Annotated in this window: 48 protein-coding genes, 2 pseudogenes and 2 riboswitches (2 of these 52 only partly in view); of the genes and pseudogenes, 24 read left to right on the forward strand and 26 right to left on the reverse strand. The window is 71.4% G+C overall.

Going from position 1 to position 57549, the window contains the following annotated elements; translation table 11 throughout:
- The 4 genes from ctaD to BLT23_RS00295 all read right to left on the reverse strand — a co-directional run.
- Positions 1–542, reverse strand: the 5' end (the start) of a protein-coding gene (gene ctaD, locus BLT23_RS00280) for an aa3-type cytochrome oxidase subunit I (RefSeq protein ID WP_090044341.1). It extends 1213 nt beyond the left edge of the window; only the first 542 of its 1755 coding nucleotides appear in the window; its start codon is at positions 540–542; its stop codon lies beyond the left edge, outside the window.
- A gap of 38 nt (positions 543–580) precedes the next feature.
- Positions 581–1906, reverse strand: coding sequence for an esterase/lipase family protein (locus BLT23_RS00285; RefSeq protein ID WP_090044343.1), 1326 nt, complete (start codon positions 1904–1906; stop codon positions 581–583).
- On the reverse strand, positions 1906–5802 hold the full coding sequence (locus BLT23_RS00290) for an AAA family ATPase (RefSeq protein ID WP_090044345.1): 3897 nt from the start codon (positions 5800–5802) through the stop codon (positions 1906–1908). Before BLT23_RS00290 ends, BLT23_RS00285 begins: the two co-directional genes overlap by 1 nt.
- A 94-nt stretch (positions 5803–5896) precedes the next feature.
- Entirely contained in the window at positions 5897–10159 is a 4263-nt protein-coding gene (locus BLT23_RS00295) for a glycoside hydrolase family 2 TIM barrel-domain containing protein (protein WP_090044346.1), read from the reverse strand.
- A gap of 134 nt (positions 10160–10293) precedes the next feature.
- Between BLT23_RS00295 and mshC the strand changes: the two genes are divergently transcribed.
- The gene (gene mshC / locus BLT23_RS00300) at positions 10294–11532 is read left to right on the forward strand and encodes a cysteine--1-D-myo-inosityl 2-amino-2-deoxy-alpha-D-glucopyranoside ligase (protein WP_090044347.1); all 1239 of its coding nucleotides are present in this window, start codon (positions 10294–10296) and stop codon (positions 11530–11532) included.
- 31 nt (positions 11533–11563) lie between these two features.
- On the opposite strand, the gene BLT23_RS00305 is transcribed toward mshC, so the two are convergent.
- The 3 genes from BLT23_RS00305 to BLT23_RS00310 form a co-directional block, all read right to left on the reverse strand.
- On the reverse strand, positions 11564–13138 hold the full coding sequence (locus tag BLT23_RS00305; protein WP_090044348.1) for a helix-turn-helix domain-containing protein: 1575 nt from the start codon (positions 13136–13138) through the stop codon (positions 11564–11566).
- 6 nt (positions 13139–13144) lie between these two features.
- On the reverse strand, positions 13145–13360 hold the full coding sequence (locus BLT23_RS39795) for a hypothetical protein (RefSeq protein ID WP_143035768.1): 216 nt from the start codon (positions 13358–13360) through the stop codon (positions 13145–13147).
- Positions 13361–14198: 838 nt separating this feature from the next.
- Positions 14199–15998 (reverse strand): S8 family peptidase, encoded by a 1800-nt coding sequence (locus tag BLT23_RS00310; RefSeq protein WP_090044350.1) that lies wholly within the window; start codon positions 15996–15998, stop codon positions 14199–14201.
- A 410-nt stretch (positions 15999–16408) separates the two neighbouring features.
- Between BLT23_RS00310 and BLT23_RS00315 the strand changes: the two genes are divergently transcribed.
- Positions 16409–17509: a S1 family peptidase gene (locus BLT23_RS00315; RefSeq protein WP_090044351.1), complete on the forward strand. Its 1101-nt coding sequence runs from the start codon at positions 16409–16411 to the stop codon at positions 17507–17509.
- A gap of 42 nt (positions 17510–17551) precedes the next feature.
- On the opposite strand, the gene BLT23_RS00320 is transcribed toward BLT23_RS00315, so the two are convergent.
- The 5 genes from BLT23_RS00320 to BLT23_RS00340 all read right to left on the reverse strand — a co-directional run bounded on the left by BLT23_RS00320 (position 17552) and on the right by BLT23_RS00340 (position 22569).
- Positions 17552–18178, reverse strand: a complete 627-nt coding sequence (locus tag BLT23_RS00320; protein WP_245743377.1) for an adenosylcobinamide amidohydrolase — start codon at positions 18176–18178, stop codon at positions 17552–17554.
- A complete protein-coding gene (locus BLT23_RS00325; RefSeq protein ID WP_090044353.1) occupies positions 18156–19622 on the reverse strand; it encodes an ABC transporter ATP-binding protein in 1467 nt (488 codons plus the stop codon). The genes BLT23_RS00320 and BLT23_RS00325 overlap by 23 nt, the downstream gene beginning before the upstream one ends.
- A complete protein-coding gene (locus BLT23_RS00330) occupies positions 19622–20644 on the reverse strand; it encodes a FecCD family ABC transporter permease (protein ID WP_090044354.1) in 1023 nt (340 codons plus the stop codon). The genes BLT23_RS00325 and BLT23_RS00330 overlap by 1 nt, the downstream gene beginning before the upstream one ends.
- Positions 20641–21801 (reverse strand): ABC transporter substrate-binding protein, encoded by a 1161-nt coding sequence (locus BLT23_RS00335; RefSeq protein WP_090044356.1) that lies wholly within the window; start codon positions 21799–21801, stop codon positions 20641–20643. The genes BLT23_RS00330 and BLT23_RS00335 overlap by 4 nt, the downstream gene beginning before the upstream one ends.
- A 35-nt stretch (positions 21802–21836) precedes the next feature.
- A riboswitch (cobalamin riboswitch) is annotated at positions 21837–22020 on the reverse strand.
- Between the two features lie 51 nt (positions 22021–22071).
- Entirely contained in the window at positions 22072–22569 is a 498-nt protein-coding gene (locus BLT23_RS00340; RefSeq protein ID WP_245743379.1) for a GbsR/MarR family transcriptional regulator, read from the reverse strand.
- 81 nt (positions 22570–22650) lie between these two features.
- Here BLT23_RS00340 and BLT23_RS00345 point away from each other — a divergent pair, with 81 nt between their 5' ends.
- Positions 22651–23538, forward strand: coding sequence for an ABC transporter ATP-binding protein (locus tag BLT23_RS00345; RefSeq protein WP_090044357.1), 888 nt, complete (start codon positions 22651–22653; stop codon positions 23536–23538).
- Positions 23535–25112, forward strand: a complete 1578-nt coding sequence (locus BLT23_RS00350; RefSeq protein ID WP_090044359.1) for an ABC transporter permease — start codon at positions 23535–23537, stop codon at positions 25110–25112. Before BLT23_RS00345 ends, BLT23_RS00350 begins: the two co-directional genes overlap by 4 nt.
- Here the strand turns inward: BLT23_RS00350 and BLT23_RS00355 are convergent.
- Positions 25042–26202, reverse strand: a complete 1161-nt coding sequence (locus BLT23_RS00355; RefSeq protein ID WP_245743381.1) for an MFS transporter — start codon at positions 26200–26202, stop codon at positions 25042–25044. The two genes, BLT23_RS00350 and BLT23_RS00355, sit on opposite strands and share 71 nt — an antisense overlap.
- A 60-nt stretch (positions 26203–26262) precedes the next feature.
- Complete coding sequence (locus BLT23_RS00360; RefSeq protein WP_176946525.1) at positions 26263–27165, reverse strand: PAC2 family protein; 903 nt, start codon at positions 27163–27165, stop codon at positions 26263–26265.
- A 447-nt stretch (positions 27166–27612) separates the two neighbouring features.
- On the opposite strand from BLT23_RS00360, the pseudogene BLT23_RS00365 reads away from it, so the two are divergent.
- Both BLT23_RS00365 and BLT23_RS00370 read left to right on the forward strand, forming a co-directional pair.
- Positions 27613–28246: pseudogene (locus tag BLT23_RS00365) on the forward strand (vitamin B12 dependent-methionine synthase activation domain-containing protein); the annotation flags it as partial.
- A complete protein-coding gene (locus BLT23_RS00370) occupies positions 28239–28895 on the forward strand; it encodes an HAD family hydrolase (RefSeq protein WP_090044364.1) in 657 nt (218 codons plus the stop codon). The pseudogene BLT23_RS00365 and the gene BLT23_RS00370, both read left to right, overlap by 8 nt.
- Here the strand turns inward: BLT23_RS00370 and BLT23_RS00375 are convergent.
- From BLT23_RS00375 to BLT23_RS00385, 3 genes are all read right to left on the reverse strand, one after another.
- Positions 28892–29635 (reverse strand): CbtA family protein, encoded by a 744-nt coding sequence (locus tag BLT23_RS00375; RefSeq protein ID WP_090044365.1) that lies wholly within the window; start codon positions 29633–29635, stop codon positions 28892–28894. The genes BLT23_RS00370 and BLT23_RS00375 overlap by 4 nt on opposite strands.
- A gap of 21 nt (positions 29636–29656) precedes the next feature.
- Complete coding sequence (locus BLT23_RS00380) at positions 29657–29845, reverse strand: CbtB domain-containing protein (RefSeq protein ID WP_090045619.1); 189 nt, start codon at positions 29843–29845, stop codon at positions 29657–29659.
- A gap of 33 nt (positions 29846–29878) precedes the next feature.
- Positions 29879–30053: riboswitch (cobalamin riboswitch) on the reverse strand.
- Between the two features lie 48 nt (positions 30054–30101).
- Positions 30102–30752 carry a (2Fe-2S)-binding protein gene (locus BLT23_RS00385; protein ID WP_090044367.1) on the reverse strand — a complete coding sequence of 217 codons (651 nt, stop codon included), beginning with the start codon at positions 30750–30752 and terminating at the stop codon, positions 30102–30104.
- 118 nt (positions 30753–30870) lie between these two features.
- Here BLT23_RS00385 and BLT23_RS00390 point away from each other — a divergent pair, with 118 nt between their 5' ends.
- From BLT23_RS00390 to BLT23_RS00400, 3 genes are read left to right on the forward strand one after another with little or no spacing between them, the layout of a single operon-like run.
- Entirely contained in the window at positions 30871–31134 is a 264-nt protein-coding gene (locus tag BLT23_RS00390; RefSeq protein WP_089955376.1) for a phosphoribosyl-ATP diphosphatase, read from the forward strand.
- Positions 31135–31148: 14 nt separating this feature from the next.
- Entirely contained in the window at positions 31149–32009 is an 861-nt protein-coding gene (hisG, locus tag BLT23_RS00395; protein WP_090044368.1) for an ATP phosphoribosyltransferase, read from the forward strand.
- Positions 32006–32332, forward strand: coding sequence for an antibiotic biosynthesis monooxygenase family protein (locus BLT23_RS00400; RefSeq protein ID WP_090044370.1), 327 nt, complete (start codon positions 32006–32008; stop codon positions 32330–32332). The genes hisG and BLT23_RS00400 overlap by 4 nt, the downstream gene beginning before the upstream one ends.
- On the opposite strand, the gene BLT23_RS00405 is transcribed toward BLT23_RS00400, so the two are convergent.
- Genes BLT23_RS00405 through BLT23_RS00415 form a run of 3 tightly spaced genes read right to left on the reverse strand, consistent with a single transcriptional unit; the run spans position 32293 to position 34554 of the window.
- Positions 32293–32901 (reverse strand): phosphoribosyltransferase, encoded by a 609-nt coding sequence (locus tag BLT23_RS00405; RefSeq protein WP_090044372.1) that lies wholly within the window; start codon positions 32899–32901, stop codon positions 32293–32295. The two genes, BLT23_RS00400 and BLT23_RS00405, sit on opposite strands and share 40 nt — an antisense overlap.
- A gap of 46 nt (positions 32902–32947) precedes the next feature.
- Positions 32948–33709 (reverse strand): thioesterase family protein, encoded by a 762-nt coding sequence (locus BLT23_RS00410; protein WP_090044374.1) that lies wholly within the window; start codon positions 33707–33709, stop codon positions 32948–32950.
- Positions 33709–34554: a RecB family exonuclease gene (locus BLT23_RS00415; protein WP_090044375.1), complete on the reverse strand. Its 846-nt coding sequence runs from the start codon at positions 34552–34554 to the stop codon at positions 33709–33711. The genes BLT23_RS00410 and BLT23_RS00415 overlap by 1 nt, the downstream gene beginning before the upstream one ends.
- Positions 34555–34670: 116 nt before the next feature.
- Here BLT23_RS00415 and BLT23_RS00420 point away from each other — a divergent pair, with 116 nt between their 5' ends.
- Positions 34671–35789 (forward strand): site-2 protease family protein, encoded by a 1119-nt coding sequence (locus BLT23_RS00420; protein ID WP_090044377.1) that lies wholly within the window; start codon positions 34671–34673, stop codon positions 35787–35789.
- 15 nt (positions 35790–35804) lie between these two features.
- On the forward strand, positions 35805–36629 hold the full coding sequence (locus BLT23_RS00425; RefSeq protein ID WP_218133622.1) for a tRNA (adenine-N1)-methyltransferase: 825 nt from the start codon (positions 35805–35807) through the stop codon (positions 36627–36629).
- 36 nt (positions 36630–36665) lie between these two features.
- On the opposite strand, the gene BLT23_RS00430 is transcribed toward BLT23_RS00425, so the two are convergent.
- Positions 36666–37151 carry an Rv0361 family membrane protein gene (locus BLT23_RS00430; RefSeq protein ID WP_090044380.1) on the reverse strand — a complete coding sequence of 162 codons (486 nt, stop codon included), beginning with the start codon at positions 37149–37151 and terminating at the stop codon, positions 36666–36668.
- Positions 37152–37239: 88 nt separating this feature from the next.
- Complete coding sequence (locus BLT23_RS00435; protein WP_090044381.1) at positions 37240–38085, reverse strand: Rv0361 family membrane protein; 846 nt, start codon at positions 38083–38085, stop codon at positions 37240–37242.
- 713 nt (positions 38086–38798) lie between these two features.
- On the opposite strand from BLT23_RS00435, the gene arc reads away from it, so the two are divergent.
- Entirely contained in the window at positions 38799–40595 is a 1797-nt protein-coding gene (gene arc / locus BLT23_RS00440; RefSeq protein WP_090044383.1) for a proteasome ATPase, read from the forward strand.
- 392 nt (positions 40596–40987) lie between these two features.
- Here the strand turns inward: arc and BLT23_RS00445 are convergent, their stop codons facing one another.
- Both BLT23_RS00445 and BLT23_RS00450 read right to left on the reverse strand, forming a co-directional pair.
- A complete protein-coding gene (locus BLT23_RS00445) occupies positions 40988–41614 on the reverse strand; it encodes a response regulator (protein ID WP_090044384.1) in 627 nt (208 codons plus the stop codon).
- A complete protein-coding gene (locus BLT23_RS00450; protein WP_218133587.1) occupies positions 41611–42702 on the reverse strand; it encodes a sensor histidine kinase in 1092 nt (363 codons plus the stop codon). The genes BLT23_RS00445 and BLT23_RS00450 overlap by 4 nt, the downstream gene beginning before the upstream one ends.
- Before the next feature lie 110 nt (positions 42703–42812).
- On the opposite strand from BLT23_RS00450, the pseudogene BLT23_RS00455 reads away from it, so the two are divergent.
- The 9 genes and pseudogenes from BLT23_RS00455 to BLT23_RS00495 form a co-directional block, all read left to right on the forward strand.
- Positions 42813–43463 (forward strand): annotated as a pseudogene (locus BLT23_RS00455) (ABC transporter ATP-binding protein); the annotation flags it as partial.
- Positions 43464–43510: 47 nt separating this feature from the next.
- Positions 43511–44266, forward strand: coding sequence for a hypothetical protein (locus BLT23_RS00460; protein WP_090044388.1), 756 nt, complete (start codon positions 43511–43513; stop codon positions 44264–44266).
- 108 nt (positions 44267–44374) lie between these two features.
- Entirely contained in the window at positions 44375–45430 is a 1056-nt protein-coding gene (locus tag BLT23_RS00465; protein WP_090044389.1) for a glycoside hydrolase family 5 protein, read from the forward strand.
- Between the two features lie 72 nt (positions 45431–45502).
- Positions 45503–46381, forward strand: a complete 879-nt coding sequence (locus BLT23_RS00470; protein WP_090044391.1) for an aldo/keto reductase — start codon at positions 45503–45505, stop codon at positions 46379–46381.
- A 428-nt stretch (positions 46382–46809) separates the two neighbouring features.
- Positions 46810–47823, forward strand: a complete 1014-nt coding sequence (locus tag BLT23_RS00475) for an aminotransferase class I/II-fold pyridoxal phosphate-dependent enzyme (protein ID WP_281248808.1) — start codon at positions 46810–46812, stop codon at positions 47821–47823.
- A complete protein-coding gene (locus tag BLT23_RS00480) occupies positions 47820–48818 on the forward strand; it encodes a polyprenyl synthetase family protein (RefSeq protein WP_090044394.1) in 999 nt (332 codons plus the stop codon). Before BLT23_RS00475 ends, BLT23_RS00480 begins: the two co-directional genes overlap by 4 nt.
- Positions 48808–49800 (forward strand): UbiA family prenyltransferase, encoded by a 993-nt coding sequence (locus BLT23_RS00485; RefSeq protein WP_245743385.1) that lies wholly within the window; start codon positions 48808–48810, stop codon positions 49798–49800. The genes BLT23_RS00480 and BLT23_RS00485 overlap by 11 nt, the downstream gene beginning before the upstream one ends.
- Complete coding sequence (locus BLT23_RS00490; RefSeq protein ID WP_090044396.1) at positions 49797–51464, forward strand: prenyltransferase/squalene oxidase repeat-containing protein; 1668 nt, start codon at positions 49797–49799, stop codon at positions 51462–51464. The genes BLT23_RS00485 and BLT23_RS00490 overlap by 4 nt, the downstream gene beginning before the upstream one ends.
- The gene (locus BLT23_RS00495) at positions 51461–52699 is read left to right on the forward strand and encodes an FAD-dependent oxidoreductase (protein WP_090044398.1); all 1239 of its coding nucleotides are present in this window, start codon (positions 51461–51463) and stop codon (positions 52697–52699) included. Before BLT23_RS00490 ends, BLT23_RS00495 begins: the two co-directional genes overlap by 4 nt.
- Positions 52700–52746: 47 nt before the next feature.
- Here the strand turns inward: BLT23_RS00495 and BLT23_RS00500 are convergent, their stop codons facing one another.
- Complete coding sequence (locus tag BLT23_RS00500; protein ID WP_090044399.1) at positions 52747–53739, reverse strand: methyltransferase; 993 nt, start codon at positions 53737–53739, stop codon at positions 52747–52749.
- A gap of 143 nt (positions 53740–53882) precedes the next feature.
- On the opposite strand from BLT23_RS00500, the gene BLT23_RS00505 reads away from it, so the two are divergent.
- Both BLT23_RS00505 and BLT23_RS00510 read left to right on the forward strand, forming a co-directional pair.
- On the forward strand, positions 53883–54713 hold the full coding sequence (locus tag BLT23_RS00505) for a TauD/TfdA dioxygenase family protein (RefSeq protein ID WP_090044401.1): 831 nt from the start codon (positions 53883–53885) through the stop codon (positions 54711–54713).
- Between the two features lie 5 nt (positions 54714–54718).
- Positions 54719–55912, forward strand: coding sequence for a cytochrome P450 family protein (locus BLT23_RS00510; RefSeq protein ID WP_245743387.1), 1194 nt, complete (start codon positions 54719–54721; stop codon positions 55910–55912).
- 48 nt (positions 55913–55960) lie between these two features.
- Here BLT23_RS00510 and BLT23_RS00515 read toward each other — a convergent pair whose 3' ends face one another.
- Positions 55961–56464, reverse strand: coding sequence for an NUDIX hydrolase (locus tag BLT23_RS00515; protein ID WP_090044403.1), 504 nt, complete (start codon positions 56462–56464; stop codon positions 55961–55963).
- A 107-nt stretch (positions 56465–56571) separates the two neighbouring features.
- Here BLT23_RS00515 and BLT23_RS00520 point away from each other — a divergent pair, with 107 nt between their 5' ends.
- A protein-coding gene (locus BLT23_RS00520) for an FtsX-like permease family protein (RefSeq protein ID WP_090044404.1) crosses the window boundary here: on the forward strand, positions 56572–57549 show its 5' portion. Its footprint extends 1419 nt past the window's final position; only the first 978 of its 2397 coding nucleotides appear in the window; it begins with the start codon at positions 56572–56574; its stop codon lies beyond the right edge, outside the window.

Here is a 57549-nt window from a genome sequence, read left to right on the forward strand (position 1 = left end):
AGGATCGTGCCGAGACCGGACACCGCGAGGCCCATGATCCACAGGTCCGCGCCGACGCCCGGCGAGTGCAGGGCCGACGACAGCGGCGTGTAGGCGAACCAGCCGAAGTCCGCCGCGCCGCCGGGCGTCACGAAGCCCGCCGTGGCGACGATGCCACCGAACAGGTACAGCCAGTACGAGAAGGCGTTCAGGCGCGGGAACGCCACGTCGGGTGAGCCGATCTGCAACGGCAGGACGAAGTTCGCGAAGCCGAACAGGATCGGCGTCGCGTACAGCAGCAGCATGATCGTGCCGTGCATGGTGAACAGCTGGTTGTACTGCTCGTTCGACAGGAACTGCAGGCCCGGCCGCGCCAGCTCGGCGCGCATCAGCAGCGCCATCAGGCCGCCGATCATGAAGAACGCGAACGACGTGGTCAGGTACATGACGCCGATCTGCTTGGGATCGGTCGTGCGGAAGAGCGAGAGGAAGTACGAGCCCTTCGGGCGTGTGCGAGCGGCCCCGGCGTGGGGCACCACCGGCGTGGGCTTGATCGTGGTCATCGCGCCTCCTCCGTGCCAGGGGGAAATCGTCCTCCCGGTCAGACCGCGGGGCAATCCATGACGAGCACCGCCGAGGTCACCGGGACGACCGGAGCACCCACCGAGATGCCGCTGACCTGCACGAAGTAGGCACCGGGCGGCACGTCGGCGAATCTCGCCGTCATCTTTTCGGAGATCGCCGGACTCCGCGACTCGACCTGCTTGCCGTTCTCGTCGAGCAGCGCGACCTTGAGCGCACGGGGCGCGGTGTCCCGCAGTTCGACGGTGACCTCCAGCTGCTCGCCGGTCAGCACCAGGTCGGGCACGCTGACCTGCGGTTCGGTCACCGTCACGGCGCGCGGCACGATCGGCTTCGCGGTCAGGAACGACTCCACGGCGTCGAGCACCGCCGCGTTGTCCTGCAGGGACGTGTGCTGCTCGACCACCCGGTGCAGCGTGTTCGACGACAGCGCGAGCCCACGCCGTGCCGCCCCCACCATCGGCACGGTCGCGTCGCCGTACAGCTCCTCACCCTCGTACGTCCGGTAGCAGGTCACCTTACCGTCGGCGATGCTCGCCGTCGTGGCCGTGGGCTGCTTGCCGCCGAGGATCGCGTACGTGCGGTCGGCGAACGAGTCGGTCAACGCGCCGTGGAACGCCATCGCGTCCTCGACCATCTTCGTGTCGAGCTCGGGCAGCGTGACCTCGGTGGTCTTGCGCAGGCCGCTCGGCGACTCGATGCAGGCGTACTCGGGCAGCAGCTGGTGCAGCGACGGCATCGACCTGGCGAACTCCGTGAGATCGACCGCGAGCGGCCCGAGGCCCTTGCGCACGCCGTTGACCAGCTGTTCCAGTGCCGCCGCCGCGCCGCGGAACGGCGTGCCCATCGTGATCAGCTTGTCGGTGCGCTCGGCCAGCCCGCACTGCTCGACGCACCACCGCGCGACGAGCCCGCCCATCGAGTGGCAGACGAAGCTGACCGTGGCGTCCGGGCCGATCCGGTCCAGTGCCTCGTCCACCTTCCTGGCGAGCAGCGCGCCGTTGTAGCGGTTCGACAGCCGCCAGTCGTAGGCGAACAGCAGCAGGTTGCCCTTCTCGACGGTGTGGCCGAGGGTGTTCATCCTGCGGGTCAGGCGGTCGTAGCCCTTCAACGGCGTCCAGATGCCGGGGATGACGTGCAGGTCGGCCATGAGCGCCACGGGCTCGATGCCGTCACCGGGGTGCTCGTCGCCGATGCCCGCCGGGAGCTTCAGCCGGTGCAGGCTGCGGCCGAGCGTCAGCACCGCGCGCACCGCGGCTCTGCCGGACACCTCCCAGACCATGCCGTCCTCGTCACGCAAAGTGCTGCCGAGGATGCCGGGCAGGACAACGACGAGATCGCTCATCAGGACTCCTCGGCGAGCTTGCGGATGACGGTGAGCAGGTGGAGGTTCTCGGGCACGAGGTAGGTCAGCTCGTGGATCCACGCCAGACGCTGGTCGTGCGGTGGCAACGCCAAGTGCGTGTCACCGGCCCGTGCGAGCGCGACCGCCTTGTACAACGCCGCCAGCGCATGCGGCTCCAACGCCGTCACGGCCTGCGTCAGCGCCTGTGGTGAGGCCGAACTCGCCAGGCCGCGCAGGACTTCGGTGACGCGCGCGGGGTCTTCCAGCGCCTCCAGCACGAGGTCGACCACACCGGTGTCCTCGCTCGCGAGCAGCAGCAACGCGTGCACGGGCCGGTTGTCCCGCACGTTCTTGAGGACTTCCTTGTCCAGCAGCTCCTCACGGCGCGTGGCGAGCAGTGTGCGGCGACGTGCGGGCGTGGCGTCGACGAACTCGTCCGCGAGGCTGGCGAGCAGCCACGGCCGGTAGGCGAGCACGACGCCCTGCCTGCGTGCCGTCGTCCGGCGCGACTGCATGACCTGCGCCTCGATCAGGCTCGTGCCGTACAACGCCTCCGTGACCGCGACGTCGGCGTCGGCCGACAACAGCTCGGGGTGGTCGAGCAGGACGGCGCGCTCCTCGGCGTAGGAGCGCGCGAACACCCACGCGCGTGCGGTCCTCAGCAGCGACCGGTCGACCGTCAGCCAGTCCGGCAGCGAGTCCCACGGCCACGGGCCGGAGTCGTAGTGGCGCCGGGCGATGTCGTGGACGTCGTGGATCGTCTGCCGCGACTGGCCGACGTGGGTCAGCGCCTGGCACAGCCACCCGGCGGCAGCCGGGTCGCCCGCTCTGGTGGCGGCAGCGCGCAGCATCAGCAGCGTGGCGAGGTGCGGGCCGGTGAACCGCGCGGTGACCCGGTCCCAGGTCTCGTCCACGATCTCGGGCTGACCGATCGCCGCGCAGAGGGTGTCGAGCGTGAACAACGCGGCGGCGAGCGTCGAGAGCCGGTCGGCGTTCTCCGGCAGCAGGCACACCTCCACGGTGCGCAGGCCGGTCGCGAGCGCCTCGCGCGGCTTGCCGGCGTCCCGCTGGCGGCGCATCAGGTTGTGCAGCGCCTGGGCGTGCACGCGCAGGCCGGCGGCGAGGTCGGCGGCCTGCCGGGCGGTGGCCAGCGCGTCGCCGGTGCGGCCGACCAGGCTGTGGGCGACGCTCAGGCTGAGCGCCGCGTCGGCGAGCTGCGGGCGGAACGCGGCGTGCCGGCCGAGCGCGCCGCTGATCTCGGCGGCCTGCCGCGTGACGCGGTCGGCGTCGGACAGCCTGCCGAGCGCCAGGTGGTCGCGGCTGAGCTCGACCAGGGCCGTGACGAGGTCCGCGAGGTGCACGGGGTTGGTCTGCGCCAAGGCGTAGTACAGCTCCACGGCCTGCTTCGACCGTTGCATGGCTTCGTAACGGCGGCCGGTCTCGCCACAACGGGTGGCAAGACACGTCATCGCGCGTGCGAGGGGTGCGTCGGAGTCCACGACTTTCACGGCGTCACGAGCCGTGGACAGCGATTCGCTCCGACGCCCCAGCATCGCGTAGGTGTCGCTCAGGTCGACCAACGCGCCACTGAGGTGCGCCACGTACGTCGGGTTCTCGCTGCCGTGCGGGGTCGTCTTCGCGATCCGTTGCGCGAGTCGTTTGTGCGTCAGGCTTTCCGCTGTCGTCGGTGTCGACGCGACCAGTTCGCGGTACCGGACCACGGCTTCCTCCGCGGGCGCCACGGCCTGTTGCAGCCGTCCGGCCTCACGGAACCGCGTGCCGAGCTTGTTCAGCACGAAAGCCAGGTCCGCCAGGTACATCCGCAGCTCCGGCACGAGCGTGCGGAAGTGCTCGGCGGCCTCTTCGAGCGGCGCGATGGCCTCGTCGGCGCGCCCCCAGTGCATCAGCTCGTTCGCCGCCGTCGTCGCCGCGAGAGCGATGTCCGGCAGCAAAAGCCGGTACGTCACCGCGAGCGCCCGCAACCCGTCCAACGCCCGCGTGCCCGCGTGGCCGCAGTGCCGCCACGCGTACTTCCACAGGTAGCCGGGCACGTCCGGCGGCACGCCCGCCCGCAACCGCTGCCGGTACAGCTCGATCAGCGCGCACGCCACCTTCTCGGCGCCCGGCGCGAACACCTCGTCGCGGCTCGGTGAGAACGGGGGCCGCAGGTGGTCCGCGAACGTCTGGTGCGTGAGCTTGAAGACCGCCGTGCCCTCCTCGCCGTCCTGGACGATGTGCCTGCCCAGTTCGGTGAGCACGGCCGTGACGTCCTCGCGGCTGAACTTCTCGCCGGACAACGCCTCCGCGACGGCGCGCCACTCCTCCTCGGGGAAACCGGCGCCGTAGCTCCACGTCAGCGCCGTGAGCAACGCACGCGCCGACGGCACCTTCGCCAGCTCACGTTCGAACGCCGCGTCCAGCGACAGCTTGAGGTCGGCTCCGCCGTCCGCCAGCACCTGGTCGGTGATCATCCACGCGGTCAGGAACGGCAGCTTCGCCAGTTCATCCACAGTGGACTGGGGGACTCGGGAGCCCAGCCGTGCCACCACGTACTCGCGGACGTCCGCCTCGTCGTCGGCGTCGTCGAGGTCCAGCACCTCGACCGGCGACAGCTCGGTGAGCAGCGGCGCCCCGCCCGCGACCCGGTGCGCCTGACGGGTCGAGACGACCACGACCGCGTGGTTCGCGAGCTTCGTCAGCAGCGAGGTCGCGATGGAGAACGACTCACCGCGCGCCTCGTCGAGGCCGTCCACGACCAGCACGGGTGGTGCGGTCAGCGCGCTCACCACGCCCACGAGCTCGGCCGCACCGCGCCGAGGTCCCTCCGGCGCGGGCACCAGCCCCGCCGCGACGAGCTGGCGGCTGAGCAGGTCGGCGACCCGGTCGGCGTCCATCGCGCGGGCGTGCACGGCCGCGTCGACCGAGCCGGGGCCGGGATCGGCGTGCCGGAACGACGGCCCGGTGGTCAGCAGCAGGTCCCGTTCCGCCGGGTTGGACAGGCTCACGACCCTGCCGAGCACCGCGGACTTGCCGGTGCCGGGCGACCCGGTCACCACCCGCAGCCCCGGCACACCGGACCGCACCCAGCCCACCACGCGGTCGACCTGGTCGGTGCGGCCGGTGAACCACGACCTGTTGTCCGCCGAGTCACCCCCGCGAGCGGCCAGCAGGAGGTGCTTCACGACCGTGTTCGCGGCGAACATCGGGTTGGGCAGCATCGGCTGCGCCGACCCGTACTGCATGAAGCGCGGCCGTTGGACATCGCTGTCCCACGCGTTCAGCAGCGCCGTGCCCACCGCGCCGCCGTCGACCAACGCCGTGCGGTCGCTCCACCGCCATGCGTCCTCATCGGCTGTGGGGCCGACACGCAGCAGCTTGCGCAGCTTGCCGCCGAACAGCCCGTCGCGGGCCGTCTCGAAGCTCGAACACGACACCAGCACGCCGGTCCAGTGCACCTGGCCCGCCAGCAGCTGCTCCTGGATCGTGGCGACCGTCCCCACGGCCTCGTCGAGCTGCGCGCCGGAGTAGCAGGCGTCGACGACGATGAGCACCTGGTGCGCGCCCGACGCGGCGCACCACAGCGCGAAGTCGGTCAGCGCGATGCCGTCGTGCTCACCGGTGTTGTCCCTGGCCAGCAGCCGGAGGTTCTTCGCGGTCAGGACGGCGTGGCCGCTCCACAGCGCCACCAGCGCGCCGCCCTCCTGCGGCTGCCGGCACAGCTCCCTCATGTGGGTGCGGACCTCGGCCTCGGTCGGGTCGGCGAGGGGCTGCCCGTCGTAGCCCCGCAGCAGGGCGTGCAGCTCCCGCACGTCGCTCACGGCGTGCTGCAACGGCTGCATCAGCTCGTACGAGCCGACGCCGATGCCGACGAACCTGCCCCTGACCCTTTCCCGCATGTGCCACCAACCCCCTGCCTGCACGTCGCAGGGCGTCCGGGGGTGTTACCGCAGGTAACTCACATGGGTGAACCAGACCGCGGAGTCCGCCGGACTACGCGCAGCGGAGCACCGGGTTCGCCCAGTCGGCGTGGTCGTGCGGGTTGCCGTCTCCCGCGTCGGTCACCCGGAACGTCACGACCGTCGCTCCGGACGTGTCGACGGTGATCGGCACGGCCGCGCTCTGCCCTGTCAGCACTGGGCTTTGGTAGACCTGACGGCCGTCGGCGAGCACCTCGAACCGGACGCTGCCCGAACCGTTCGTCTCGTCGTCGACGCCGATCGTGGCGGTCAGCCGGGTGCAGTTCCCGCCCGCGTAGACCTGGAGCTCCGAGTCGGCGTGCACGCCGAGGCCGCGGTCGAACTTCGCGCCGCGGATGCTCATCGGGTTGCCGTCGCCCTTCTGCTCCTCGCCGTTGCTGGTGTCGCGTTCGACCGGGCCCCACCCGTTGCGCTCGCCGAGGAACTCCAGCGAGGACACCGCCGCCTCACCCCGAGGCGCACGCGGGGTCGCGGTGAAGTCCTTCGCGAGGGTCGAGACGCCCTTGCCGGACGTGATCTCGGCGAACACCGCGCGAGTCCCGGTCGTGCCGCCTTCCCGCGCGATCGTCACCTTCGCGGAGCCACCCGAGAGGTCGGCGGTGGAGGGGGACACCGACCAGCCGTCCGGCGCGGTCAGCCGGGCCGTGGTGGCACCGGGGCAGGACCGGGTGACGACGAGCTCGGCCTCGACCTGCTCACCGGGCTCCAGCGCCGTGTCGGCGGCCCTCAGCTCGGCCGCGGGCGCGCAGTCCACGTGGCGGCCCAGCTTGCCCGTCGCGGCCTCCGCGGGCGTCAGCGGACGCAGCAGCACCGAGTAGGCGTACTCGGCACCCGCCTCCACCTGGTACTGCGGCAACGGCTCGTGGAACGTCTCGCTGACGCCCGTCACGCGGTGCGCCGCGTGCAGGGTCGTCCAGCCGTCGTTCTTCTTGAGCGCGAACGGGTACGCGGCCCGGTCGAGGTCGTCGTAACGGGACACGCGCACGTCCAGGTCGCCCGCGACGAGCAGGCCCGCGCGGCCGTCCGACAGCGTCGCCCACCGCGTGTCCGCGTGGTTGCCGAAGTCCTGCGGCTTGTAGTAGTCCTGGAACTGCTCGTCCACAGTGGACTGGTAGACGCCGACCGGATCGCCTGCCTTGCGGTCGTCGTAGTTCTCTCCGGGCCCGCGGCCGTACCAGGTGAACTTCCGGTACGTGTCGGGGACCTTCAGCGTGAAGCCGATGCCGGGCAGATAGCTCAGGTCGCGCATCCGGTCCTTCGCCTCGACCCGGTGCCCCACGTGGATCTCGCCGTCCCCGGTGACCCGGTAGGTGAAGGTCTGGCCGAACGACGCGTCCCGCACGGCCTGGGCGGTCGACCGGGCGGTGATGACCGTGTCGGCGCCCGACTTCGCGACCGTCACGTTCGACGGGGTCGTCTTGAGGCGGTCGAGGCCGTTGCGGTACCAGGAGCTGTCCTCGGCCATGTACTCGTTCGACAGCGGCGCCCGCCACGCGTCCAGCTCGGGACCGGCCTCGAGCAGCTCGGTGCCGCGCACCCGCATCGACGTCAGCGTGCCGGACGACTTGCTGACGACGTACCGGAAGTCCTTGCCGGAGACGACGACCTCGCGGTCGTTCTCGGTGGTGGTCAGCTTGCCGGGGGAGCCGGGCGTGTGCAGGCCGGTGACCTGCGTGCCGCCCAGCGGGAACTGGGCGATGCCGACGACGGCGCCCGTGCGGTCGGTCGCGCGGACGGTCAGCCAGCGCTCGGTCGCCGCACCGAAGCCCGGCAGCGTGATCGTGCCCGGCTGGAGCCTGCCGCGGTGCTGGGCGACCGTGCGGCCGTTGTCCTGCACCTCCCAGCGCAGCTCCAGGTCGTCGGTGCCGGTGAACTGGCGCTCGCTGACGACCGTGAGCTTGTTGTCCTGGAACGAGAAGCGGATGGGGGAGTGGACCGCCATCAGCTCGGTGGTCTCGGGCTGCGGCCTGCGGTCGGCCCAGACGACGCCGTCGACACCGCCGGTGCCCGCGCCGTAGGACTGGTGCCTGCCCTTGTCCTCCAGCTCTTCGAAGTCGAGGGCCAGCACGGCGGTCTTCTTCGGGTCCCGCGCCAGCTCGGCCTCGGTGAGCGCGCGGTGGTAGATCCGGACCTGGTCGACCGCGCCGTTCGCCATCCGCGTGCCGACGTTCTCCTGCATCGTCTCGGGGTTGCGCCCGATGTTGACCGGCCAGTGCGACCAGTCGATCGTGCCGGTGAACTCGGTGGTGGCGGCCTCCTTCCCGTCGATCAGAAGACGGAGCCTCGTGCCGTCGAACGTGCCGGTGACGCGGTGCCAGGTGTCCCGGAAGTCCGCCGGAACCGTCGCGCGGACGGTGCGCCAGGTGCCGCTGTGGATGAAGAACTCCAGCGTGCTGGCGTTGGACATCTTCAGCGCGTACTGGTGGTCGCCCTTGGCGATGATGGTGAAGTCACCGGTCCACGCGCCGGGCCTGACCCACGCGTCGAGCGTGAGGCCGGTGCTCACCTCGTCGAACCTGCGGTCGCGGTAGACCTCCACGAAGTCGTCGAGGCCGCTCAGCCGCAACGCCTTGCCGTGCGGTCCGTCCACCTGGGACGGTTTGCCGGACAGGTACGCGAGGATGCCGTTCGCGTCGTCGGGGGTCGTGTACAGCGGCAGGGCGATGTTCTGCTCGGCCCAGTCCCAGATGAACCCGCCCTGCACCTGCGGGTAGGCCCGCACGACGTCCCAGAACTCCTGGAAGTTGCCGAGGCTGTTGCCCATCGCGTGGGCGTACTCACCCATGATGATCGGCTTGGTGGTGGTTTTCGCCTTGGCTTCGAGGCTCGCGGGGGAGGGGTAGCGCGGCCCGGCCACGTCCGCGAACGGCGCGTCACCGTCCGGCGCGTTCGGCTGGTGGTAGAGCGGGCGGGTGTCGTTCGCCCGCGCGTACTCGGCCATCGTGTGGTGGGCCTTGCCGAGCCCGGCCTCGTTGCCGGTGTCCCACATGACCACGCTCGGGTGGTTCTTGTCGCGCTGCATCATCCCCACGAACCGGTCCTGGAACGCGTCCTGCCACTCCGGGCGCTCGGCCAGGCAGTTGTCCGGGCACGCGTCGTGGTGGTGGGTCTCGACGTCGACCTCGTCGGCGATCATCAGGCCGTTGCGGTCGGCGAGCTCGTAGAAGTACGGGTCGCTCGGGTAGTGCGACGTGCGGACGGCGTTGATGTTGAACCGCTTCATCAGCTCGACGTCTTTTTCCTGCTCGGCGCGGGTGACGTGGCGGCTGCCGCGCACGGACGTCTCGGCCCGGTTCGTGCCGCGGAACACCACGCGCTTGCCGTTGATCTTGAGCTGCCGGTCGGCGATCTCGATCTCGCGGAACCCGACGGGCTGGCGGCCCGTCTGGACCACCCGGCCGTTCTTGAGCAGCTCGATCCGCAGCTCGTAGACGTTCGGGGTCTCGTCGGTCCACTTGAGCGGGTTCGTGACCGTGCCGTCGCGCACCGGCACCTCACGGCCCTTCGGGTCGAAGAGCCTGGTCCGGACGGTGTGGCCGTCCTGAGGCCCGCCGATCTTCACGTCCGCGGTGAGGGTGGCGTCGCGGTACTCGGCGTCCAGGTCGGTCTTGATCGTGACGTCCTGGAGGTACGTCCTCGGCGTCGAGTAGAGCCAGACCTCGCGGAAGATGCCGGAGAACCGCCACTGGTCGAAGTCCTCCAGGTGTGAGGCCGCCGACCAGCGGTGGACCTGCACCCTGAGCGTGTTGCGGCCGGGCTTGAGCCTGCTCGTGACGTCGAACTCGGCCGGCGTGTAGCCGCCCTGGTCGTAGCCGACGTACGCGCCGTTGACCCAGACGAGATAACCGCTGGTCACGCCCTCGAAGCGGAGCAGCGTGCGCTCCCAGCCCGCGGGCACGTCGAACGTCTTCTCGTAGACGCCGGTGGGGTTGACGTCGCGGGGGATCGCCGGAGGGTTGTCCGGGTACATCTCGGTCGGGATGTTGCGGAACATCGGGTGGTCGAGGAAGTCGGTCTGCCACGTGTGGGGGACCCGGACCGTGCGCCACCCGTCCGAGGTGTCGCGGACGTCCTCCGGCTTGTCGAACATCCGGATGCGCCAGTCGCCGTTCAGGCTCAGCCGCCGCTCGGGTTTCAGGTCCGGGTGGGGAGGCTCCTGGTTCTCGCCCGTCATGCGCGGGTTCTCCAGGTACGCCAGCGCGTCCAGCGGCTCGGCGGAGGCGGTCGAGGGGGAGAGTGAGAGCGCTACCACCGTGGCCACGACGACACGAAGCATGCTTTCGGAAGCTAGGGGTGTCCTGACAACGTCGTCAACGGATGTCCGATCTTTCTGTCCTGCCCCGTCTCGCGTGGTCGTCCCAACAGCCGGAAGTGGCACTCCATCCGGCGGCACGCGTTAGTGTCGGAAGCATGCAGACCTGGTCATCGATTCCTGTGCCGCGGGTCCCGGGGGACCCCCGGCCGCTGCGGCTGTTCGACACTGCGACGGGTGAGGTGCGCCCGACGGCCCCAGGAGACACCGCCAGGTTGTACGTCTGCGGCATCACGCCGTACGACGCGACTCACCTCGGCCACGCCGCCACCTACCTGACCTTCGACCTCGTGCACCGCGTGTGGCTCGACAACGGCCACAACGTCCACTACGTCCAGAACGTCACCGACGTGGACGACCCGCTGCTGGAGCGCGCCGAGCGGGACAAGGACGACTGGGTGGTGCTCGCCATGCGCGAGACCGCCCTGTTCCGCGAGGACATGGAGGCCCTGCGGGTCCTGCCGCCCCAGGACTACGTGGGCATCGTCGAGGCCATCCCGGAGATCGTCGAGGTCGTCGCGAAGCTCGTCGCCGACGGCCACGCCTACCGCGTCGACGACGACGAGTACCCGGACGTGTACTTCCACCACAACGCCACGGGCCGGTTCGGCTACGAGTCGAACTACTCCGAGGAGAAGATGCGCGAGCTGTTCGCCGAGCGCGGCGGCGACCCGGACCGCCCCGGCAAGCGCCACCCGCTCGACGCGCTGCTGTGGCGCATGAAGCGCCCCGGCGAGCCCTCCTGGCCCTCCGAGCTGGGCGAAGGCCGTCCCGGCTGGCACATCGAGTGCAGCGCCATCGCCCACAACCGCCTCGGCATGGGCATCGACGTGCAGGGCGGCGGCTCCGACCTGATCTACCCGCACCACGAGTACTCGGCCGCGCACGCCGAGGCCCAGACCGGCGAGCACCCCTTCGCCCGCCACTACGTGCACGCGGGCATGATCGGCCTCGACGGCGAGAAGATGTCGAAGTCGCGCGGCAACCTCGTCTTCGTCTCGAAGCTGCGCGCCGAGAAGGTCGACCCGAACGCCATCCGCCTCGCCCTGCTGGCGGGCCACTACCGCGCCGACCGGCCGTGGACGCAGTCCCTGCTGGACGAGGCGCTGGTCCGGCTCGACCGGTGGCGCCGCGCGGCAGACCTCGACACCGGTCCGTCCGCAGTGGACGCCGTCACACGGCTGCGCGACCACCTCGGCAACGACCTCGACACGCCGCGCGCTCTGGCCGCCATCGACGCGTGGGTGGACGAGGCGCTGACGCACGGCGGGCCGGACCGGCACGGGCCCGCGCAGATCCGCACCGCGGTGGACGCGCTCCTGGGCGTGGACCTCTGAGCAACCGCGTGTGAGGCGCCACGCCGGCGCCTCACACGCCGGGGCGGTGTTCCCAGCGGATGCCGTACCCGTGACCTGCCTGCAGGTCGGAGAACAGGACGTGGACCTCGCCCACGTCGTTCACCTCCACGTGGTCGCGTCCCGTCTCGATCTCGTCGGCGTCCCGGTGGAACACGTGGTCGACCCGCCACACAGCGGCCGGGAAGGTCTTTCCGAACCTCGTCACGAGGCGGAACCGTTCGCACCGCCGCTCCGGCCAGAACACGTACCGGGGACTCATCGGCCGGCCGGGCGGCAGGCTGACCCTGAGCACGAACTCGTGCGACTCGCCGGCCCGCAGCCTCTTCGGGAGTCCGAGGTGCAGCAGGACGCGGCGCGTGGACGGCCATTCCATCGACAGCAGCTGGGCACCGTGCACCACGGACACGTCGAGCTTCGGCGGGGAGTCGTCCTCGTTGCGCGCCAAGGTCAATGACCACGTGATCCGGTCGAGACCGTCGCGGTGCGCCACGATGGTGCGGCTCTCGGTGCACTGAGGTGTCTCGGTGGTGAGGCTGAGAATCGCCTCGAACTCCCGCACGTGCCACGTGTGTTCGCGTGAGACCGGGGCCATGCCGGGTCCCGTCTCGGGCGTAAACGCGGTCTCGACCAGTCTCCTCATGGCCTCGTCGATCCGTCGACGGCAGGTGCCGGGGCTGCGCTCCTGTTCGGACGCCAGCCAGTCGATCCGTTGCTGCAGGAACCGGAACTGCGCGTCCGGGTTGAGCCCGAGCGGTGTCGTGACAGCGAGCCTGAGGTGGTGGGGCAGGTGCCGGGTCGTGGCGTGCACCCAGTCGCCGACCTTCCGCCTGACCGTCTCGGGACCGTCCATCGCCGTGAGGTCGCAGAGCTGGAGCAGCGTGGGGCCGACGTGCCGGTCCACGTGCGGCGCGTGCAGGCCGCGACCGCGGCTCAGGCGCCGAAGCTCGTGGAACAGCGCACCGGGGCCGGTGGTGGCGACCGGGGGCCCGGTCGGCTGCCTGCCGGGCAGCCGGGGAGTCGCCTGCGCCGACCCGGCCGCGCGGTCGAACGCCCTCACCCAAGGTTCACGCATCCCCATGGACACCTGGCAGGCGTTCAGGATCGTGTGCAGGCTGTCCGAGCGCATCGGCCTGGGAACGGTCAGCCAGCGGTGCGCCGAGGTGGGCTTGATCGGGTGACCCGCCGCGCGGGCCGCGTCGCACAACGCCTTCGGAGTGAAGAGCCCTGCCTGGTGCGTCAGCAGGACGAGCTCGCGGTGCAGGTCATCCCACGTCTCCACCAGATCGGGGTGAGGAGAGCGGGTTGACCCCCTGCTGCGTGCCGTCTCCCGTCGCCAGACGTGCTCCGCTTCCACCACGGCGTCGGTGCGGCCGCACTCCCGCACGAACTTCGTGATCAGCTCGAGCGTGGGGATGCTCCGTCCGCTCAGCGCCTCGGACAGGGCGGCCTGGGAGTAACCGGTGCGGGACGCGAGCTGGACCAGGGAGAGCTCGGTGGCGGTCGTGTAGATCCCGCGCAGGTAGGTCGCCACGACCGCGGCGGGGCTGTCGGTGCCGGCGATCGGCTTGAGCCGCTTCTTGCCCATGATCGCTTAACCCATCTCGCCCTTCCGCGGCCGGAGTGCTTCTGGCGGGAGGAGCGTGGTGGCGACCGCCACGACGGCGCCGAGGAGCACGAACGCGAGCAGGAGCCGCAACTCCGCCTCGCGTCCCTTGCCCTCTGCCGTCGTGGAACAGGCGGTCGTGGTTCGAAGACGGGACAGCGCGGAGTGGAACGGCGCATGTGCCGCGAGAATGATCGGATTCACCGGCTCAGCTCTCTGGTTGCGGTCCGAAAAGATGCGGAACGTGCGTCGGGAGCTGCCGTCTCCCGTGGATCACGCGTTCTGCTTGCGGTTTGATAGCGGTCGCGAGGAGTTCGGGTCAAGGCATTCGGGCTCGGCGCTGAAGAACGCGTGGAGTTCAGCTCGGAGCCCATGAGCGTGATGCTGTCTTCTGCTGTGTGCCCATGGTGTTTGCGCAGCGGTGGCAAGCCGGGTAACTGTGCAGGTCAGGAACGCTAACGAGGTGGCCTTGATCTGTCGAGCGATTGGCCATCTTAGCTGCTTAAAACATGCGCCACGTCCGGGCACTATGGGGCTCGCCTTCTAGGAGCCGAGTCTCTCTGCGGTCCAGACGAGTTCGGTTCGGCAGACCCCTTGCTGCCGCTTGTGGGAGCTGTCAGCGCATTGACGGGGTGTCCGGAATCGGGCACCCCGCATCTGCGGTGTGCACGATTCCTCTCGTGCCGGAATTGTTTCGTGAGCACCGCTGGGAATTGTGCCGACTCTGTCGCGGTGCGGAAGCGGCTCGCTTCGCTCGCGTCTGATCGGCTGGACGTCCCAGCCGGTGGCGGCTCTCGGTTCGAAGACAGTCCCCAGGGCGTGCCGCACGCTGCTGGACACCCAGGCCGAGGCGCTCTGGTGGACCTGCTTGGTCTTCTCCTGGCGACCGCGTCGCTCGCTCCGCACGCGGTGCGGATCAGGTGGTGCACGACCGAGAACAGGTTGTGGTCGTCGTCCACAACGGACCCGGACGTGGAACCGCCTCCGGGGCGGAAGCACCGGAGGCGGTTCGTTCAGCCGGACGAGACCAGCGGGACGTCGATCAGAGGTCGAGCGTCCAGCTGTTCAGCCGGCCGGTGTCGAAGAGCGCGGCGTCGCGGACGCGCAGCGTCCAGGTGCCGTTGGCCGCCTCACCCGAGAGGTCGCGGGTGTAGGTCTCGTTGATGTTGTCGGTCGAGCCGCCGGTGCGGTTGTGCAGGTTGTAGACCGTGCCGTCGGGCGCGATCAGGTCGACCACGAGGTCACCCTTGTAGGTGTGCGTGATCGAGACGGCCACCGTCGAGCTGGCCGAGGCGTTGCCCGAGCAGCCGGAGATGGCGATCGTGCTGGTCGCGGTCCCGTAGTCCGGGATCGTGACCGGCGTGGAGTTGGTCTTGGCCGCACAGCCGCTGCCGACCGCGTTCACGACCCAGGAGAAGGTCGCGGACGCCGTCTTGCCGGCCGCGTCGGTCACGGTCGCCGTCACGGAGGAGGTGCCCGCCGTGGTCGGGGTGCCCGAGATGGCGCCGGTGGAGGACGCCGACAGACCGGCCGGGAGGCCGGTGACCGACCAGGTGTACGGCGCCGTGCCGCCGCTCGCCGACAGCTGCAGCGACACCGCGGTGCCGACCGTGGAGGTCTGCGTGCCGGGGTTCGTCACCGCCGGGTTGCCGGGCTGCTGCCCGCCGCCGAACAGGGTGTAGAGCAGCTTGTTCGGGGTGCTGGCGCCGGGGCTCGTGATCTTGTTGGGGGTGGAGGCCGCGTTCAGGCCCGCCCAGACGGCGTCGGGGGAGTCGGTCGGGTGCGTGGCGAGCCACAGGGCCGCCGCGCCCGCGACGTGCGGGGACGCCATCGAGGTGCCGGAGATGTTGTTCGTGGCGGTGTCACTGGTGTTCCACGCCGACACGATGTTCTGGCCCGGCGCGAAGATGTCCGTGCAGGAGCCGTAGTTGGAGAACGAGGCACGCGCGTCGGTGTTGGTCGACGCGTTGACCGTGATCGCCTCGGCGACGCGGGCCGGCGACGACGAGCACGCGTCGGTGTTCGAGTTGCCGGACGCGAGCGCGTAGGTCACGCCGGACGCGATGGAGTTGCGGACCGCGGTGTCGAGGGCGGCAGCGGCTCCACCGCCCAGGGACATGTTGGCCACGGCGGGCTTCACCGCGTTCGCGGTCACCCAGTTGACGCCGTCGACGACGCCCTGGATGGTGCCGGAGCCCGAGCAGTTCAGGACCTTGACGGCGACGATCTTGGCGGCCTTGGCGATGCCGTACTCGGCGCCCGCGACGGTGCCGGCGACGTGCGTGCCGTGGCCGTTGCAGTCGCTGTTGTTGCCGTCACCGGAGGTGTTGGTGCCCCAGGTGGCGCGGCCGCCGAACGTCTGGTGCGTGGTGCGGACACCGGTGTCGACGATGTACGCCGTCACGTTGGAGGCCGTGGTGTCGTACTGGTAGCTGTTGCTCAGCGGCAGGTCGCGCTGGTCAACGCGGTCCAAGCCCCACGACGGCGGGTTCTGCTGGACGTCGAGGAGGCTGACCTCGGCGTCCTGCTCGACGAACGCGACCTTCGGGTCCGCGGCGAGCCTGGCCGCCTGCTTGGCGGTCATCTTCACCGAGAAGCCGTTGAGCGCGTGCTGCCAGACCTTGCCGACCTGGCCTCCGTACTTGCCCGCGAGCTCCGGAGCGGCGGCCCTCGACGCCGCACCGGCCTTGAGCGAGACGATGTAGGAGTCCTTCACGACCTTGGCGCGGTCGGCGCCGAGAATCGTCCCCACGTTTTCTTGAGCGGACGCGGCGGGAACCACGGCGACGGCCAGACACACGGCCGCGGCGGCGGTGAGTCCCGTACCCAAGACTCTTCGCATTGCAGGGTTCTCCCTCGTGCAGGGAACAGGGTGATCTGCACGCTAAACCCGAATCGCGGGCCGGAGGATCCGCCGTCGGATGCGAACTGTTGACAGATTTGACATTTTGTGGAAGAGCCGTCCGTCGCTCTCAGTCACGGAAATAGACCGGGCGGACGCATTTCGATTCCCTATATCAACCCGGACGCGGGGAGGTCCACCCCTCGATCGGCCCTACCGACCGGTAGGCAGCACGACATAGCGTCGCCCAGACGGAGGAACGAACTGATCGGGCAGTTCGACCGCCTGGGGACGCCTGTCATCCGGTGTCGTGCGAGCTGTGTTGCAGCACAGCTGATCTCCTCATCGCGGTTGCCCGGTCCGGCGTTACACCGGCCCTGCACACAACCGAAGACCAAGGAGAACTGCCTATGAAGCGCATGGCTGTCGCGGCGGTCGCCGTGCTGACGGGTGCTCTCGCGACGACGGCTTCCCCTGTCGCCGTCGCCGCGCCGCAACCGTCCGCCGACCTGCTCGCCGCGATGCAGCGCGACCTCGGACTGGACGCCGGGCAGGCGGCGGAGAGGCTGCGTCTGGAGAGCGCGGCCACGGCCCTGCAGCGAGTGGCGGAGGGCTTCGCCGGCGAGAGCTACGGCGGCGCGTGGTTCGACGCGTCGCTCGGCAAGCTCGTCGTCGGCGTGACCGACGCCGCCAAGACCGAACGGCTCCGCCAGCTGGGCGCGGAGCCCCGCACGGTGGCCCACAAGGCGAGCGACCTCGACGCGGCCAAGGAGAGGCTGGACGCGTCGCAGGCCCCCGCCGAGGTCACCGGCTGGTTCGTCGACACGAGGGCGAACGCGGTGACGATCACCGTCAAGCGCGGTCAGGCCGACGCGGCCAAGCCGCTGGTCGAGAAGGCCGGAGGGGTCGCGAAGGTCGTCGAGACCGACGAGGCGCCGCAGTTGTTCAAGGACATCCGCGGCGGCGACGCCTACTACATCAACAGCGCCGGCCGGTGCTCCGTCGGCTTCGCGGTGGAGGGCGGGTTCGTGACCGCCGGACACTGCGGCACGTCCGGTGACAGCGTCACCGGCGCCGACCGCACCGCGCTGGGGTCGTTCCAGTCGTCGTCCTTCCCGGGCAACGACTACGGGTGGGTCAAGGCCAACTCGTCGTGGACGCCCACGCCGACGGTGAACCACTACGGCGGCAGCGACGTCGTGGTGTCCGGCAGCACGGAGGCCGCGGTCGGCGCGTCGATCTGCCGTTCCGGCTCGACCACGGGCTGGCACTGCGGCGAGGTCCAGGCGAAGAGCCAGACGGTGAACTACCAGGAGGGCTCGGTCAGCGGTCTGACGCGCACGGACGTGTGCGCGGAGCCCGGTGACTCGGGTGGCTCGTGGGTCAGCGGCACGCAGGCGCAGGGCGTCACCTCGGGTGGCTCCGGTGACTGCACCAGCGGCGGCACGACCTACTTCCAGCCGGTCAACGAGATCCTCTCGGCGTACGGCCTGACGCTCGTCACGGGCTGACACCCCTTCCCCGCGGGTCCGGCACGCGCCGGGCCCGCGGGGTCACCGGTCGCGGGCCAGCCAGTCGCGCGTGCCGTCGGCCGTGGCCGCGTGCACCGCGCGGGCGAGCCGCGCACCCCACCGCGACCGGGGACCGCCGAACTGCTCTCCGGGTCCGCCGGGACAGGCGACCACCACCGCGTCGCTCGCCGTGCCGGTACCGGCGACGCCGCACTCGGCCAGTGCCTGCGCCTTGGCCTCCGTCGCCGTCACGACCATGTTGACCAGCGCGGCGTCCTCCAGCGGGACCGGCACCCAGCAGAACGTGTTGATCGTGCCGACCAGGCTCGCCGCCTCGTCGGGAGCCGCGGCGAACACCGGGTGGGACAGGCCGACCGTCGTCGTGCAGCCCACTCCCTCGTCGGACGCCGTGCGCCAGCGCCGGACGTCGGCGGCCGTGAGCATCCCCGCGCCACGACCGGACAGGCCGAGCACGCCGACGAGCTCCGCCAGGTGCTCGACCGGGTCGCGGTGGTAGTCGTGGTGCACCTCGGCGTTGAACACCCACTCGCACGGGCCGATGCCGCCGCCCGCCACCGCGGTCGACACGGCGCGCGACCCCGCGGGCAGCCGCCACACCAGGACGGGCCGGTCCAGCCGGTGCACCTCAGGGGACATGAACGCCGACACGGTCACCTCTTTCGGGCCCTGGGACGTCCAGCCGGTCCGTGAGATCGGCGGGAACGTTGTCCCACAACAACTCCTCGGCGACGGGCACGACCTCGCACAGCGCCGCGTGCAGCGGCCGGAGGTGCTCGACGGCGACGAGACGGGTGAGCAGCGGCGTGACGTCCTGCGCCGTCCATCCGCCCGGTTCCGGCAGGGACAGCCGGACCTCGGCGTCGTCGTCCAGCCGGTAGTGCAGCAGGTCGAGGTCCGGGACGACGCCGTCCGCGGCGACCGCGATGGACCACAGCCGCGTGACGAGCGAGGTCTGCCACCGCAACGCGGCCCGCTCGGCGGTGAGACCGTGCCGCTGGCCTGTGAGGCGCACCGCCTCGGCGATCGCCTCGTGGTCGGCGTAGAGGGAACGGAGCGGGCGGCCCTCGCCGGAGTCGGTGACACCCGCGACGGCGGCCGGGTCGGCGCGCCGCACCGCGGGCTCCGGGCGGGTTCGCACCCACGAGATCACGGCCGAGACGTCCGGCAGGGCGGTGGTCGTCCCGTCGGCGAGGCCGAGGTAGCCGTCGCCGGTCTGGCGGATCTCGGCGTCCGCGGCGCCGTCCTGCGCCGCCGCCCAGCCGGCCCTGGTGAGCGCCCGCCGCAGCACCGCCGCGTCGGGACCGAGCACGCGGCACGTCCTGGTCGCCTCCGAGCGCAGCACGAACGTGCCCGCGTCGCGGTCGAACCGCAGTTCGTCGGTGTCGAAGGTGGCCGAGATCAGGCCGTCGAGCGCCAGCTGTTCCGGTGGGCCGGTGTGCAGGACGCCGTCGCGGTCGAGCAGCCACACCGCGTCCGCCACCCGCAGCGCCAGCTCCAGCTCGTGGGTGGAGACGACGACGGCGAGGTCGCGTTCGGACGCGAGCCTGCGCAGCAGCCCGGTGAGCGCGACGCGGGACGGCGCGTCGAGGAACGCGCTGGGCTCGTCGAGCAGCAGCAGCCCCGGCTCCTGGGCGAGCGCACGGGCCGTCAGCACCCGCTGCAGCTCGCCGTCGGAGAGCTCGCTGACGTCGCGCTCCGCCAGGTGGGTCGCGGCGACGGCGTCGATGGCCCACGCCACGACCTCGTGGTCGTGACCGCCGAGAGCGCCGGAGAAGCCGGTGTGCGGGTGCCGGCCGAAGCCGACGAGCTCGCGCACGGTCAGCTGTCCGGGGGAGACGCGGTCGGTCAGCACGACCGCCATGCGCCGGGCGCGTTCGGCGTGCGGCAGACCGGTGAGGTCCGTGCCGTCGAGGTGCACGGTGCCGCCCAGCGCGGGCTGCAGCCCGGCGAGGGTCCGCAGCAACGTCGACTTGCCGGTGCCGTTCGGGCCGAGCAGCACGGTCAGCTCGCCGCGCCGTGCCTCCGCGTCGAGGCCGGTCAGCACGGGCTTCCCGCGGTACCCGACCGCGAGCCCCCGCAGTCGCAGGCTCATCAGCCGACCCCCTGCAGCGAGCGGGCGCGGAGCAGGATCGCGATCACGACGGGCGCGCCGACCAGCGACGTGATCACGTTGACCGGCACGACGCCGCCGGGCGTCTGCGAGGCGACCGAGCACAGCAGGGCGGCCAGCGCACCGGCGAGCAGCGTGCCCGGCAGCAGGACGCGGTGGTCGGACGTGCCGAGCAGGCGGCGGGCGAGGTGCGGCACCGCGATGCCGAGGAACCCGATCGGCCCGCAGAACGCGGTGACCGCGCCCGCGAGCAGCGACGAGGAGAACAGCGTGACGAACCGGGCGCGCCGGACGTCGAGGCCCATCGTCTTGGCGTAGCTCTCGCCCAGCAGCAACGCGTTGAGCGGCTTCGCCGACAGCATGGCGACCGCGAGCCCCGCCGCCGTGACGCCGCCGAACACCGGCAGGTCGGCGAGGGTGGTGGAGGAGAAGCTGCCGAGCCCCCAGGAGATGTACTGCTGCGCCCGCTGCGGGTCGGTCCAGGTGAGCAGGAGGCTGACCAGCGCGGTGGTGGCCGAGCCGACCATCACGCCGATGACCAGCAGCGTCACCGGAGTGCGGACCACGCGGGCGAGCGCGAGCACCCCGGACAGCACGACCGCGCCGCCGACCGCCGCCGAGGCCACCACGCCGAGCCTGCCGCCCGCGGCGAGCCCGGCGGCGAACCCGCCGGTGCCGACCATCGCGAGCGACACGCCGAGGCTCGCCCCGGAGCTGACGCCGAGCGAGAACGGGTCGGCGAGCGGGTTGCGGAACAGCGTCTGCATCTGCAGCCCCGCGACCCCGAGCGCGGCGCCCGCCAGCGCCGCCGTCATCGCACGCGGCAGCCGGACCGTCTCCACCACGACGGACCAGCGCGGGTCGTCCGGTTCGAGCCCGAGCAGCACCAGCACGGTCTCCCGCAACGGCACGGCGACGGTGCCGACGGTGACGGCCACCGCGAACGCCACCGCCGTGGCGGCCGTCAGCGCGCCGAGTACGAGGGCACGGCGCGTCGTGGTCACCGTCCGACCTGACGGTAGAACGTCGTCTCGTAGCCGGGCATCAGGTCGGGGTGCAGGATCGCGACCAGGTCCGACAGCACCAGGTCGGGCCGGGTGACGCCGCGTTCCCAGTAGTCGTTGCCGCCGGTGGCGCTGACGAGCTTGTGGTAGGTCCACACCCGGCCGGTGCCGAACGCGGCGAGCTGCGCGTGCCGGGGGTCGGCCGCGCGGGCGTCCTCGAGGGTCTGCCACGGCGAGTCGGTCAGCCAGACGGTGGCCGTGCCCGCCTTGGTGTAGACCTCCTCGAACGACAGCTGGAGGGTGTTCTTGCTGGACGGGTCCGCCCACGGGTAGGTCGCGCCCGCGTCGCGCAGCAGCGTGCCGCCGTACGTGCCGCCGCCGGGCATGTTCCAGGTGCCCTGCAGCAACGACCCGGCCACCACCTCGGTCTTCGCCTGCACGCCCGCGGCCTTCTCGGCGACGGACCGGTAGTCCTGCTCGATGCGGTCGAAGATCTCGCCGGCCTTCTGCTCCTGGCCGGTCAGCGCCGCCATCACCTTCAGCCATTCGGCGCGGCCCAGCGGCGTCGTCTCCAGCCACTCCGCGTTCGCGACGACCGGGATGCCCGCGGCGCGCAGAGCCGCGTACTGCGGCTCCTCGTACCCGCTGGTCATCAGCAGGTCGGGCTTGCCCACGACGACCTTCTCGGTGTCGACGGTGAAGTTCGGCGCGTACTCGGTCACCTGACCGGCGTCGATGCGCGCCCGTGCCTGCTCGTTCATGACCAGCGAGGAGCTGGCGACACCGGTGAGCACGCCGATCTGGCCGAGGTCGTCGAGCAGCGGCAGGTGCGTGGTCGACGCCGAGTACAGGCTGCGGATCGGGGTCTCGACGACCGTGGCGTCCTCGATGTCCGGGCGGGGAGCACCGCAGCGCAGCAGGACGTAGGTCTCCGGCTTGGCGTTCGGGTAGGGCTGCTCGACCGTCAGCACCTGGTAGGACTTCTCGTAGCGCAACGAGAAGTTCTTCGCGTGCTCGACCGTGGACTTCACCGGGAAGTAGTCGCGCTCGGGGTCGAACTGCGTCAGGCAGTCCGCGGCGGCCGGCGGCGTGGCCGCGGGGGAGCCGCACCCGGCGACGAAGGTGAGCAGGAGCAGCACGGACAGTGCCAGGCGCATGATGAAGCCGCCCTCTCTCGGGGAGATCCGCCCCAGTAGGTGAGGAGGCGACGGCGTGAGTCTCCTGGCTTCCGGATCAAGGCTCCTCCCGGCCTTCCCACCCCTCGCGGGGCAGTGGCCGTGACGGGACTCGCTCCCCGGTCACAGTGGCGGGACCGCGCCGGACTCACACCGGCTTCCTCGTCCGCCGTCGCGGTAACCGCGAAATTGTGGCAACAGAACCACGTCCGGCGCCAGGCAGGACCAGGTGAGAACAGTCACCACGACCCGTCAGGCGTCGCGCTCGGCCAGCCACTTCTCGCGGTGGACGCGCCACCGGTCGATCATGGCGAGGATCTCGTGGTGCATGAACCGGAAGAACTCACGGGTCTCGTCGAGCCTCTTGCCCGCCTCGGAGTCCGGCCCGAGCGTCTCGATGCCCTCGGTGAGGACCTCGTCGATCACCACCAGCATCTGGTCGCGGCGGATCGTCGACTGGTACCAGGCGTTGTCGCGCATCCGGAACACGTCGCGGCGCGAACCCGGCTCGCGTTCGCGGCTCACGATCTGCAGGGTGGAGAGGTAGCGCATCGCCCCGGACACCGCGGCGGGGCTGATCTGCAGCCTCTCGGCGATCTCGGCCGCGGTGAGCTTCCCGGCGTCCGTGGTCAGCAGTGCGACGAGGATGCGCGCCGGCATGCGGGGGACGCCCGCGTCCGCCAGGATTCCGCCGAACCGCTCGACGAACTGGCTGACCGCTTCGGCATCACGCTCCGTAGCACTCGTCACGCCCGCATCATCCCTTTCGTCAGTCGATCGAGCAAAATTCATGTTCTTCACGAAGTTGTGAAACGAGCGTAGTGTTCCGCCATGACTTCGGCGATCTCCGTGTCGGGGCTGGTCAAGACGTTCGGCTCCACGCGCGCACTGGACGGCCTGGACCTGGACGTCCGGACCGGCGAGGTGCACGGCTTCCTCGGGCCCAACGGCGCCGGGAAGTCGACGGCGATCCGGGTCCTGCTCGGCCTGCTGCGCGCCGACTCCGGCACCGCGCGGCTGCTCGGCGGCGACCCGTGGAAGGACACCGCGACCCTGCACCGCCGCCTCGCCTACGTGCCCGGCGACGTGAGCCTGTGGCCGAACCTCACCGGTGGCGAGGTCATCGACCTGCTCGGCCGCCTGCGCGGTGGTCTCGACCGGGCCCGCCGCGAGGAGCTGCTGGAGCGCTTCGAGCTCGACCCGCGCAAGAAGGGCCGCACCTACTCCAAGGGCAACCGGCAGAAGGTCGCGCTGGTCGCGGCGCTGGCGAGCGACGTGGAGCTGCTCGTCCTCGACGAGCCCACCTCCGGTCTGGACCCGCTGATGGAGGCGGTGTTCCAGGCGTGCGTCCGCGAGGAGCGCGACCGCGGCCGCACCGTGCTGCTGTCGAGCCACATCCTCGCCGAGGTCGAGGCGCTCTGCGACCGCGTGTCGATCATCCGCGCGGGCCGCGTCGTCGAGACCGGCACGCTCGCCGACCTGCGGCACCTCACCCGCACGTCGATCTCCGCCGAGCTGGTCTCCCCGCCGGACGGGCTCGCGTCGCTCGACGGGGTGCACGACCTGGTCGCGGAGGGCCACCGCGTCCGGTTCGAGGTCGACTCCGACCGGATCGGCCCCGTGCTCGCACGGCTGGTGGCGGCGGGCGTGCGCACGCTGACCTCGCAGCCGCCGACGCTGGAGGAGCTGTTCCTGCGGCACTACCAGGACGCGCGATGATCGGCACCCTGCACCTCGTGCGGCTGGCGTTGCGCCGCGACCGCGTCCTGCTGCCTGTGTGGGTCTTCTTCCTCGTCGCCCTCACCTACTCCACGGCGACCGCGCTGGACGAGCTGTACGCGACGCCCGAGTCACGTGTGCAGCTCAGCGTCACCGCGAACGCCAACTCCGCGTTCCTCGCGATGCTCGGCCCGCTGCACGACACGTCGCTGGGCGGCCTGGTCGTGTGGCGCTGGGGCGTGTTCGGCGGCCTCTTCATCGCGATCATGGCGCTGCTGGTCGTCACGCGGCACACGCGGGCCGAGGAGGAAGCCGGCCGCACGGAGCTGGTCGGCGCCACGGTCGTCGGCAGGCACGCGCCCCTCGCCGCCGCGGTGGTCGTCGCGGGCGGCGCGAGCCTGCTGGCCGGAGTGCTGCAAGCGGTGGCACTGATCGCGTTGGGGCTCGACGCGTCCGGATCGTTCGCGTTCGGCCTCGCGACCGCCTCGGTGGGCTTGGTGTTCACCGGGGTCAGCGCGTTCACCGCGCAGCTGCCGGAGAACTCGCGGGTGTCCAACGCGATCGCTGGTGCGGTTCTCGGGGTCACCTACCTGCTCCGCGCGGCGGGCGACGCGGCGGGGGAGGCGGGACCGGCGTGGCTCACCTGGCTGTCGCCGATCGGCTGGACCGAGCACGTGCGGGCGTTCGGCGACGACCGGTACGGGGTGCTCGTCCTGCCGCTCGTGACGTTCGCCGTGCTGGTCGGCGTCTCGGCGTTCGTCGTGACGCGGCGGGACGTGGGGCGCGGGCTGTTCGCGGCGCGGCCGGGGCCGGCGCGCGGCACCATCGGCGGCCCGTCCGGTCTGGCCTGGCGGTTGCAGAGGGGCTCGCTGGCCGGCTGGTCGCTCGCCCTGTTCGCGGCCGGCGCGATCTACGGCAGCGTGGCGGGGGCCGTCGGGCAGATGGTGGAGGAGAACCCGGCGCTCGCCCGGATCGTGCAGCGGATCGGCGGCGCGGACGCGATGGTCGACGCGTTCTTCGCGACCGTCACCCAGCTGCTGGGCCTGGTCTCGTCGATCTACCTCGTCCAAGCCGTGCTGCGGCTGCGGTCGGAGGAGACCTCGCTGCGCGCGGAGCCGCTGCTCGCCACTCCGGTCTCGCGGACCGGCTGGGTCGCGTCGCACGCGGTGTTCGCCCTGGCGGGCGGCGCCGTCGTGCTGGCGTGCGCGGGACTCGGGCTCGGCCTGGTGCACGGCCTGCGGACCGGCGACCCCGGCGCCGTGCCGCGGCTGCTCGGGGCGGTGCTGGTCCAGCTCCCGGCCGCGTGGGTGGTCGCGGGCGTGGCGCTGGCGCTGTTCGGGCTGGTCCCGCGGTTCACCGGCGCGAGCTGGGCGGTCGTGGCGGGGTCGCTCGTCATCACGCTGCTCGGCCCGGCGCTGGACCTCGGCCGGTGGGTGCTCGACCTGTCGCCGTTCAGCCACGTGCCGAGGTACCCGGACGTCACCCTCGGCCCGGCCGCGTGGCTCACCGCTGTAGCCCTGGTGCTCCTGGCTGCCGGTCTCGCCGCCTTTCGGCGACGCGACCTGACCACGTGACGAGCAGCGGCAGCACGACCAGCAGCGACGCGGGAACGAGGAACGCCAGCGCCGGATGGGCCTGGTAGAGCGGCACGAACGCCAGCGGCGCCGTGGCGGCGCCGACGAACCGCAGCGACTGCACGACGCTGACGCTGCCGCCCCGGTTGGCGCTCCCGCTCTGCAGCACCAGCGCGTTGACGCTCACCAGGATGCCCTGCGCCGCCGCACCGGCCAGCGCCCACGCGAGCGCGGCCGTGAAGACGAACGGCGTCAGCCCCACCGCGGCGAGCAGGCCACCGCCGACCGCCGAGCCGACGACGACGGTGGTGGCCGCGCCGAACCGGTCGACCGCCCGGCCGACGTACCGCGCCGTCAGGAACCCGACGAGACCGAAGCTGGTCAGCAGCAGCCCGCGCTGCCCGGCGCCGAGCCCGAACGCGTCGTCGAGGCGGAACGCCACCAGGAACGCGAGACCGCCCAGGCAGCCCCAGCCGACGAACGCGATGACCGCGGGCCGGACGGTGCTCGCCACGAACGCGCTGCGCAGGCTCGCGTCCCGCTGCGGCTCGACCCCGGTGTCCGGCACCCCGAGCACCGCGAGACCCGCCGCCACCACCGCGATCACCACGAACGCGAGCCGCCAGTCGGCCTCCGCCGTCAGCCCGCCGGCCAGCGGGGCGGTCGTCTGCCCCGCCGCCTGCATCGACCCGAACAGCCCGAGCGCCCGCCCGAGCTTCTCCTTCGGCGTCGAGGCGGCGATCACCGCGAGCAGCACCGGCGTCGTGAACGAGTTCGCGGCGCCCTGCAACGCCCGTGACGCCAGCAGCACCTCGAACGTCCACGCCGACGCGGCCAGCAGGGACGCCACGGCGTAGCCGACGTAGGCGAGCCGGACCGTCCGCTGTGGACCCCAGCGCTGCGCGAACGTCCCGGACACCAGCATCAGCACGGCGAACGGCACCAGGTAGTAGGTCAGCGTCGCCGCCGCCTCCCCCGGTGACCGGCCGAAGCTCCCGCCGATCTCCGGCAGGATCGACGTCGTGACGGCGCCGCCGAACGGCCCGATCAGGGCGCCGGCGTACAGACCGGCGCGTGCCAAGCGGTCCACGGACACCTCCGCCGCCCACCCTAGTCGGGGAGCGGCGGAGATGGTTGCCTGAGCTAACTTTTACTGGCGGGGACCCGGCGACGGCCAGCCGGGACCGCGCCCGCGGCGGCGCAGGTAGCGCTCGAACTCCGCGGCGATGTCGTCGCCGGAGGACTCGGTGATCTGGATGGCCGCGTCACCGCGTTCCTCCAGCGCGCGCACGTAGTTGCGCACGTCCTCGTCCTCGTCGGCCATCTCGCTGACCGTGCGCTCCCACTCCTCGGCCTGCTCCGGCAGCGCGCCGAGCGGGACCTCGATGTCGAGGACCTCCTCCACCCGGTGCAGCAGGGCCAGCGTGGCCTTGGGGGAGGGCGGCTGCGAGACGTAGTGCGGCACGGCGGCCCAGAACGAGATCGCCGGCACGCCCGCCTGCACGCACGCGTCCTGGAACACGCCGACGATGCCGGTGGGGCCCTCGTACTTCGAGTGCTCCAGGCCGAACTTCGCGGCGGCGTCCGGGTCGTAGGCGGTGCCGGTGACCGGCACGGGACGGGTGTGGGGCGTGTCCATGAGCAGCGCGCCCAGCGTCACGACGGTCGTCACCCCGAGCGCGTCGACGTGGCCCAGCAGCTCGGACGCGAACTTGCGCCACCTCATGTTCGGCTCGATGCCGTGCACGAGGATGACGTCCGCGGAGGAGCCGGGGGGCCTGCACACCGACAGCCGCGTCGTCGGCCAGTCGACCCTTCTCGTGACGCCGTCGACCATGCGCACGGTCGGGCGGGTCACCTGGAAGTCGTAGTAGTCGTCCGGGTCGATCTCGGCGAGCGGGGTGGCGTCCCAGGTGAGCTGGAGGTGCTCGATCGCGGTGCTCGCGGCGTCGCCCGCGTCGTTCCAGCCTTCGAAGGCGCAGACCATGATCGGGCTCGTGAGCGGCTGACGCGGGGCCGAGGGGGTCGGGGATTCCTGGGACGGATCGTTCACCGCGCCAGACTACGGCCTCCCCCGCGCAAGTCATCGTAGGCTTGGCCCATGCGCGATCGCGGAGAGTCGCCGTTCCGGACGCGCTGGTGAACAGGGTCGTCGTCGCCGACGGCGCGATGGGCACGATGCTCCAGGCCGCAGACTCTCCTTCGCCGACTTCTCCGGTCTCGAGGGGTGCAACGAGATCCTGAACATGACGAGGCCGGACGTCGTCAGGTCCGTGCACCGCGGCTATCTCGAGGGCGGCTGTCCGGACGGCGCTCTCTACCCGCTGTCCCGGAGGAGCTGGCGCAGGCGCTGGCCGGGTCCGGGAGGGAGTTCGGCACGCGGCTCGTCGGCGGCTGCCGCGGCACGACCGCCGAGCACCTGCGCCAGGTCGCCGAGCCGGTCCGCGACCTCGGCCGGGCACCCCGCAGGCCACGCCCCGAGCCCGGTGTGTCCTCTTTGTACCAAGCTATCCCGTTCAAGCAGGACATCGGCATGGGCCAGTGGGGCCTCAAGGGGTCGCGCGGCGGCGGCCCGACGTACGAGGAGCTGGTGGAGACCGAGGGCCGTCCGCGGCTGCGCCACTGGATGGAACGCCTTGCGACGGACGGTGTTCTTGCCCACGCCGCCGTCATCTACGGCTACTTCCCTTGTGTGTCCGAAGGCGACAACCTGATCGTCCTCGAGGAGCCGTCGCCGGACTCGCCGGAACGCTTCCGGTTCCGTTTTCCGCGCCAGAAAAGGAATCGGCGCCTCTGCCTGGCCGACTTCCGGCGTCCAGAGGACTCCGGCGAGGTCGACGTCATCGCCTTCCGCCTCGTGACGATGGGGCAGCGGATCGCGGACTACGCGGGCGAGCTGTTCGGCAAGAACGCGTATCGTGAGTACCTGGAAGTCCACGGACTGGGGGCCGGCTCACCGAGGCGCTGGCCGAGCACTGGCACCGGAGGATCCGCGAGGAGCTCGTGTGGTCGTCGAGCTGCTCGACCCGGCACGCATCGGCGTCTCGCTGTCCGAGGAGCTCCAGCTGCACCCGGAACAGTCCACCGACGCCTTCGTGGCGCACCACCCGGAGGCGAAGTACTTCAATGTCTGACTTGCAGGCCGTGCTGTGGGACATGGACGGCACGCTGCTCGACTCCGAGAAGCTGTGGGACATCCCGCTCTACGAGTACGCGGAGAAGCTCGGCGGCGTGCTGTCGAAGGAGACCCGCGAACGCATGGTCGGCAGCAACGTGCCGACGACGATGCGCCTGCTGTTCGGCGACGTCGGCATCGAGCCGACCGAGGACGACATGACCGACGGGGCCGCGTGGATCCTGCGCCGCACCGAGGAGGTCTTCCGCGCCGGACTGCCGTGGCGTCCCGGTGCCCGGGAGGCTCTGCGCGCCGTCCGCGCGTCGGGCGTGCCGATGGCGCTGGTGACGTCCACCGAGCGGAAGCTGACCGAGGTCGCGCTGGACACGATCGGCCGTGACCTGTTCGACGTGACGGTGTGCGGCGACGAGGTGGACGGCCTGAACAAGCCGTTGCCCGAGCCGTACCTGAAGGCGGCGCGGCTGCTGGGCGCCGACCCCGCCCGGTGCGTCGCGATCGAGGACTCGCCGACCGGTGTCGCGGCCGCCGTGGCCGCGGGCTGCACCGTGCTCGTCGTCCCGTGCGACGTCGAGGTGCCGGCGGGGGAGCGGCGCGTCTTCCGCGACTCCCTCACCGGCGTCGACCTCGACGTGCTGCGGGCTCTCTAAGCCGTCACGGTCGCTGCCTTGCTCCTGCGCGTGGCCGGGTCCACCAGCAGGCCGAACACCACGCCGAGTCCGATGTGGAGCGTGGCCAGCTGGGCGAGCGAGCTGAGGCGGAACCGCCACAGCACGTCCACCGGCATGTCCGCCGGGATCGTGTCCGGCTGCGCGGGGAACGCGAGCAGCACCACCGTGACGGCCGCGGCCACCGCGAGGAGCACCGCCGTGACCCGCACCGGCTGCGACAGCGCGCGCAGTCGCTCGGCCAGCAGGCTCGCGCCCCACACGATCACCAGGCCCGCCACCACCACGCCCAGGTAGAGCGCGGTCCGCTGGTTCACCGTCTCCGGGTCGCCCACCGCCGGTGGGTTGCCCGGATACTTGAGCCACGGCAGCAGCGCCACCGCCCCGAACACCGCGGCGCCGAGCGCGAGGCTGCGGCTGAACGGCGTCCGATCGGTGAACCAGCGCTTCGACAGGGCGTAGGCCGTGGCGAACACCAGGCCCACCGCGACACCGACGACCACCACGCCGAGCATGCCGCCGATGACCTGTGTACCCCGGCTGACCAGCTCTTCCTCGCCGTGCGAGTGCGCGTGACCGTCGGATTCCCTCGCTTCCTCGACCGCCAGTGCGGCGCGGATGGAGACCTCGGTGACCAGGAGTTGTACGAGCGCGGAGGCGGCACCCGCGATGCCGCCCGCCGCCAGCCCCCGCAGCGCGAGGGAGCGGTAGGTCGTGACCATCTGCTTGATCGCCGGAGCCGGTCAGTGGCAGGGGACGCCGAGCGCGTGCCGCCCGTCGTGGAAGAACTCGTGCAGCAGCTCCGAACCCGCGCCGAGCGCCAGTCCGTTCTCCTGCAGGACCAGGTAGGTGACGATCAGACCGAGCAGTGAGGCGGCGAAAGCCCACCTGGGCACGCTGACCGGGGACAGACTTGCTGCGGGGCTCGTCATGACGGGCTCCTCCATACCTCGTGGAAGGTCAACACTCCTTGCGGCGCCGCAGCCGGTCTCCTGACTCCCGGATCATCGCTGCCCCCGCGTCTTCCCAGTCCGGAAGAGGACCAGTGACGTGCTCGGCGGGGATCGCTTCCCGGTCACAGTGGCGAGGACCGCGCCGGACTCACACCGGCTTCCCGTCACTGCGGCGCTCGCACCGTAAGCGCGCCGCGGCGGTGAGCACAACCGGCCAGAAGTGTTGTCGTGCCGGTCACTTCACGAGCGGACAGTCGCCGCACTTCCCACCTGCGGCGACGCGGTAGTACAGGCAGCAGCTCCGGCGCCGGAACGCGATCTCGCCGGGGAGGGAGAAGAACTCCCCGGCCAGCTCGAACGGCGGCGCGCTCATCAGCCTGGCCCCGCGCAGCTCCGCCTCCTCCGCCGTGAGCAGGCCCGCGCGCACGATCATCTTCAGCGCGCCCGCGATGTTCGACATCGCGTTGCCCCACAGCAGCCCGCTCGCCACCGGCGCGACGCCCTGGACCGCCTCCACCACCGGCGCGAGCGCCTCCGCCGCCGGAGGGCCCAGCCGCGGCTGGTCGATCCGGACGCTCAGGCCGTTCACCGGGTCGTGGCGCCACCAGAGGTTCTCCGGCCGCACGTCCACCGGCAGGTCCGCCGCCGTGAGCGGGCTGAGCAACCGCGCCGTGTAACCGAGGAAGAACAGGCTCGCCGCCACGCGGGGCTCGTCGGCCCGGTAACGGGTCGCGATGGTGTCGATCGTGGTCTTGAGCGCGGGGCCGTCGAGCAGCGCCGTGCCCGGCAGCCACGACTCGTCGGGACGGCCCACGTCCAGGGCGAAGAAGGAGTTGATCCCGCGCACCCGGCGCAGCGCTTCGAGGACCTCGGCGAACTCGGACACGGAAGTTCACGCTACCGGGTGCCCGCGGGTGTCCATGCAGGACAAATCACGTCCAGGGCGTGGGACGGACCTGACCGCGGTGTGGACCGGCGTGCCGGAGATGGGAGGATGTCGAGCTGTGAAGACCTTCGACTCCCTGTTCGCCGAGCTGACCGAACGAGCCGCCACCAAGCCGGAGGGATCCGGCACCGTCGCAGCGCTCGAGGCCGGCGTCCATGCGCAGGGCAAGAAGGTCCTGGAGGAGGCCGGCGAGGTCTGGATCGCCGCCGAGTACGAGTCCGACGAGAAGCTCGCGGAGGAGATTTCGCAGCTCCTGTACCGCCTCCAGGTGCTCATGCTGGGCCGCGGCCTCACCCTCGAAGACGTCTACAAGTACCTCTGAAAGAAGACTTCGCCATGCTGCGCGTAGCAGTCCCGAACAAGGGCGCGCTCGCCGAACGCGCCTCCGCCATGCTCACCGAGGCCGGGTACCGGCAGCGGAACGAGTCCCGCGACCTGACCGTGCTCGACCCCAACAACGACGTCGAGTTCTTCTTCCTGCGTCCCAAGGACATCGCCATCTACGTGGCGTCCGGCGACCTCGACCTCGGCATCACCGGCCGTGACCTGGCCGCCGACTCGGGAGCCGACGACAACGGCTCGTCCGTCGAGGAGCTGCTCGCCCTGGGCTTCGGCGCGTCGACCTTCCGCTACGCGGGCCCCCGCGGCACCGACTGGACGGTCGCCGACCTGGAGGGCAAGCGCCTCGCCACGGCCTACCCGAGGCTCGTGGGCCGCGACCTGCGCGCCCGCGGCATCAACGCCCAGGTGATCCGCCTCGACGGCGCCGTGGAGATCTCGATCCAGCTCGGCGTCGCCGACCTGATCGCCGACGTCGTGGGCTCCGGCCGCACGCTGCGCCAGCACGACCTGGTGCCGTTCGGCGAGCCGATCTGCGAGTCGGAGGCCGTGCTCGTGCACCGGGCCGGCTCCGAGGTCACGGCGGCGAAGAAGCAGCTGACGGCCCGGCTGCAGGGCGTCGTGTTCGCCCAGCAGTACCTGATGCTCGACTACGACTGCCCGCGCGCCATCCTGGACAAGGCCGTCAGCCTGACCCCCGGCCTGGAGTCGCCGACCGTCGCCCCGCTGGCCGACGACCTCTGGGTGGCCGTGCGCGCGATGGTGTCGCGCAAGGAGGCGAACCAGGTGATGGACGAGCTGGCCGCGATCGGCGCGAAGGCAGTGCTGGCGTCGGACATCCGGTTCTGCCGCCTGTGACGTCCTCGCCGGGGATTCTGGAACAGGCCGTCCTGGACGTGGTGCCGGGACGCGAGCCCGACTTCGAGCGGGCGTTCGGCGAGGCGCGGTCGTTGATCAGCGCCTCGCCGGGCTTCCTCGGCCTGGACCTGCTGCGGTGCCTGGAGAAGCCGTCGCGCTACCTGCTGCTCGTGCGGTGGGAGACGCTGGAGGCGCACACCGCCGGCTTCCGCCAGGGCCCGTCGTACGCGCGGTGGTCGGAGCTGCTGCATCCGTTCTACTCGCCGTTCCCGGTGGTCGAGCACTACTCCAGCGCGCTGAGCACCTCGGCGTCGGTCGTCTGACCGAAGCTGTCGTACCAGCGGCTCACGGCGCGGAAGTCCTTCGGCAGCAGGACGGCGACGACCGGTGTCCCGTCCAGTGAAGCCCTCGCGGACACCGGGACCGCGAGGGTCGTGCTCCCGGGGCCGTGGCCGCTGATCCAGCGCAGCGCGGCTTTCGCCGTGACGCCGGTGGCCAGGCCGTCGTCGACCAGGATGACGTCCCGGCCGGTGATCGTGAGTGGTTTGTCGTCGCGGTAGAGGGCGGTGCGTCGTTCCGCTTCCGCGCGCTCCTGGTCGCAGACGTGGGCGAGCTGGTCCTCGGTGAGGTTCAGCGACCGGAGCGTGTGCTGGTCGTAGATGGGGTTCCCGTCCGCCGTGACGGCTCCCACGCCGTACTCGGGATGGCCGGGGACGCCGATCTTGCGGGCCACCACCACGTCCAGCTCGGCGTGCAGGACCGCCGCGACCTCCTTCGCCACCGGCACGCCACCACGGGCCAGGCCGAGCACGAGCGGGTCGTGCCACGACCGGTCCGCGAGTCGTGCCGCCAGGGCACGGCCCGCCTCCTGCCGGTTCGCGAACCTCTTCACGGTTCCGTCGACGCTACGCCTTCCGGCCGCCGCGCGGCTCGCTGTGTCAGCGTTCCCGCACGAACAGCGCCTGCGCCGTCGTGCCGACCGGCCCCTCCACGTCGTGCACCACGCTCGTCGCCAGTCCCACCCCGTCCGGCCCGATGGTCGTGCTCGCGTCCAGCCCTATCCACTCGCCGACCGGCTGGCGGTGCAGGTGCACCGTCAGATCCGTGTTGATGGCGTACCACTTGCGAATGTCCACACGGGACGAGACGCCGCTGGCCGAGTCGACCACCGCGAACAGCGTCTCCAGCGGCGACGGCGTGGAACCCTCCACCACGGCGACGCGCGGGCGTGCCCACACCTTGGCGTCACCGGGCGTGAAGATGCCGCCCGACAGGGAAAGCCACTCGACCGCGGCCAGGTAACCGCCGCCCCAGTGGTCCGGGACCTCCATCGGCACGGCGGACTCCGGCGGAGCCATCGGCGTGCCGCTGCCACCGGCGACGGCGGTGGTGTCGGAGCCGACGACGTGCCACGCCCGCGCCGTCAGCGCCACGCGGCCCTCGTGCGACAGGGAGGCCGAGAGGAGCTCGACCGAGCGGCCGGGGCGTTCGACCGAGGTGGACACCGCCAGGTCGGCGACCGGGACAGGGCCCAGCACCTCGAACGTCACCCTGGACAGCGTCGGGCGCAGGGCCAGCAGGGAGCGGACCAGCAGCGCGGAGGGCGGGCCGAGGTGCTGGCTGCCGGGACCCCACGGGCCGACGGTGTGCTCTGTCGAACGGAACGAGCTCTCCGACAGAGGCAGGTAGAACGCCGTCATCAGTCGCGGTCCTTGAGCGGCTCGGTGTCGTCGGGCTCCGGCCAGCCGGGGTACGGGGGCGGGGTGCCGTCGAACGCCGGGCAGAACGCCTTGTGGTCGCAGTAGTCGCACAGGCGGCTGGGGTTGGGGCGGAAGTCGCCGGTCGGCGCGGCGCGCATGATGGCCTGCCAGATGGCGTCCAGGGTGCGCTCGAAGCGGGCCAGCTCCGACTCGTCCGGCGTGTAGGCCAGCGCCTGGCGGTCGGCCAGGTACATCAGGCGCAGCTGGCGGGGGACGACGCCGCGCAGCTTCCACAGGACGAGGGCGTAGAACTTCATCTGGAACAACGCCTTCGCCTCGCCGATCTCGCGGGGCGCGGCGCCGGTCTTGTAGTCCACCACACGGATCTCGCCCGTCGGGGCCACGTCGACGCGGTCGATGTAGCCGCGCAGCAGCACGCCGGACGGCAGCTCGGACTCCACCAGCAGCTCACGCGACTCCGGTTCGAGGCGGCGCGGGTCCTCCAGGCCGAAGTAGCCGTCGAGCAGCTTCGTCGCGGAGGCGAGCCACTCCGCCTCCTCCTCGCCGCCGGGGACCTCGAACAGCGAGGCGAACTCCGGGCGCTCGGCCTTCACGCGCTCCCAGGCGGGGGTGATCATCGCGCGGGCGCGCTCCGGCACGCGTTCGGCGGCGGGCAGCGCGAACAGGTCCTCCAGCACCGCGTGCACCACCGTGCCGCGCACCTGCGCCTTCGTCGGCCGCTCCGGCAGCCTGTCAACCGCGCGGAAGCGGTAGAGCAGCGGGCACTGCTTGAAGTCCCCCGCCCTGGACGGCGACAGCGCGGGCCTGCGCAACGTGGTGCTCATGGTCCGACCCTAGGACAGGGGTCTGACAATTCCGTGCGCGGCCGCCGGTCACGGGACGTGGGACACAGCGGGGCACCGAACCGCGAGATCACACCACCGGCTCTACAGTGCTCCGCATGGCCGCGCGGATCAGCGAACGAGAGAGCGGCCTGCTGCTGTTCCGGGTGGCGGGCATCCCCGTGCTGCTCGCACCGTCGTGGTGGGTCGGCTCGGCGATCGTGGTGGCCTTCTACGCGCCGCTCGTCGACGACCTGGCCCCCGGCACCCCGGCGGGCGTCGGGCTCGCGGTCGCGGCCCTGTTCGCCGTCTTTCTCGGTCTGAGCGTGCTGGCCCACGAGCTCGGCCACTGCGTCGCGGCGCTGCGGCTCGGCCTGCCGGTCAGGAGGCTGCGCCTGTACCTGCTGGGCGGTCTGTCCGAGATCATGCGCACCCCCGGCAAACCCGGCCACGAGGGCCTGGTGGCGGCCGCCGGTCCGGCCGTGTCGGTGGGGCTGGCGGTGGTCTTCGGCATCGGCGGGTTCGCGATGAACCCCGGTGGCGTGCTGTGGCTGCTGGTCATGCAGGTGGCCGGGGCGAACCTGGTCGTCGCGATCTTCAACCTCCTGCCGGGACTGCCGCTCGACGGCGGGCGGATCGTCCGCGCGGGCGTGTGGGCCGCGACAGGACAACGGGCGACGGGCACGCGTGTCGCCGTGGCCGGTGGTTTCGTCGTCGCCTTCGCACTGGTCGTGTGGTCGCTCTACGGCCTCGTGGACGGCACGGAAGACCGTTGGCTGCGGTTCGGTGTGTGCGTGCTCACGGCGTGGGTCGTCGTCGCTGGAGCGAGAAGCGAGCTGGCGAGCGAACGGCGGCGCACCTTGCCCGTGGGCGTCTCGCTGAACGACCTGATCCGCCCAGTGCTCCAGCTCCCGGCCGAAAGTCCCGTCAGGGACGCGCTGAGCACGTCCGCCGGCCGGGGCGTGGTGCTGGTCAGGGCGGACGGCGTCGCGGCGGGGCTGCTCGACACCGCCGCGGCCGAGAAGCTGGCCGCCACGAGCCCGTTCGCCCCGGCGGAGCAGGCCGCCGAGCCGATCCGGCCGGAGACCGTGCTGCTCACCGACGAGCCCGGTGAGGAGATCGTCGAACGGGTGCAGGGCACCGCCGCCTGGCAGTTCCTGGTGGTGGACCTGGAGGGGCGCCCGGCGGGCGTGCTGCGCAGGGAGGACCTGCGTGCGGCCATCGAGAAGGGCGTTTGACACCATTGCGCGGTGATTAGCGCAAGTGGACCGTTCCAGCCGGGTGACCGGGTTCAGCTGACCGACCCCAAGGGCCGGCACTACACGGTCGTCCTCGAGCCCGGCAAGGAGTACCACACCCACCGCGGCGCCATCCCGCACGACTCGCTCATCGGCCAGCCGGAGGGCTCGGTCGTGGCGTCGGTCGGCGGCACGAACTTCCTGGCCCTGCGCCCGCTGCTGCCGGACTACGTGCTGTCGATGCCGCGCGGCGCGCAGGTGATCTACCCCAAGGACGCCGCGCAGATCGTCATGTACGGCGACATCTTCCCCGGTGCGCGCGTGCTGGAGGCGGGAGCCGGTTCCGGCGCGCTGTCGTGCTCGCTGCTGCGCGCGGTGGGGGAGAAGGGCAGCGTCCAGTCCTACGAGGTGCGCGACGACCACGCTGTCCACGCGATCCGCAACGTGGAGACGTTCTTCGGCGAGCGGCCCGGCAACTGGTCGATCACCGTCGACGACGTGAAGAACCACGAGGGCGAGGTCGACCGGGTCATCCTCGACATGCTCTCGCCGTGGGAGGTCCTGCCCACGGTCGCGAAGAACCTCATCCCCGGCGGTGTCCTGGTCGTGTACGTCGCCACCACCACCCAGCTCTCCACGGTCACGGAGGCGCTGCGGGAGATGACGTGCTGGACCGAGCCCCACGCGTGGGAGACGCTCGTCCGCCCGTGGCACGTCGTCGGTCTCGCGGTGCGGCCGGAGCACCGGATGATCGCGCACACCGCGTTCCTGCTGACCACCCGCAGGCTCGCGGAGGGCGTGACGGCGCCGAAGCCGCAGCGCCGTCCCAGCAAGGGCTGACGGTCGACCGGGGTCCCGCTCGTGCGCGGGGCCCCGTCAACGGGACAGGCGGGCGATGCCGCACACCTTCCAGGCGCCGTTCTCCTTGGTCAGCTGGTAGGCGATGCTCCCGCTGATCAGGGTCCCGTTGGCGTTCGGCACCGCCGAACGGTTCGTCTTGAACGTGCCGGTGTCGCCGGAGACCTGCACGTCCGACGCCGTGACGGTGCCGTCGGCGGACGAAGTCACGGTCGGGTTGTCCTCGGCGTGGCGTCCCTGGCTCTCCCGCATCGACTCGCACATGTACCGCTGGGCATCCTGGAACTGGTTCTGGCCGGTCCGCAGCTGCTTCTGCTGCACCGCCGCGAACCCCTCGGCCACCCGCGTCGCCTCGGCCTGGTCGTCACCGGAGGCCGTGCCGGTCAGCAGGAACGCGACCGCGACGCCACCGGCGACCACCGCCACGCCCGCCGCGATGCCGGCGACCAGGCCGGTCCTGCGCTTCCGAGCCGGTTCGGCCGGGTTCTCGGTCGGGTGCGTCATCGGAGTCCTTTCGGTCGCGGCGGCGTGACGGAGGTGCCCCGCTTCGCGAAGGCCCCGCCGAACCAGGAGGGGCCTTCGCGGACAGCGGTCACCTGGTCGTCGGAACCTGCAGGTCCGGCAGCTTGATGTCCTTGGCGAGCGTGCAGAACTTCCAGTCGCCGGACTCCTTCTTGAACTTCACCGTCGTGTCGATCGCGCGGGACTCGGTGCCGACCGTCACGGTGGTGGAGACGCTGACGTCCGCGGTGTCACCGGACACCTTCACGTCCTTCACCTCGACCTTGGGCGAAGGCATCTTCTTGAGCTCCTCGGCCAGCTTGCGCTGCTCCGGCGTGAGCTTCTTCTCCGCCTCCTCGGCCTCCTTGAGCGCCTCGGAACAGGCCATCGACTTGGCCTTGCTCTCGTTCTTGGCGGAGCTCGCGGCGTAGTACTCCTCGGCGACCTTCTTCACGTCCGCCGCGTCGTCACCTCCGCCGCCGACCGACAACGGGCTGCTGGAGTTGCTCGAGTCGTCGCCCGAGAACAGGACGGCGGCCGTGATGCCGCCGCCGACCAGCACCAGCACGCCGAGCACGACGCCGATGACCAGGCCGGTGTTGCTCTTCTTGGGCGGGGGACCGCCGAACCCGCCGGGGCCGGGCTGGCCGTAGGGCTGCTGGCCGTACTGGCCCGGCTGGGGCTGGCCGGGCTGGGGCTGGCCGTACGGACCCTGCTGCGGGAAACCGCCGCTCTGCGGTCCCTGCTGGCCGAACGGGTCCTGCTGCGGCTGGCCGTACTGGCCGGGCTGCTGGCCGTAACCGGGCGGGGGCTGCTGGCCGTAGCCGGGTGGCGGCTGCTGGCCGTAACCCGGCTGCTGCGGCGGCTGCTGCCCGTACGGCCCGCCGGGCGGCGGCTGCTGCCCGTAGGGGCCGGGCTGCTGCGGCGGGTAGGTCATTCGAAACTCCCCCGATGTGGATGAGGTGATCTTCCTGCGGACATTGTGGTACTTCCCCGTCCGGCGCGTGGCCGAACGGACGAGCCGACACGCGCGAGCGGAGGTGCACAGGGGTGCACCCGTGTTCCAGCCGCGCGAAGGCGATGTCTGATAACGATTGTGGCAACTCCACCGGGACTCGAGTGCGATGCACTGCGCTGTCGGGGTGGTGCGCCGGAAGCGTCGGCGGGACCACCCGGTTGGCCGTACGGCCGCCGGTCCTGCGGGAGGCCCGCTCGAACGGGGCCCAGCCGAGCTCGGACGGGAGTGGGTTGCGGTGCGTGACCACCGAACGGATCAACCGGTGGTCCACCTGGTGGGACGGCGGAAGATCTCCGCTCGTCGGCGGCCCGCGAGCCGCACCACGCGTGTCCACCGGCCGCCGGGTGCGGTCGCGGACGGTGCGGACCGGGTGGCGGGCCGGGTGCTCCCATGACCCCTCTTCCCGGGTTTCTCGCAGGTGAGCGGCGTGTCGCGGCGCGAAACGCCGGTGGTGACGGCTGAGACGCACGGTAGCGGGTGGGCGGTTTCCCCTGACACCGAGATGGAGCAGCCGACCACCGACAGAGGCATTGCCGTTGCGTCACACGAGGGAAGATGATGTTGTGAGTACCGCATTTTGTCGGTGATCGCCGGTACCGTAATCGGTACGAACACGGGAGGAGGGTGCCGACATGCAGCACGGTCATCCCGGCAGCCAACCCGATGAGGGTGGCGAGCTGAACCAGGGCAACAATTCTGCTGAGCTGACAGCGCAGATCAGGTTCCTCGAGGACGAGATCGCGTCGTTGCGTCGCAAGCTGACCGAGTCGCCGCGTCACACGCGGTTGCTCGAGCAGCGTCTGGCTGAGGCGACTGAGCGCGTCAGCCAGCTGACCGAGCGAAACACGAAGCTCATAGACACCCTCCGCGAAGCACGTAGCCAGCTGCTCGCGCTGCGTGAGGAGGTCGACCGGCTGGCGCAGCCTCCCAGCGGGTACGGCGTCTTCATGGCGAGGTTCGACGACGGGACGGTCGACGTCTTCACGTCCGGCCGCAGGATGCGCGTCGCCGTGTCCCCCGCGGTCGAGCCGGAGAAGCTGTCGTTCGGCCAGTCCGTCCGCCTCAACGAGGCGCTGACCGTCGTCGAGGCCGGTGGGTTCGAGCGGTCCGGTGAGGTCTGCGCGCTGCGGGAGGTGCTCTCCGAGGACGGGGAGGACCAGATCGCCCGCGCGCTGGTCGTCGGCCACGCGGACGAGGAGAGGGTGGTGTGGCTCGCCCAGCCGCTGCTCGACTCGCCGCTCAAGCCCGGCGACTCGCTGCTGGTCGACTCGAAGGCGGGCTTCGCCTACGAGCGGGTCCCCAAGGCCGAGGTCGAGGACCTCGTGCTCGAGGAGGTCCCGGACATCGACTACAGCGACATCGGTGGTCTGTCCCGGCAGATCGAGCAGATCCGCGACGCCGTGGAGCTGCCGTTCCTGCACGCCGACCTGTTCCGCGAGTACGAGCTGCGCCCGCCCAAGGGCGTGCTGCTCTACGGCCCTCCCGGCTGCGGCAAGACGCTCATCGCCAAGGCGGTGGCGAACTCGCTGGCCAAGAAGGTGCGGGAGATCCGCGGCGAGACCGACAAGCAGGCCAAGTCGTACTTCCTCAACATCAAGGGCCCCGAGCTGCTCAACAAGTTCGTCGGTGAGACGGAGCGGCACATCCGCCTGATCTTCCAGCGAGCTCGTGAGAAGGCGTCCGACGGCACCCCGGTGATCGTGTTCTTCGACGAGATGGACTCGATCTTCCGCACCCGCGGCTCCGGTGTCTCGTCCGACGTCGAGACGACGATCGTGCCCCAGCTCCTCGCCGAGATCGACGGCGTCGAGGGCCTGGAGAACGTCATCGTCATCGGCGCCTCCAACCGCGAGGACATGATCGACCCGGCGATCCTCCGCCCCGGCCGCCTCGACGTGAAGATCAAGATCGAGCGGCCGGACGCCGAGGGCGCGAAGGACATCTTCAACAAGTACCTGACGCCCAACCTCCCGCTGCACGCCGACGACCTCGCCGAGTTCGGCGGAGACCCGAAGGCGTGCATCGAGGGCATGGTGCAGCACACCGTGGAGCGCATGTACGAGGAGTCCGAGGACAACCGGTTCCTGGAGGTCACCTACGCCAACGGTGACAAGGAGGTCCTGTACTTCCGGGACTTCAACTCCGGAGCCATGATCCAGAACATCGTCGACAGGGCCAAGAAGGCGGCGATCAAGTCGCTGCTCGACACCAAGCAGCCCGGACTCTCCGTCCGGCACCTGCAGGCGGCCATCCTCGACGAGTTCGCCGAGAACGAGGACCTGCCGAACACGACGAACCCGGACGACTGGGCACGCATCTCGGGCAAGAAGGGCGAGCGGATCGTCTACATCCGCACGCTCGTCACCGGGAAGAACCAGGACACCGGCCGCGCGATCGACACGGCCACGAACACCGGCACCTACCTGTAGGACGGATCGACCCCGAACCGCCCCGGTCGCGCTCAGCGGCCGGGGCGGTCCGGCGTTTCCGGGCTGATGTGTCCACGCCTGACCGGCACGTCAGCGGCCATCCGGCCGAGCTGCCCGACCGGCACGAACTCGGGTGTTGGCTTGCCGGCCGGGTGCTTGTCCGCGTCGGGGCGATCGGGCTCTCGCCGAGGCCGAGCCAGCCGACCGCTTGCCGGTCGTCTCCGCCTGGCTCGCCTCCGGCTGGCTCCGCTGCCCTGAGGTGGGCCATCAGCCCACGGTTCGGCGTCGGCCTCGCCACCTGCCACCGCTCCCAGGACCGTCTGGTGCCCGCGGCTCGATCCCTGCCGCCTCCATGAGCTGGCCACCGTCCACGGCCTCAGCGTCGACCTGGGTCAGACCAGGCCGGCCTCGTAGGCGGCGATCACGAGCTGGGCGCGGTCGCGGGCGTGCAGCTTGGCCAGCAGGTTGCCGATGTGCGTCTTCACCGTGCCAGGGCTGACGTGCAGGGCGGCCTGGATTTCTGCGTTGGACAGGCCGCGTGCGACCAGCAGCAGGACCTCCTTCTCGCGCTCTGTCAGCCGTTCCAGGCCGTGCGCGGACGGTGCCGCGGGGCGGCGCACGAACTCGGAGATCAGGCGGCGGGTGATCGAGGGTGACAGCAGTGACTCGCCGGAGGCCACGACGCGGATCGCGGCCAGCAGTTCGGCCGGTGGGGTGTCCTTCAGCAGGAAACCCGAGGCGCCCGCCCGCAACGCGCCGAAGACGTAGTCGTCCAGGTCGAACGTCGTCAGCACGAGGACGCGCGGGCCGTCCAGGCGGCGCGTGGCCTCTATGCCGTCCATCTCCGGCATGCGGATGTCCATCAGCACCACGTCCGGCCGCAGGACCGCTGCGGCCGTCACGGCTTCGGTGCCCGTGCCGGCTTCTCCCACGACGGTGAGGTCCGGTTCGTTGTCGACGAGGAGGCGGAAGCTGGCGCGCAGCAACGCCTGGTCGTCGGCGATCAGCACGCTCGTCATCGCTGTGGCAGCTCCGCCACGACGCGGAAGCCGCCGTCCGGACCGGGTCCGGCGCTGAACGTGCCGCCGTAGACGGCCACGCGTTCTCTCATGCCGGCCAAGCCGTGTCCCGTGCCGAGATCATTCACGCCGAGATCTTTCACTCCGGGGCCGTCGTCCGTCACCTCGACGCGGACCGCTTCCGGCCGCACGTCCACCGCCACCGTGCAGGACGCGGGCGCCGCGTGCTTCACGACGTTGGTCAGCGCCTCCTGCACGATCCGGTACACCGACAGCCCGATCCCGTCCGGCACGGTGGGTTCGCCGCGCACGTCCAGCGACACCCGCACGCCGGCCAGGGACGCCCGGTCGGCCAGGCCGGGCAGGCCGTCGAGGCCGGGGGACGGCGTGAGGTCGGCGTCCGAGCGCAGCACGCCGAGTAAGCCGCGCATCTCGGTCAACGCCGCTCTGCTGGTCTCGGAGATCACGTCCAGCGCCTGGTAGGCGTGGCCGGGTGAGCGCACGTGTGCGGCGTTGGCCGCCTGCACCGCGATGAGGGAGAGGTTGTGCGCCACCACGTCGTGCAGTTCGCGGGCGATGCGCAGGCGTTCGTCGGCCAGGGCCTGCTCGGAACGCTGGGCCGTCTCCCGTTCCAGGAACGACCGCCGGAGCTGCGTGGTGTAGCCGATGGCCCACACGGCACCGAGGACGACGATGACGACGAGGACGACGAGCCCGTTCTCCTGGTCGCCACCGGAGACCGCGGAGACCACGGCGGTGGCGCCCGCGAACCCGGCGAGCGACCAGGACTTCGGGCGCTCGACGGCGACGGTGTAGAGCGTGAAGCAGACCGCCGCGAGCGGCGCGCCGAGTGCTTCGGCCGGCAGCACCTCGCCGACCACGGCCGCGGCCGTGGTGACCGTGGTGACCACGAGAGCCGTCATAGGCCGGAACCGGCGCAGGGCCACCGGCAGCGCGATGAGCTCGGCGGCCGGGCCGACGAGCCACCACGGCTTGTCCTGGTTCTCCACCATCGCGTAGCCGACGAGCGCGCCGATCACCAGCATGGCGGTGAAGTCGACCAGGTAGAGGTGCAGTCTCGTGAGCACAAGCCGACGGTAACGAGCGGCGACGGGCGGCGCCTCGGACCACGGTCCGATTCCGGAGATCGGAGCCAGGGCCGATCCGCCAGGGCACGGGAAGGCCGACGCTGGTCCGCATGATCGAGGTGCGGAACCTGACGAAGAGGTACGGCGGCACCACAGCCGTCGACGACCTGTCCTTCACCGTCCACTCCGGACGGGTGACGGGCTTCCTCGGCCCGAACGGGGCCGGGAAGTCCACGACGATGCGCATGGTCCTCGGTCTGGACCGGCCCAGTGCGGGCGAGGCGCTCGTCGGCGGCCGGCGCTACCGCGAGCTGACGCACCCGCTGCGGCACGTCGGCGCGCTGCTCGACCCGTCGGCGGTGCACCTCGGCCGCCGGGCGCTCGACCACCTGCGCTGGATCGCGGCGAGCAACGGGATCGACCGGCGCCGCGCGGTGGAGCTGGTCGAGCAGGTCGGGCTGGGAGGCGCGCGGGACAAGCGGATCCGCGCGTTGTCGCTCGGGATGAGGCAACGGCTCGGCGTCGCGGCCGCGTTGCTCGGCGACCCGCAGGTGCTGATGTTCGACGAGCCGGTCAACGGCCTGGACCCCGAGGGCGTGCGGTGGATCAGGGACCTCCTGCGGGGTCTCGCGGACGAGGGCCGCACCGTCTTCGTCTCCAGCCACCTGATGAGCGAGATGGCGCTGACGGCGGACCACGTCGTGATCGTCGCGAGAGGACGGCTGGTGAAGGAGACCTCCATCGGCGCGCTGACGGAGAAGGGTTCTCTGGAGGACGCCTACCTCGACCTGACCACGGGGAGGGGACTGTGAGGAACGCGCTCGCCGCGGAGTGGCTCAAGCTCCGCACCGTCCGCGCCCCCTACGGCATCCTCGCCACGACCGGCCTGATGGTCGTGGCCGGCGCGGCGCTCTCGGTCCTGATCGTCCAGGACTACGACACGTCGCCCGCCGCGGAGCAGGCGAGGTTCGCCTCGGCGGACTCCAGCGTGGTGATCACGCCGGTCGTGCAGTTCCTCGCGGCGGCGCTCGGGGCTCTGGTGGCGACGTCCGACCCGCGGCTCACCGCGCTGACGGCCGTGCCGGACAGGACCCGGCTGCTGCTGGCCAAGACCGTGCTCGTCGCCGCCGTTACCGCCGTGCTCGGGACCGTGACGCTCGCGGTGAGCACCGGCACGAGCTGGGTCGTCGTGGGAGACCGGCCACCGCCGATCGCGCCGTGGGAGAGCCTCGGCGACGCGTTACCGTGGGCGAGCGCGGCGGTGCTGTCGATCCTCGTCACCGGACTGGCGGGTCTCGGCCTCGGACTGGCGGTGCGGTCCACGGTGGTGGCCGTGGTGGTCGTCGGCGTGCTGCTGTGGGGAATCCCGGCGATCACGCCGATGCTCCCGCAGCCCTGGGACACCGACACCTCCGCGGTGATGGTGCCGTACCTGGTGTGGCAGGTGTCCGGCGTGGCGGAGGACGCGCCGCTCGGCCCCGTGGCCGCGACAGCCGTCCTGCTCGCCTACGCGGTCGTGACGATCGGTGCGGGGGCGGTGACTCTGCTGCGACGAGACGCTTGACTCGGTCGAGAGCGTCGCCTTATGGTCGTCTGGACCATTAACGGTAAGGAAACTTACCTAACTAATCCGCCGCCGTCGGATTCCAGACAGTCCGAGAGGAGACGCTCTATGGCTTGGCAGAGGTCTGTGGTGGCGTTCGCCGCGGCGGTCGTGCTCCCGTTGACCGGTGTGATGGCGGGCAGTTCGGTCGCCGCCGCGCCCGCGGGTGACGTCTCCGCCGCCGCGCTGCCCGCGGGGTCGCCCGCGGCGGTCAACGGCCAGCTCCGGGTGTGCGGCGTGAAGCTGTGCAACAAGAACGGCAAGCAGATCCAGCTGCGCGGCATGAGCACGCACGGCATCCAGTGGTACTCCCAGTGCGTCAAGTCCGCGTCGCTCGACGCGCTCGCCAACGACTGGAAGGCGGACATCCTCCGCATCTCGATGTACGTCCAGGAGGGCGGGTACGAGTCCAACCCGCGCAAGTTCACCGACCTGGTGCACGGCTACATCGAGGAGGCCACGAAGCGGGGTCTGTACGCGCTGGTCGACTGGCACCAGCTCTCGCCGGGCGACCCGAACCACAACACCGAGCGCGCCAAGACGTTCTTCAAGGAGATCGCCCAGCGGCACAAGGACAAGACGAACATCATCTACGACATCGCGAACGAGCCGAACGGTGTCTCGTGGTCGCGGGTGAAGTCCTACGCGGAGGCGGTCATCCCGACGATCCGCGCCGAGGACCCGGACAGCCTCGTGCTCGTCGGCACGCACGGCTGGTCCACGTTCGGCCTGTCCGACGGCCGGGACGTCAGCGAGGTCAGCCGCAACAAGGTCAACGCCTCGAACCTGATGTACACGTTCCACTTCTACGCGAAGGACCACCGCGACTCGTACCTCAACGCGTTGCGCACGGTGTCGAGCCAGGTGCCGGTCTTCGTGACCGAGTTCGGGTCGCAGGAGGCGTCCGGTGACGGTCCCAACGACTTCACCATGGCGAACAAGTTCATCGCGTTCATGAAGGAGGCCAAGATCTCCTGGACGAACTGGAACTTCTCCGACGACCACCGCACGGGCGCGGTGTTCAACACCGGCACCTGCTCCGGCGGCAGCTTCGCCGGGGAGGGGCCGCTGAAGGAAGCCGGCAAGTGGGTGCGCAACCACATCCGCACCGCCGACGACTTCTGATCCCGCGGGCCGGCCCCGCCACGGGGCCAGGTGGACGGCGGTCCTGGGGGGCCGCCGTTTACCGTTGCGGGCATGGCACAACTCGCGCTCGGTCTCGCCTCCCTCGGCCGTCCCGCCTACATCAACCTCGGCCGTGAGGACGCACTGCCCGCCGTGCGCGACGTCGAGTCCATGCGCGCGCAGTGCCACCGTGTCCTCGACACGGCGTACGAACTGGGTATCCGGTGGGTCGACGCGGCCCGGTCGTACGGGCTGTCGGAGGACTTCCTGGCGTCGTGGCTGCCCGGCCACGACGACGTGACCGTCTCCAGCAAGTGGGGCTACGCCTACACCGCCGACTGGCGGCCCGACGCCGAGGTGCACGAGGTCAAGGAGCACTCGCTCGACCGGTTCACCCGGCAGTGGCAGGAGACCCGCGCGTTGCTGCCCCGGGTCGACCTCTACCAGGTGCACTCGCTGACGCCGGACAGCCCGCTGTTCGAGGACGCGGCGCTGCGGGACGCGATGGTCGCGACCGGTGTCCCGCTCGGCTTCTCGACGTCGGGACCGAAGCAGGCCGACACCATCCGCAAGGCGCTGGACCTCGGGATCTTCCAGTCCGTGCAGTCCACCTGGAACCTCCTGGAGACCTCGGCGGGCGACGCGCTGCGGGAGGCGCACGACGCCGGCCTGAGGGTGATCGTCAAGGAGGGCGTGGCCAACGGACGGCTCGTCGTCCAGCCGCCGCGCGAGGTCGCCGAGAAAGCGGCGGAACTGGGGGTCGGTCCGGACGCGGTCGCCCTGGCGGCGATCCTGCGGCAGCCGTGGGCCGACGTCGTCCTGTCGGGCGCGGCGAGCCCGGGGCAGCTCCGGTCCAACGCGAATGCCGCCGGCCTCGACGTGGACCTCCCCGATCTCTCGGAGCCAGCCGTCCGGTACTGGGAAACCCGCTCCGGGCTCTCCTGGAACTGAGCGGTTCGCGCACCTCGCTGATCGGTTCCGGAATCCGGTCTTTACGGCCTCGTGGGCCGTTCTGCGGCTCAATCCTGCAATCGGGTTGTCTTTTTGATGTCTCGATAGGTTGACTGTTCGCGCACCGCAACATGCGCATCACGGAGCGTGTCCAGCTGTTTCGAAACGTTCGAACACCGCTGATCAGCACATTTAAGAATGCTCTGACATTCCAAATGAGAAATGGCGTTTGTGAACTGTGAATTGCCGGTCTTGACAGTTCGGCGTTCCGAACTTTAGGTGGGTGGAATGGCCGGAAGTTGCGCGGAGGTAAAACGAGACGGTGCTCAAGAATCAGCCTTGACGTGCGGATAATGCGATTGTAGGTTCGGAGCCAAGCCCTCTTTGGGGAGGTTTGGAAATTGACTCCGATCATTCACCATTTAGGTTTGAATGAGAATCATCAGCCGATGTTGCCCGGAGTGCGCGACGCACTGGCGGGTTCCCTCTCCGACGTCAACCTGACCGGCGACGCGCTCGCCGCGGGACTCGAGCGGCGACTCGCCGCGCACGTGGGCACGGCCCCGGGCAGGGTCGTGGCGGGTGCCGGGTCCGGCGCCCTGCTCCAGCAGTTCCTCACCGTGCACAGCGGGCCGGGCACGACCGTCGTGCACGCCTGGCCGTCCTTCGACCTCTACCCCCTGCTGATCCGCAACGCCGGCGCCGAGCCGGTGGCCGCCCCCGGTCACCCGGACGGGCGGCAGGACCTCGGCGCCCTCGCCGCGGCCGTGACCGCCGACACCCGCGTTGTGCTGGTGTGCAACCCGAACAACCCGACCGGCGAGGTGCTCGGCGAACCCGAGTTGAGGTCGCTTCTCGCCGCACTGCCGGAGCACGTGCTCGTCCTGGTCGACGAGGCTTACCGCGAGTTCGCGGACCCCGTGGCCATCGCCGACGCGACAACGTTGTCAGACGACCCGCGCGTGGCCGTGGTGCGCACGTTCTCGAAGTCGCACGGGCTGATCGGCCTGCGCGTCGGCTATCTCGTCGGAAGCGAGGAGGTGGTCGGGCCGCTGCGGAGGATGGCGCCGTTCTACCGCGTGCCGACCATCGCGCAGACAGCCGCTGTCGCCGCGCTCGACGCGGACGAGCGGATGCGTGCGCAGTGCCGTGAGGTCGCGGCGGAACGGGACCGGGTCCGCTCCGGGCTGCTGGAGCTGGGCTTCGACGTCCCGCCCAGCGGCGGCAACTACCTGTGGGTGCGGCTCGGGCCGCGCAACGAGGAGTTCATCGCGCGGCTGGCCGCGCACGGCGTGGGCGTCCGCGAGGTCGCGGGAGGCGTGCGGGTGAGCACCGGCCTGCCCGAGGCCAACGACGCCGTGCTCGCCGCGGCCGCCGGGTTCGCGGCGGAGCACGCCGGGGAGACGGCCGGGAGTCTGCTCGTCGGGGAGGCCGTGGGATGACCGGAACGATCAGCACGACCCTGCCCGCCGACGACCGGTCGGAGGCGATCAAGGCCGCCCTCGTGCGCCGGCACGCCGCGTCGGGTGACCGGCTCTGCGAGATGGCCCGCTACGCGGTGGCGGCGCCGGGGAAGCTGTTGCGCCCCTTGATGCTCATGGCCGCGGCGGAGGCGGTGGGCGGGTCGGCCGACGTCGCGCTGCCCGCCGCGGTGGCGGTCGAGCACCTGCACGTGGCGTCGCTGGTGCACGACGACATCATCGACGGCGACGACGAGCGCAGGGGCCGTCCGTCGGTCCAGGCGCACTACGGCGTCGCGGAGGCCATCGTCGCCGGGGACGCCCTGCTGTTCGACCTGTTCGCCGCCGTCTCCGAGTCCTCGGCACCTCCTCGGGTCGTGCTCGCGGTCGTGAGCGAGTTCGCCCGCGCCGGTGTCGACCTGTGCCGCGGCCAGGTGCTGGAGTCGCTGATGACCCCGCCGGCGGCGGGCAGGAGCGGCAGCGCGCTGGAGGAGTACTTCGGCGTCGCCGAGAACAAGACGGGCGCGCTGTTCCGCGCGGCCTGCCGGGCGGGCGCGCTGCTCGGCGGTGGTTCGGCCGAGCAGGCCGAGCTGCTCGGCGAGTACGGCCACCACACCGGCGTCGCGTTCCAGATGTTCGACGACCTCCTGCCGTACCTGGCTTCCCGCTCGGGCAAGCCGGACGTCAGCGACGCCGCGAACCTCAGGCCGACCTGGCCCGTGCTGCTCGCGCACCGCACGGGCACGGCCGAGCACCGCCAGGCCGTCGAGACCGCGCTGTCGGGCGCGCTCGATCCGGCGGAGACCCTGGAGCTGCTGAGGTTCGCCGTCGCCGGCAGCGGTGCGCTCATGATCGCCCGCCGCGGTGCTCACGACCGCGTCCGGCTCGCCGTGGCACGGCTGGGCGAGCTGCCGGGCGCCGCCGCGGCGAACCGGCTCGCGGCCATCGCCGAGATCGCCGCCGACCGTGACTGCTGAGCTGCGTGCGCCGGTCCACCTCGGGCGGGTGGCGCTGGCGCATTGGCAGACCTGGCGGCCCTACACCACCTGCTACCCGGCGATGCTGGGCCTCGCCGGGGTGCTCGTGGCGGGTGGCGACCGGCCGGGGCAGATCGCCGTCGCGGTGGCGGCGCCGGTGCTGGGCTGGATCTCCGGGCACTACCTCGGCGACCACGTCGACCGGCACCTCGACGCGATCGCGAAACCGCAGCGCCCCATCCCGTCCGGCAGGCTCTCGCCGCGCCTCGCGCTCGTGGCCGGGATCGCCTGCGCCCTGGCGTCCCTGCTCGTCGCGGTGTGGCAGAACTGGCACACGGTGCCGGTGTTCGTGCTGGCGATGACCGGGGTCGTGGCCTACAGCGCCGTCTTCAAACGGCGGGGGCTCAGCGGGAACCTGTGCCGGGGCGTGCTGTCGGCGCTCGCGCTGGTGGTCGGCGCGATGGCGGCGGCGCCGTGGCCGCCGCTCGCGTTGCTGCCGGTGGCGCTCGGGTTCCTGTTGCACGACACCGCGTCCAACCTGATCGGCACGGTCCGCGACGTCGACGGCGACCGGGCGGGCGGCTGCCGGTCCGTGCCGGTGCGGCACGGCGTCGCCGTCGCGGTCCGGCTCGCGTCGGCGCTGTGGCTCGCGGGCACGGCGCTGGTCGGCGCGGGCGCCCTCGTCGCGCACCGGCCGGGGGACCAGCTCCTGCTGGTGGCCGTCGCACTGGTGATGGGCGTGGCCGCGTTGCGGGTGGTCCGCCCGGAGGGGCTGACCGCGAGACGGGCGTTGCGTTCGCACGAGCTGTTCGTCGCGGAACGGCTGGTGCTCACCGCCGCGGTGGTGGCGGGCGTGGCGGGCGCCGGTACCGCGCTGCTCGTGCTGGCGCCGGTGCTCGCGTTCTCGCTGGTGTTGCAGAACCGGATGCGGTCGCGGCACGAGTTTCCCGACGAGTCGACCAAGCAGGGGGAGAGGGCATGACATCGGTGCACACCGGCACGGTCCAGGAGCTGAAGACAGCCGTGGAGGAAGGCGCAGGGGCGCTGTTCGAGGCGCAGCGCCCGGACGGCGTCTTCGACTACGGGTCGACCGTCCTGCGGTCGACGCTCGCGACGGCGGGGGCGGTCGCCGCGCTGCACTTCGCCGATCCGGGCGGCGCCGCCGACCTGATCACGGCGGGCGTGGCGCGGCTGCGGTCCACCCGCAACGACGACGGCGGCTGGGCGATGGTCCCCGGCCTCGCGAGTGAGCCGGGACCGACGGCGGTCGCGGCGGCGGCGTTGCACATCGCCGACCCGGAAGGCAGCGCGGAGGACGTGTCGGCGGGGCGGCGCTGGATGGACGGCTACGGCGGCCTGGAAGCGATCCCGCACCCCGAGGTCGTCCTGTGGTGCCGCCAGTTCTACGGCTTCGCCGGCTGGCTCGCACCCGAGAAGATGCGCCGGTTCCCGCTGGAGCTCGCGCTGCTGCCGGGGCTGTACCGGCGCCTGTTCGACCTGCGGCTGCCGATGGCGTCGGCGCTGGGGCTCGCGCAGACCCGCCACCGGCCGCTCACCCGGCTGCAGCGCGGGCTGGCGCGCTGGGCCGAACCCCGGGCGCTGCTGGTGATCCGGCAGGCGTTCGAGCACGAGGGCTCGCAGGGCTCCTGGTCGGAGGACGCGTGGGTGACCGGTCTCGTCTGCGCCGGGCTGGCGCGTGCCGGGCTGGGGCAGGACATGGTGGAGGCCGCCGTCGGGTGGTTCCGCCGCACCATGCACCCCGACGGCTCGTGGTCGTCGACCCCGCTCGACGGCGCCTGGACGATGTACGCGGTGCGCGGCCTGATCGAGGCGGGCCGAGGCGACGACCCGAGGCTGACGGCCTCGCGGAACCTGTTCGTGCGGCTGCAGCAGCACCGGCCGTTCCTCGCCTTCGGCTGCCCGCCGGGGTTCTGGGGCTGGTCGGGTGAGCACGGCTGGCCCGCGGTGCTGGAGACCGGCGAGATCGTCTCCGTGCTCGCGAAGCTGCCGGGACGCGAGCAGGCCGACGCCGTGCGCATCGGCGCGAACTGGCTGACCGATCGTCAGGACAGCCGCGGTTCGTGGGGTTTGTGCGTGCGCGACACCAAGGTCGCCAACAGCGGTCCGTGCCCGATGACGACCGCTCAAGCCGTCGACGCGCTGCTCGACGCCGGGGTTCGGGCCGACGACAAGCGGATCCGGCGGGCGCTGAAGTGGCTTGCCTCGGCACAGCTGCCGGACGGCGGCTACGAGTCGGTCTGGTACCGCGAGCACACGATGGGCACCGCGGCGGTGCTGGAGACCTTCGCCCGGTGCGGTGTCGCCGACGAGGAGCCCGCGCGCCGGGCTCGGGCGTGGCTGCTCCAGGCGCGCAACGCGGACGGGTCGTGGGGCGACGGGCACGGTGCCGCCGGGACGGTCGAGGAGACCGGCTGGGCCGTCTCCTCGCTGATCGCGGCGGAGGGCGTCTCGGACGCCGTCGAGCAGGGCACGCGCTGGCTGCTCGACGCCCGCACGCCCGGCGGCGGGTGGACGCCGGAACCGGTGCACGAGTACGTGCGGCGGGTCAGCCGGTACGCCAACCCCGGGTTCACGCAGGGGATGGCGTTGCGGGCACTGGGCCGGCGGCTGGCGGTGGGCCGGTGAACGCCCCCGACGTCGTGGTCTGCGGGGCGGGCGTCGCGGGACTGGCGGCTGCCGTGGCGCTCGGCCGGCTCGGCAGGAAGGTCCTCGTCCTGGAGAAGACGCCCGTACCCGCCCCCGTGGCGAAAGGGGAGGTGCTGCAACCGGGGTCGATCGCGATCCTGCACCGCTGGGGTGTGATCGACCGGCTGGAGCAGGCGGGCGGGGTGCGGTTGTCACGGCTCGTCGTGCGTTCGTCGGACGGACGGCCGCGGATGTTGCTCGACTACGACAAGCTGCCCGCGGAACGACCGTGGCTGCTGGCGCACGACTACCAGGTCATCCTCGACAAGCTCGCCGAGTCGTTGCCGGACAGCGTCGAGGTTCGGCGGGGCGTACGGGTCCACGAGCCGTTGCTCGCCGACGGCCGCGTGGTCGGGGTGCGGTGCGACGACGGGGACGTTCCGGCGTCGCTCGTCGTCGCGGCGGACGGGATGTCGTCACGGCTCCGTGCCGCCGTAGGGCTGACGACACGGCGTGAGGACTACCCGCACCGGCTCGCCGCGTTCGAGCTGCACGACGTGGACGAGGTGGAGCAGGACTTCTCCGCCTACGTCGCCGGAGGGCTGCGGTTGCACTATCCGTTGCCAGGCAAGAGGGTCCGGCTCTACGTGCAGGTCGCGCCGGACGAGCTGCGCGGCATCGGCCAGGACGGCCTGCGCCGCTGGGCAGGCGGCGTGCTGGCCGGATGTCCGGGGCTCGAACCGATCGCCGAGCCGTTCCTCGCGGCGCTGGACCGCAGGCAGGTGCTGCCGGTCTCGCGGTCGATGGCGGACACCCTCGTCGCACCGGGGTTCGCGCTCGTCGGCGAGAGCGGCCACAGCGTGCACCCGATGGCGGCCCAGGGCATGAACAGCGCCATCGCGGACGCGCACGAGCTGGCGACGGTGCTGCGGCAGGGCGGAACGCTCGCGCCCACCGTCGTGGACCACGCGTTGCGCCGCTACGACGAGACCCGCCGCGCCAACCTCGTCCACATCGGACGGACGAGCCACAACGCGGCGCGGATGATCACGACCGGCTCGTGGGTGGGCAAGCGCGCGCTCGCCGGAACCGGTGGCAACGCCCGCATCCGGCACGAGGTCATGCACACGATGTCCGGCCTCGGCGTGCGGAAGCTGTCGCTGGTCGACCGGCTGCACCAGGCGAAGCTGCTGCCCGACCCGCGGGCGGACCGGCTCCCGGCGTGGACCCGATGAGCGCCACCGGGTCCCGGCTCCCCGCGGAGGGAGCCGGGACGGCGGGGTCACGCGCGGGTGTACTCCAGCACCACCAGGCCGTGCGCGCCCTCGGTGCGTCCGAGCCTGGTCAGCCCGGCGTCGGCGGCGAGCTTGTCGAAGTCCTCCGCACGGCGTTCCCTGCCACCGAGCAGGGTGAGCGACTGGAGGTCGAACGACGAGTTGTTCTTCGCGTGCTCCTCACCGGCCATCACCTCCACGACGAGGACACGGCCCTCCGCGGGCACGGCCTCCGCGCACCGGCGGAGGATGCGGGTGGCGTCCGCGTCGCCCCAGTCCGTCAGCACGCGGGAGACGACGAAGACGTCGTAGCCGGGAGGCAACGGGTCGAAGAAGCTGCCGCCGACGAACTTCGCCCTGTCGCCGAGCGGGGCGAGGAGCTCCTCGGCCTCCGGCCGGACCTCCGGCAGGTCCAGCACGGCACCGGCCAGGTGCGGGTGGGCGGACAGCACCGCCTCCAGCAGCGCCCCGGTGCCGCCGCCGACGTCGATCACGCTCGACACGGCGCTCCAGTCGTGGCCGCGCGCGACCTCGGGGCCGGTCTGCCAGGCGAACCCGGCCATCGTCGCCCCGAAGAACACCCGCAGCGCCTCGTCCTCGCGGTAGTCGGACCAGAAGTCCTTGCCGTGCACGGTGCCGTAGCCCGACCGGCCGGTGCGCACGGAGTGCGGCATGCCGGCGTAGGCGAGGTCCATCTTCAGGCCGGGGCCGTCGGCGTCGAGCCACTGCCGCAGCAGCGCGTTGCTCTCGTCGAGCAGCGCCCGCGACACGCCGGTGAGCCCGTGCACGCCCTCGCTCTCGCTGAACAGCCCGACGCCGACCAGGTGCCGCAGCAGGCGGCCCAGCGCGTCCTGGTCGGCGCCGCTGGCCCGCGCCAGCTCCTCGGTCGTGGTGTGCCCGTCGCGCACGAGCTCGGGGAGCTTCAGCGCGACCGCGGTGCGGACGGCGAAGGGGGTGGCGAGGTCGACGAGGGCGGCGAGAGCGGTGGTGTCACTGGTCACGGTCGTCCTTTCGGAAATGGCCCGCAGGGGAGCACTTCGTTCTTCGAAGATGGCATGGAAAGCAGTTCCGGGCAATAGTCGGATCGCGTTCTCCTCTCCATTCCGCGGCTCGCGGAGTGGTTATCAGGAATGGGTGAAAAACAATGGCTGAACTCGACGTGCGACCTCTGACCGGTGCGCTCGGGGCCGAGATCCGCGGCGTCACGCTCGCCGAGGTCGACGACGCGCTCTTCGAACAGATCCACCAGTTGCTGCTCGAACACCTCGTGCTGTTCTTCCGCGACGCCGCCGGCCTCTCGCCCGCCGACCACAAGGCGTTCGGCAGCCGGTTCGGCCCTCTCGAGGTGCACCGGCTCCTGCCGAAGCTCCCCGAGCACGACGAGATCGTGGTGCTCGACTCGGACCAGGGCGCGAAGGCCGACGTGTGGCACACCGACGTCACCTACGCCCAGTCGCCGCCCATCGCCTCGATCCTGCAGATCGTGACTTCTCCCGAAGTCGGCGGTGACACGATGTGGAGCAACCAGTACCTCGCCTACGAAGCGTTGTCCGAGCCCATCCGGGAGCTCGTGGACGGCCTCACGGCGGTGCACGTCCTCGAATTCGGTGATTTCCGCAGCGAGGCCGAACATCCGGTCGTGCGCGTGCACCCGGAAACCGGGCGGCGTTCGTTGTACGTCAACCGGATGTTCACCAAACGAATTCCGCAGCTGGCCTCGGAAGAAAGCGCCGCGTTGCTCGGGCACCTGTTCAACGTGTCCGAGAGCCCGCAGCGCGTGTGCCGGTTCCGGTGGAACGAGGGCGCCGTCGCGGTCTGGGACAACCGCGCCACCCAGCACTACGCCGTCAACGACTACACGGCCCGCCGCGTCGGCTACCGGGTCACCGTGCTCGGCGACGAGCCCAAGGGCGACGGGCCGCGCTGGCCGCACCACCAGGTCACCGGCATGAGCGCCACCGCGGTCAAGGACTGAGCGCCGTGGACGACACCGCATTCATGGACCTGTACTGGCGCAACCCCCACGCCGCGCTGGAGCTGGCGCGGGAGAACACGCCGGTGCGGGAGACGCCGTTCGAGATCGGCCCGACGTGGCTGGTCACCCGGTACGACGACGTGCGCGCGGGTCTCGCCGACCCGCGGCTGGTCAAGGACTACCGCAACACGTTGCCGGAGGAGGAACGCGCGTCCGCGCCGCCGGGCCTGCCCGCGCCGATGTCGCACATGCTGACCTCGCTCGACCCGCCGGACCACACCCGGCTGCGCAGGCTGGTCACCCAGGCGTTCACGGCCCGCCGCGTCGCGGTGCTGCGCCCGAGGCTGGAGTCCGTGGCGAAGGACCTGCTGTCCGCGCTGCCCGTGGACCGGCCGGTCGACCTCGTCGCCGGGTACGCGATCTCGCTGCCGATGGAGGCGATCTGCGAGCTGATCGGCGTGCCGGAGCTGGACCGCGAGGACTTCGCGCACTGGTCCACGGTGCTGATCGACGAGTGCCCGGAGGAGGAGATGATCCACGCCTCCCAACGCCTCGCCGACTACCTGGGCGGGCTGGTGGCGCTGCGCCGGGAGAAACCCGACGACGCGCTGCTCTCGGGGCTGATCGCGGCGTCGGAGAGCGGGGAGACGCTGTCGGACCTGGAGATCGTCGCGATGGCGATGCTCCTGCTGATGGCGGGCCACGAGACCACGGCGGTGTTCATCACCAACAGCGTGCGGGTCCTGCTGGCGGACCCGGAGGCGTTGACGCTGCTGAAGAACGGCTCCGCGGCGGACCTGGTCGAGGAGCTGCTGCGGTGGGTCTCGCCCGCGCTGAACGCGTCGCTGCGGTTCGCCACGGAGGACCTGGAGATCAGCGGGGTCCGCATCCCGCGCGGCGCGTCGGTGACGCTCTCGACCGGGGCGGCCAACCGCGACCCGCGCCGGTTCGCCGACCCGGCCCGCCTCGACCCCGGCCGGGACGCCTCCGGGCACATCGCGTTCGGGCACGGCATCCACCGCTGCCTGGGCGCCGCCCTGGTGCGGCTGGAGGCCGACGTGGCGCTGACCGCGCTGTTCGAGCGGTTCCCGGACATCCGGGCGGCCGTCCCCGAGGAGGAGCTGTCGTTCCGGCGCAGCGTGCACGTCCACGCGCCGAGGACCTACCCGGTCGTGCTCGGCCCGCCGGCGCTCGGCTGACCGTCCGCGGGGACCTCCCGTTCGCGTGGAGGTCCCCGCGTGCACCGGTCAGGACGGGCGTGGGGCGTGGTCGCGCAGCCACTCCTGGCCGATCTCGCGGCCGTCCGGCACCAGCGGCCAGTCCGGGTCGCCGATCCTGTCCCGCAGCTCGTCCACGTCCATCCAGCCGCCCCAGGCGACCTCCTCCGGCTGGTGGGTGAACGGGCCGTCGGTGCGCGCCTCGTAGACCCATGCGTGGTAGCGGGTGAGGTCGTTGACGTACCGGGTCGTGAACAGCTCCTTCAACGGCACCTCGACGCCCAGCTCCTCGCGGAGCTCGCGGGCCGCCGCCTCGTCCGGGGTCTCCCCGGCGTCGATCACGCCGCCCGCGGTGCAGTCGTAGAGGCCGGGGAAGACGTCCTTGGTGTCCGTGCGGCGGTGGACGTAGACCCTCCTGCCGTCGAGCGACAGCACGACGATCGTCGCGCAGCCGTGCCAGAGGTTCTCCGCGCGCATCCGCTCGCGCGTGACCTCGCCGATCACGTTCGCGTCCTCGTCGTAGAGGTTGATCATCCCGGGGTCCTCCTGTGGTCGTACGCCGGCTTGCTACCGCAGTCCGACGCCCGCTGATCACCGTCCTTCCTACCTTCGTGACCGTCAGACGTCACCGAGGAGGATTCGTGTCCACTTCCCTGCGGCTCGGCGTCGCCGAGTTCCGCGCCCGGCCCGGCCGCGCGCTGCTGCCCGGCGTCGCGCTCGTCGTCGGCGTGGCCTGCCTGCTGGCCGCGCTGGTGCTGAGCGACGCGCTCACCCGCTCGGTCGACGAGGGCGCGCCGCTCACACCGTCCTCGGTCGGACACGTCGTGCAGGTCAAGCCGCAGCCCTACAGCGACGACCCCGCCGTGCGGGCCGCCCGCCCGCGGCTCGACGACGCCCTGCTCACCCGGCTCTCCGCAGTCGGCCGTGCGGTGCCCGTGCAGACGGCGCAGGCGGACCTGCTCGACAGCACCGGCAGGGCCGGGCAGAAGCGGGCCGACGTGCACGTCCAGCAGCCGGATCTGGCGCACTGGCCGCTGGAGTCGGGCAGGCAGCCCGCAGCCGGCGGCGAGATCGCCGTGGACAAGCTCACCGCGTACGACCGCGGCCTGAAGCCCGGTGACCGGGTCTCGCTCGCCGCCGCGGACGGCGAGCCGTTCGAGGTCACCGTCAGCGGTGTCCTGAAGAAGGGCGGGATCGACTCCTACCCGGTGCTCGTCGCGGGCCCGGACCTCGTGCGCAAGATCGACCCCGAGCCCGTCACCGACAAGGTCTGGGTGCTCGGCGGCACCCGCGCCGAGGTCCAGGCCGCCGCGGGTGACGCCTACGGCGCGTGGGACCCCGATCCCGACGCCGGCAAGGTCGGCAACGACCTGAAGTTCTTCCTGCTGCCGTTCAGCGTGCTCGCGCTCGCGACCGCGGTGTTCGTCGCCGCCGCGACGTTCCGCGCCGTCTATGCCCAGCGTCAGCGCCAGACGGCGTTGTTGCGGTGCATCGGCGCCCAGCGCGGGCCGCTGGTGCGCAGGAGTCTGCTCGAAGCTTTGGTGACCGGTGCCGTCGCGGGCATCGGCGGCGCGCTGCTCGGCGGGCCGATGGCGTGGCTGCTCGCCAGGACGTTCGAC

The sequence above is a fragment of the Lentzea fradiae genome (genome assembly GCF_900100955.1).
GTDB classification, from domain to species: Bacteria; Actinomycetota; Actinomycetes; order Mycobacteriales; family Pseudonocardiaceae; genus Lentzea; species Lentzea fradiae.

Bases quoted from the DNA above. Each gene is read 5' to 3' on its own strand.
- BLT23_RS00285 (WP_090044343.1), bottom strand. From the start codon at position 1,906: ATGAGCGATCTCGTCGTTGTCCTGCCCGGCATCCTCGGCAGCACTTTG.
- BLT23_RS00290 (WP_090044345.1), bottom strand. From the start codon at position 5,802: ATGCGGGAAAGGGTCAGGGGCAGGTTCGTCGGCATCGGCGTCGGCTCG.
- BLT23_RS00295 (WP_090044346.1), bottom strand. From the start codon at position 10,159: ATGCTTCGTGTCGTCGTGGCCACGGTGGTAGCGCTCTCACTCTCCCCC.
- mshC (WP_090044347.1), top strand. From the start codon at position 10,294: ATGCAGACCTGGTCATCGATTCCTGTGCCGCGGGTCCCGGGGGACCCC.
- BLT23_RS00305 (WP_090044348.1), bottom strand. From the start codon at position 13,138: ATGGGCAAGAAGCGGCTCAAGCCGATCGCCGGCACCGACAGCCCCGCC.
- BLT23_RS00310 (WP_090044350.1), bottom strand. From the start codon at position 15,998: ATGCGAAGAGTCTTGGGTACGGGACTCACCGCCGCCGCGGCCGTGTGT.
- BLT23_RS00315 (WP_090044351.1), top strand. From the start codon at position 16,409: ATGAAGCGCATGGCTGTCGCGGCGGTCGCCGTGCTGACGGGTGCTCTC.
- BLT23_RS00325 (WP_090044353.1), bottom strand. From the start codon at position 19,622: ATGAGCCTGCGACTGCGGGGGCTCGCGGTCGGGTACCGCGGGAAGCCC.
- BLT23_RS00335 (WP_090044356.1), bottom strand. From the start codon at position 21,801: ATGCGCCTGGCACTGTCCGTGCTGCTCCTGCTCACCTTCGTCGCCGGG.
- BLT23_RS00345 (WP_090044357.1), top strand. From the start codon at position 22,651: ATGACTTCGGCGATCTCCGTGTCGGGGCTGGTCAAGACGTTCGGCTCC.
- BLT23_RS00350 (WP_090044359.1), top strand. From the start codon at position 23,535: ATGATCGGCACCCTGCACCTCGTGCGGCTGGCGTTGCGCCGCGACCGC.
- BLT23_RS00370 (WP_090044364.1), top strand. From the start codon at position 28,239: ATGTCTGACTTGCAGGCCGTGCTGTGGGACATGGACGGCACGCTGCTC.
- BLT23_RS00375 (WP_090044365.1), bottom strand. From the start codon at position 29,635: ATGGTCACGACCTACCGCTCCCTCGCGCTGCGGGGGCTGGCGGCGGGC.
- BLT23_RS00380 (WP_090045619.1), bottom strand. From the start codon at position 29,845: ATGACGAGCCCCGCAGCAAGTCTGTCCCCGGTCAGCGTGCCCAGGTGG.
- hisG (WP_090044368.1), top strand. From the start codon at position 31,149: ATGCTGCGCGTAGCAGTCCCGAACAAGGGCGCGCTCGCCGAACGCGCC.
- BLT23_RS00410 (WP_090044374.1), bottom strand. From the start codon at position 33,709: ATGACGGCGTTCTACCTGCCTCTGTCGGAGAGCTCGTTCCGTTCGACA.
- BLT23_RS00415 (WP_090044375.1), bottom strand. From the start codon at position 34,554: ATGAGCACCACGTTGCGCAGGCCCGCGCTGTCGCCGTCCAGGGCGGGG.
- BLT23_RS00420 (WP_090044377.1), top strand. From the start codon at position 34,671: ATGGCCGCGCGGATCAGCGAACGAGAGAGCGGCCTGCTGCTGTTCCGG.
- BLT23_RS00430 (WP_090044380.1), bottom strand. From the start codon at position 37,151: ATGACGCACCCGACCGAGAACCCGGCCGAACCGGCTCGGAAGCGCAGG.
- BLT23_RS00435 (WP_090044381.1), bottom strand. From the start codon at position 38,085: ATGACCTACCCGCCGCAGCAGCCCGGCCCCTACGGGCAGCAGCCGCCG.
- arc (WP_090044383.1), top strand. From the start codon at position 38,799: ATGCAGCACGGTCATCCCGGCAGCCAACCCGATGAGGGTGGCGAGCTG.
- BLT23_RS00445 (WP_090044384.1), bottom strand. From the start codon at position 41,614: ATGACGAGCGTGCTGATCGCCGACGACCAGGCGTTGCTGCGCGCCAGC.
- BLT23_RS00465 (WP_090044389.1), top strand. From the start codon at position 44,375: ATGGCTTGGCAGAGGTCTGTGGTGGCGTTCGCCGCGGCGGTCGTGCTC.
- BLT23_RS00470 (WP_090044391.1), top strand. From the start codon at position 45,503: ATGGCACAACTCGCGCTCGGTCTCGCCTCCCTCGGCCGTCCCGCCTAC.
- BLT23_RS00480 (WP_090044394.1), top strand. From the start codon at position 47,820: ATGACCGGAACGATCAGCACGACCCTGCCCGCCGACGACCGGTCGGAG.
- BLT23_RS00490 (WP_090044396.1), top strand. From the start codon at position 49,797: ATGACATCGGTGCACACCGGCACGGTCCAGGAGCTGAAGACAGCCGTG.
- BLT23_RS00505 (WP_090044401.1), top strand. From the start codon at position 53,883: ATGGCTGAACTCGACGTGCGACCTCTGACCGGTGCGCTCGGGGCCGAG.
- BLT23_RS00515 (WP_090044403.1), bottom strand. From the start codon at position 56,464: ATGATCAACCTCTACGACGAGGACGCGAACGTGATCGGCGAGGTCACG.